Source organism: Actinomycetota bacterium (assembly GCA_030019255.1).
GTDB lineage: Bacteria > Actinomycetota > Geothermincolia > Geothermincolales > RBG-13-55-18 > Solincola_A.
Map to the genome: position 1 here is coordinate 1 of JASEFK010000008.1, position 43,090 is coordinate 43,090.

Here is a 43,090-nt window from a genome sequence, read left to right on the forward strand (position 1 = left end):
TGCCCAAAAATGCCCATCTACCTGGTATTTTGGAAATGCAACTGTAGAAGATGAGCTACAGGAAGGAGCCCGTCTACATAGCCCTGGGGATCGACCCCGATGGGGAAAGGGAAATATTGGGCTTCTGGGTGTTCGGAGGGGAAGGGGAATCCTCCTCCGCCTGGCGGGAGATCTTCGGAGAGCTTAAGGAAAGAGGGGTGGAGCGCATATAGATCGTGGTCACAGACGACCTCCCGGGGATAGAGGAGGCCATATCCTCCGTCTTTCCCGCGGCCGACCACCAGCTATGCATCGTGCACGCCATGAGAGGCTCCCAGAGGAAGGTGAGGAGAAGGGACTGGAGGAGAGGTATCCGCCAGGCTCAAGTCCATCTATGGGGCCTCCCGCTTCGAGGAAGACGAGGCTCGGCTCGAGGAATTTTCGGAGGCCTGGAAGAAGCGCTATCCCTCCCTGGTGCGCTACTGGCGGGAGAACTTTCACCATCTCACCGTTTTCTTGAAATACCCCGAGGCGGTGCGCCCCTACATCTACACTACCAACCAGCTGGAGAGGATCAACAAAGAGGTGAAGAGGAGATGCCGGGTCATCGAGGTCTTCTCCTCCGAGGCCAGCCTGAGGTCCATCCTCCACATCATCCTGAGATCCGAGAATGAGAAGCTTGCTTAGCGGATGCCTAGGGGGTTTCGGAATCTGGAATGGGAGGAAGGCTGATGTGCGGACACAGAAAACTTGACGCTGCCGCTTCTGTACTAGCGCTGAACTTGCTGCAGTATTGGATAATCCGGATTTGCGGCTTGCCTCTCCTTGTATTTTGCCCATGCCGGATGGGGGGTACCATCATACCTGAAAAGACCAAAATAGGTCTTATCCCATGACCTTCCCGGGGGTTCGTCCATGTCCTTGTAAACCCATATCTTTTTGCAGCCCGCCGCCCACAGGCCATCAAGCCCTTTGCTGCTCAGTGCTTCAGCCTGCCCGGTTTCGCTATAGGCTTGAGGAGCATTTTCCGCATAATGGGGCCAGCCTATCTCGGTCACTACCAATTCTTTCTTCAACCCCATTCCTTGTAAAAAAGCGTTCAATTTTCCATAAAATGCGCCCCACAGTTCCGGCAGGCCGTAAGGATGAACGGCGATCATGTCGCAATAGGTCGCCAAACCCAACCAGGTCTTTAAGTTAAAAGCCTTTTCGCATGACGGGGCCAGAAGTTCCGAGGCGTTCCTGAAGCAGATATCCTGCGCGAAAAAGTCCAGGTTCACCTGCGTCTGGACCTGACCCTCGTTTTTCAGGACAAGGTACTCTCGAACGGAATAATCCTCCGCCGAAACCGGTAATCTCCATTCCGTCGCCGGAAATTCCATGCCCTCAAACCTGGCTTGGCCATACCACCGGCCGGGAAAGGAAAAAACCAGATTCCTTTGAGCCAGGATGGGCATGTCCGCAATTGCTTCTATGGATAGTTCGCTCTCCGAAAGTGCGCTCTCATACAATCGACGGATGTCCCGCTCCAACGCCAATACATGATAGTTGAAGGCTTCCAACGAAAGCGTGGAAGTTACCTCTTCTTTTGTCTCGTTACGGTATCTTATCCTTACGTCGGCCGTTTCCCGGTTCGGGTTATACAGTAAAAGCTCTTCCCGTAGCTCATAGTCACTACCGCTTCCTTCCAGACTAATGACCTCTGCACTTTCATCATCCATCATTTCCGCATGACCCCTTGTGCCATCCTCAAGATATACATGCAGGCAGGCGGATACCGGGTTTTCACTGAAGACCTTAATGATTTCGCCGCAAGGTTCACCAATCTTTTCTCCGTCCCCATCAGGCAGGCAAACAGTGGACAGTGAAGCACGAGCCACGGGTAACTCCAAGAAAATCCCATTGTCCGAGCCCTCCCCCAGGCTCACGGATACCCATGTGTCTTCCTCGGATTGGTTCGTCAGGACAAGAAAGGTCTTTTTTCGGCTCGAAACGCCGGGCGCGAGGAAGTACCAACTGTCACTTCCTTCGTCCCCTTCGTGGGTGTCCTGATAACATGCTTGCCCGTAGGTGAACCCCACCACCCTTTCCGCCGTGATTGGGCTTTCGGATGAAAGCCGAACGCTCACGCCCCTGCCAGGCAATTCATAATCCCCGAAGAGATAGCCGTACAGCTCCCCCCCTTCGTCGGGGTTCTCGATGTAGCTGTTGATCAGGGCACCGCAGATGACCTTGGCCGTGGGATCCGCTTTCTTTATCGCTGCGTATGCAAGACGGATCAGCTGTAGGTAATCTTTCTCCACCTGGCCGCCAAAATGGAAAACGTTGAAGCGGCGGAACGCCTCGGAATCCCTATCCCAACCCGGTTCGTTCCATATCTCGTAGAAATCGACCACCTCGCCGTACCTCTCCGCCAAGCTCATGCAGAAATCGTACCAGTCCCGCAGATTTTTCGGAGGAGCTTTCCCGGCGAACTCGCCGTATTTCGGATCCCTGGCCCAGACCGGGACCGGTCCGCCAACCAGGAAGAGGATGCTCCGCGCCCCGTCGTTTAGAGCGGCGTTCACCTGCCGATCATAATACGACCAGTCGAATTTTCCCCGCGCCGGCTGTACCTTTTCCCAGCGCACCTCCATCTTGTAATGCCTTATCCAGCTCCTCTCCGACCGCGGAACCTTGCGGCACAACCCATTGGCGTAATTCGGCACATCCAGCCCCAGGATGATCCAATCGGACACATCCCTTTCCGCCGCAACCCTTCCGGTACAAAGGACTACCCACAAGATACAAATGAAGGAGGTGAAGACCATGAGAGTGGACCAAATGAATTTATGCGTCCTCATGATCCTATATCACCTCTGAGATCCTGTAGATCTCGAAAGCCTCCAAGTGATACACCCGTTTCCGGGGGCGGGAGACGAAACTCTGCTCCAACATCTCCTCCCGCCAGAAAAGCCTGCTCACCAAGTCATATCGAAGACCTTCTTGCACGGGGATGGAGATGATCTTGGTCTCCGGCCGCCATAATATATAGGCGGGCCTCCGAGGGAAGTCCAGGTCCCGGAGCAGGGAGACGAACTCCTCTTTGCCCAGGGTGAAGTTGTCCACCAGCCAGAGGTTCTCCACGTCGAAAAAGCACTTGAGGGGGACGCCGCATATGTCCCCGGCATGATGGTCCATGATGATCACGCCGCCTTCCGGAATGCTTTCCGCCATCTCCTTGAAGAGCTCGTACTGGTTGCCCCCCTCCTGCAGGCCGAAAGCGGGTTGGGAAACGGAGATGAAGAAGGTGGCCAGGTAGAGAACTGCCCCCGCCCCCGCGATCCTTCCCGCCCAGCGAAATAACTTGCTATACTTCAGCTGCACCAGGAATCCGGAAACTGTCTTTATCGCGTAAACGGTCATGATCAACCCCAGGGGTAGGACTACGGGTATCAGGCGTCTCATGGTGAGGATGTGCATGGGAGTGCAGCGTAAACTCAGAGAATAGACTATGGTAAAGGTCAACCCCACGACCGCGAACATGCGCGAAGAGAAGTCCTTGCGCAGACAGATAAAGAGGGCATAACCAAGAAAGACGGCCACAACCCCCACCCACGAGAAGTACCAGGCCCATCTGATCAGGGTTTCATTGTTGTAGGTAGGGCCTACGATGGCATTTATCTCCCCATAGCTCCCATAGGTCTGAGGTTCATTGGGGCGGATAAAATATAAATAAGCAAAATAGGCACCCAATCCCGCATAAAATAGTGATACCGAAATATGTCTCACACGCAGAAAAACCTTCGCCAGAGCGGGTTTCAGTTTAAGACCATACCTCCTTCCAAAAGCGAACAATATGAAATATATGGATACGAGGACAAAGCCTGGGAAATCGAACAACATGCGAACCGGTTTATCGTAAGACTGGAAGAGGCGCATGAAATAAGGTTTGGATATGAGGTAATCAATCAAAGCGCATGATATACCTCCTCCGAGGAATACGAGAAAAAATATAAGATCCGCCGTATCGAATTTTGAAAAAATCCTTTTATAAAGATAAAAAGCTAGAATAGGAGGAACTATCATGAAAAAATCAATGCGGCAGAGAAAACCAGCGCATAAAAGCGCAGCCGAAGCCGTTGCCAATCCCAGGGCTTCCTTCTTCCGGCCGGACCGCTGTGCTTCCAGGTATGCCACATGACAAAGAACCGCGGAAATCAGGAGCGCCGCATTCATCATCTCGCTGCTGGTATATCTGGAGAAGTAAAGAAAAAGGGGCGATATTAATGCGAGAAAGACCGTGATACATGCCCAGCCCTTTCCCAGCCAGCGATGCCCCACCAGGTATAAGCCCCCCAGGGTCAGCAGGCTCACCCAGGTTATAGCCCAAAACATATTCTCCAAGCCAAGAAAAAGCGCGAAGACGGCCATGAGGGAGGGCCAAAGATAGAGGAACTGAGGCTTTATTTCCCCCTTCTCGAAATCTGTTATAAACAAAGCCTTATTTTGGTAAGCCTCGATAGGTACTTCGGGGTTTTCGTTAGGTCGGAAGACCAATTCCCTACTCTCAGGAGACACCTGCATAACCAGGGAGTCCTTTATGGATATGCTCCCTTTTCTGGCCATATAGGCAGCTATGTTTGGGTAAATACCCACATCTGACCATCCATATATTATCCTGGACGGAGGAGAGATAACCACAATGATGAAAGCTACGACCAATAAGACCATGAGAGCATGAATCAAATTCGGCTTCAATCTACCATTTCTGTTCCTCCCGGTGATAAAACTCAATCCAAGGGCCGGTAAAAGCACGAGGAACAAAAGGTTTAAGAGCTTTAGGGAGCCAATGGAGGCAAGGAAGAGGGCTCCCAGCGAGCTAATCACAGTTCCTAACACGAAAATCAGGTAGATCCTTTCCCATTGGCGGAGAGAGTCACGGCCGAGGACTCTGGTGAATATCCAACCAGGAAAGACAATAAAACCACCCAGGGCGATGATCCTAAGTATCAGCATAACCCCTCTTGTCATCCCCGAACTTCATTCCCAATGTGCATCAGCTTCCCGGATGTGTTATCTTCTGCTGTTTCCACATCTTTTCGCCATCGAAGACCATCCTTGCACGAAAGATCGATGTCAGGCTCCCTGCAGAGATTGGATTATAGGCTGTTTTTACCACGGTTTATCTTTGAATGGGACCTGATCTTCCGTAGCAACCAGGTCAGGGCGAAACGGGCGCCCAGTCCGGCCAGGACCAGGGGGGCGAGAAGCGCGCCCCGCCACCCGGCGTAGCGACGGCGGAAGAACACGTACATGCTGCGGTGGTGCTCGTAAAGCATGCGCGTGGACTGTTGGGAGCTGGCTTTCCCTATGTGGTGGACCAGGGAGAAACCCGGGTGGTACACCACCCCGTACCCGGCGGCGCGCAGGCGCCAGCAAAGGTCCACGTCCTCCACGTACATGAAGTAGGCCTCGTCGAACCCTCCCACCCGCTCCGCGGCCTCCCGGCGCAGGAGCATGGCCGCCCCGGAGACCCAGTCCACTTCCCGGGGCTCCCCACCCTCCAGGTCCTTCATCTGGTAGGACCTGGTAAGGGGGTTGTCCGGCCATATCTCCCCCAGGAAGCCGTGCACTACGTTCTCCAGCATGGAGGGGAAGCGGCGGCAGGACATCTGCCGCGTGCCGTCAGGGTTTAGGACCCGGGGCCCCAGGGCCCCCACGCGGGGATGCTCGTCCAGGTAGTCCAGGAGGACCTCCAGGCCCCCCTCCATGAACTCCACATCGCTGTTGAGGATGAGGACGTAGGGACGGTCCACGGCCCTGAGGCCCGCGTTGCAGGCCGAGGCGTAGCCCGGGTTGCCAGGGTTCTCCACCAGGCGCACCCAGGGGAACTCCTCCCGGACCATGCGCTGACTCCCGTCCGAGGACCCGTTGTCCACCACCACCGCGGGAAGCCTTCCCAGCCTCTCCTCCAGCGTGCGGAGGCACCGGCGCAGGTCCTCCCGCGTGTTGTAATTGATGATCACCGGGGCCACCTTGCTCCCCGGGTCTGGCCCCGGCGCTCCCTTCTCCTCAGCCACCAGCTTCCCCCTTCTGTCGCATCCACCTTCTCCACCGGCCGTTCAGGTACCCGGCCATCTTGGCCACGTCCACCCCCGCCAGGAGGAAGGGAACCGCCGCCGCGGCCGCGGCCTTCTCCGTGAGGGTCCTCCCCCAGAGGAAGACGGGGATGCGCCTCCACCGCCGGCCCGCGTAGAGGCACGCCGGGAGAGCGGCCAGGGGGAGGAGACGCCTCGTGCGCCGCACGCAGGCCGCTCCGAGTAACGCCCCGTAAACGGCGAAGCGGATAAGGTGCCGGTGGGGATACATCCCGGATTCCCCGTCTCCCCGGGCATAGAGAAAGTACTGACGCAGGAGGGAGGGGAGGTCGGGACGCATGCGCCAGTAGACCACCGCCTCCGGCCGGAAGACGTGCCTTATCCCCAGTTCCCTCCAGCGGTGGTTGAAGTACATGTCCTCCCCGATGTCCAGCCATTCCGGGTAGCCCCCCGCCCTCTCCCAGACCTCCCGGCGGAAGGCCAGGGAGCGCGAGGAGGGCATGAAGCGCTCCCCTCTCACCTGGTGGGGGAGTGGAAGGGTCACGCAGGCCGAGAGGGCTTGGAACCAGCTCCCCTCAAGGGGCTGGTAGAAGCCCGCAACCAGCTCCACATCGGGGTCCTCCCGGAAGGGGGCCACCAGATTCTCCAGCCAGGCCGGGTCCAGCACGCAGCCCGCGTCGGTCACGGCGACGATATCGTGCCTCGCCAGGGAGACGGCCAGGTTCCTCCCCCGGGCTATGTTGCTCCCCGGAAGGACCTCCACCCGCGTCGGAAAGGGGGCCTCCCCGGCCAGGCGGCGCAGGGCCTCCGCGGTCCCGTCCCGGGAACCTCCATCCACCACCACCACCTCGTCGGGAGGTTGGGTCTGGGAGAGGATGCTCCTCCACCACTGCGACAGGGTGTCCGCCTCGTCGAGGACTGTGGCCACCAGGGAAACCGGCGGTCCCGCCTCCGGCATACCTTCTCCCCCGCCGGCATGGGAAGCGGTAGGGATATCACCCCCGATCCATTTCCGCCTCCCCGAAGGCCCCTCTCTCATCACGTCGAAGCTCCCAGTTCCCAAGCCCTCGTCTCCCTGCCTATCCATCATCGCCCAGGACCCGGTCGTATACCTCCCGGACCTGGCGGGCGGCGCGCTCCCAGGTGAACATCCTCGCCCGCTCCCGACCCTTTTTCACCAGCACATCCCGGAGGGCCGGGTCCCGGAGGAGGGTCTCCACCCGCTCGGCGATCTCCTCCGGGTCCAGGGGGTCCTCCACCAGCAGGGCGGCGTCGCCCACCACCTCCGGCAGGGAAGCGCGGTTGGAGGTGACCACTGGCACCCCGCAGGCCATGGCCTCCAGGGGCGGTAGGCCGAAACCCTCATATATGGAAGGAAATACCAGGGCATCCGCCTGCATCAGCAGGGATTTCAGGCGTTCGTCGGGCACGTACCCGGTGAAGACGATGTCCTCCTGCATCCCCAGGTCCGTCACCCGGCGCATGAGCTTCCGGTACTCGGTGTTGTTTAACCTCCCCAGCCCTCCGCCGCCGATCACCGCCAGCCGGTGCCAGAACCCCTTGCGGCGCAGGAGGACGAAGGCCTCCACCAGGGTGGCCAGGTTCTTTCGCGGGTGCAGGTTCCCTATGTAGGCCAGGTAGGGAGGCTCCAGGCAGTAGGCGCGCAGGGCCAGCTCCCTCTCCTCCGGGCCCGGTTCCCGGTAGAAGGCCGGGTTGAGCCCGGGGTAGACCACCACCAGTTTCTCCTCGGGCAGGCGGTAAACGTCCATGAGCTCCTCGGAGGTGAAACGGGAATCCGTAAGGATCATGCTCGATCTCTCCAGCAAACGGGGCAGGGACTGGATGAAACGCCGGATCCCCTTGCTCTGCATCTCGGGGAAACGGACGAAGTTGATGTCGTGCACCGTGGCCACCAGCTTCGCCCTCCGCAGGGCGGGAGCCTGGTAGTTGGTGGCGTGGAAGATGTCGAAATCCCCCACCAGCCTCTCGGCCGGAAGGACAACGGTCCGCTTCCAGAGATGGTAGTAGAGGAGGTTGGCCGGGAGGTTGAAGCCCCGTATCTCCACCCCCGGTAGCTCGGGAGCCAGTGCCCGCAGGCGGTGTCCGGCGCGCATTGACAAGGCCAGGAGCCCCGCCTTCAAGGCGGGGTCGACCTTTAGGAGGTGGGTGAGAAGGTTCTCGGTGTAATGCCCTATTCCCGTCTTCTCCAGAAGGAAGGGGGTCCCGTCGAAGATGACCCTCATCCGCCACCCGCCTTTCCCGGTATCCGCCTCAGGGGCTGGCCTTGCTCCACTGTCCCCAGTTGATGAGGATGATCCCCAACACGATGGCCGCCACCCCCAGCCAGTTGAGGCCGATTATCTCCCGGCCCTCAAAGAACTTGTCGTAGAACATGACCACGATGTAGGTGAGGCTCACGAAGGGATAGGCCACACCGAGAGGCACGTCGGTGAGCACGATCAACCAGAAGAGGGCCGAGGCCACGAAGAGGACCAGTCCCAGGATGACCATCCAGGTGGTGGCAATCTCCTTGATGAAGGTGGCCGGCTTGCGCAGGAGCTCCCCGGCGTTCATCCCCGTGCGATCCTTTACCTCGGTCATGCCCCGCCGCAGGCATATCTGGCCGCCGATGGCCAGGGCCACGCTGATCAGGATGACAAGGTAAGACATGGGTTTAACGGCCGCTTCCATCGTTCCTCCTCGTTCCATTGCGCCGGGAAATTCCCGGCGATGATACGCCGGAATCCTTTTTCTGGCGCGTCTTTCCCGTCCCAAGCGATGCCGAAGGTATTATAACAGCCGGGGGCGACGGCTATTCCGTGCCTCGTTGCACCGTCCGAGTCAGCCACTTCCCAGCGGGCTCACTTCGCCTCCACGCAGACCGCCGGCTTCTCGATGGGAAAGGGAGGCTGCTCCCCATAGCCCTGGAAGACCACCAATAAGGTGTAGGTCATCCCCATCCCCTGTTCGTTGTACTGCGTGCCCAGGCGCACCCGGACGGGAAGCAGGCTTTCCTCCCCGATCCACACCTCCACCCGCAGAATCTCATCCAGCCATTCCGGGCCCAGGTCCTGGTAACCCTCCAGGAGGGATGTATCCTCCTGCGAGCGTAACTCGAGAAGGTCCCGCCCACTGAGGTCGAAGGCCAGGTGGGCGCACCGCACGCCCTCCGCCTCCTCCAAACCCAGCCACTCCACCTCCCGGTCGGCGGTGGTCACGCGGTCCACCAGCTTCAGGTAGTCGAAGAAACGGTTCCGGTCCTCCGGGGGGGTATAGTGCACCCAGCCTTCCACTCCCAGCTGTTCCAAAAGCTTCTCCCCCTTGACGTAAGCGGTTTTTCCTCCATCCAGGGTGAGATAGGAGAAGGAGTTGGACCCGCCTTTCTCCTCCCCGATATCGCTTCGCACTTCTTCCCGGTACTCGTACCTCTCCCGGTCCGGAAGGATCATCTCCCCTTCCGCCCGCAAGGAACGGGTGAGAGTGCCCCGCTCGGTACGGAGCACGTTCTCCGCTTCCTGCCGGAAACGGAGGTAACCCCCGTTGAGGGTGTATTCATGCGCCGCGCGGTTGCATTCCCGGAGCCATTCCACGGGCGTCCTGCCTCCGCCGCATCCCGTAAGCCAGAGGGCCAGGGGAATGATCACCGCCGCCAGCACCGCTTGCAGCAAGCGGCCGTAGGGGCTGCCCCCCTTCCCGGCCGATGCGCCGCCCGCTGCCCCATGGTGGAGCCCGGATCCAGTCATTACCTCCATACTGTCTCCATACTCCGCCTCCCGATAACCCTCCTCCCGGTTCTGCCGGGAGGAGAGATAACGCTGCCGCATGTCCGCCTTGAGGATATTTTCTATCATTTCGGCGGCCCCGGAAAACCCAGACCTCCCTCTGCCTTCCGCCCTGAAGGAGAGCGGGGACCGGCAGCGGTCACAGGGTTGGGGGTTACGACTTCTTTTTTGTGACACGGGCACGACCCGCGTGTTAAAGTTTTCTCCATGTCGTAGAATATCTTACCAAAGCCCAACCTCGATGGACTGCGTACCCTGGAGGCCGCAGCCCACATCAGGAGGTCGAGAGGCCATGAAGATCGCGGTCATCGGCATGGGTTACGTGGGGCTGGTCACCAGCGCCTGCCTTGCGGACATGGGCCATACGGTGACCGGCGTGGAAAAGGATGCCGGGAAGGTGGAGCTCCTAAGCCGGGGGGAGCCCACCATCTACGAGGTGGGGCTTCCCGAGCTCTTGGAGCGCACTCTAGACCGTACCCTCTCCTTCACCACTGACCTCCCGGAGGCGGTCCGGGAGGCGGAGATCATCTTCATCACCGTGGGCACCCCCCAGAGCGAGGATGGGAGCGCAGACATGACCTACGTCACCCAGGCGGCCATGGAGATCGCTCCCGCGGTCACGGGGTACAAGGTCATCGTCAACAAGAGCACCATGCCCGTGGGCTCCACCCGCCTGGTGGAGAGGATCATCCGGGAGCGAGCGGGGGGCGAGGAGTTCGACGTTGTCTCCAACCCGGAATTCCTCCGCGAGGGAACCGCGGTGCGCGACTTCATGCATCCCGACCGCATCGTCATCGGCACCGACAGCCAGAGGGCGGCGGGGATCATGACCGAGCTCTACCGGCCCTTGAACGCCCCCCTCCTCATCACCGACCCGGCCAGCGCGGAGATGATCAAGTACGCCTCCAACGCCTTCCTGGCCACCAAGGTCTCCTTCATCAACGCCATCGCCAACATCTGCGAGGCGGTGAACGCCGACGTGAAGGAGGTCGCCCTGGGCATGGGTTACGACCGCCGCATAGGCTTCGAGTTCCTGCGTTCCGGGCCGGGATTCGGGGGTTCCTGCTTTCCCAAGGACTGTCGGGCCCTCATCCAGATCGCCAGGAACTCCGGTTACAACTTCTACCTCCTGGAAGGGGTCATGCAGGTCAACCGGGAGCAGATGGAACTCATGGTGCGCAAGGCGGAGCGCATGCTGGGCGGCCTGGAGGGCAAACACATTGCCGCCTGGGGGCTGGCCTTCAAGGCGGGGACCGACGACGTGCGGGAGTCCCCCGCCCTGGAGATCGTGCGCATGCTCATGGAGCGGGGCGCCCGGGTGGTGAGCTACGACCCCCAGGCCATGGACAATGCCCGGAAGTCCTTGCCCCAACTGGAACTGGCGCAAAGCCCCCTGGAGGCGGCGAGGGGCGCCGAGCTCCTGGTCATCCTCACCGACTGGGACGAGTTCAAGCTCATGGACTTCCAGGCCGTGGGAGAGGTCATGCGGGAGAGGAGGATCCTGGATACCAGGAACTGCCTGGAACCCATCTCCGTCCGCCGGCTGGGCTTCGTCTACGAGGGCGTGGGCCGCTGAGCCCGGCTCCCCGCCGTTCACGGAAAACGCTCCCGGGCTCCGGGTACCACCTTCGGAGATTCCTCGCCGGCAAGGTGCCTTACCGTCGCCTTCCTTCATCCTCCATGGGTATCGCCAGCCGGCTTTTCGGGTTCCAGAAAACCTCGGGGCAAGCCCCCCAGCCGGGGTGCCCAAAATTACGGGCAACTCGGGGGCAAGGGTTTCCCGGGTTGCCAGGCTCAATCTCCTCCGGGAGCGCGATCCTTCCCGTGCTCCAGTACCTGGCGGGAGGTTATCCAGGACACCGGAACCCTGCTCGAAGGGCGCGGAAACCCAGCCTCAGTCCTCCAGGACCTCCCGGTAGGCTTCCAGGGTGAGTCCCACCGTTCGATTCCAGGAATATTCCGAGGCGCGCCTCCTCCCCAGTTCAGCCAGCTGGTCGCGTAGTTCTCCATCTCCTATCAAACGGCGGAGGGCCTTGCGGATGTCCATGACGTCCTCCGGGTCCACCAGGAAGGCCGCTCCCTCCGCCACCTCCCGCAGGGAGGAGGTGCGGGAGGTGATCACCGGGACGCCGCGGGCCATGGCCTCCAGAACCGGGAGCCCGAAACCTTCATACAGGGAAGGGTAAACGAAGAGGAACGCGCCCCGGAAGACGGCCTCCAGTTCCTGGCGGGGGAGGAAGCCCAGCCAGCGCACACCGTCCTGGGAGAGCACGCGGGAGAGCTCCCACCTGCCCAGCCATCCCCGCGCCCCCACCAGGACCAGCCCCTCCGTCCGGTCACGGTAGGGGGGATCGAGAGAGGCATAAGCCTGCACCAAGCGGGACAGGTTCTTGCGTGGCTCGATGGTGCCCACGAAGAGCAGATACCCGGGCCGAAGCCCGTGTTTGGCCAGGACCTTTTCCACCTCCTCCCTGCCCGGGCGGGTCGGCTCCTCCACTCCCAGCGGAACCACCCTCACCCGGGGATCTCTCCTACCCGTCAGTGTGCGGAGGTCGTCCGCCGTGGCCTTCGAATCCACCAGGAGGGAGCGGGCCCTGCCCAGGATGAGATCCAGTCCCCGGCGGTGGAAGAGGCGCCACTGGGCGGGGAAGGCACCGGGGAAACGCACCACGCACAGGTCGTGGACGGTGGCCACCAGGGGAGCCCGGGAGGGTGGGTAAACCAGGGAGGGCGTGTGCACCAGGTCCAGGTGGCCTAGATACCTCTCCAGGAAGGGCCTACCCACGGTATGCCAGAGGATCCCGGTCGCGTCCCTCCGTCCCGGCAGGCGCCTCATGACCACTCCCTCAACGCTCGGAAAGGGGTCGGCATCCGGCGGCCCATGGTAGGGGAGGAGCAGCTCGACCCCGGACAGGCCTTTCGCCAGGCCGGGCACCAGGTTACGGATATAGGTCCCGATCCCACCCGGCTGGCGGTAAAAGAGCTGATCGGCGAAGAGGGCTACTCTCACGGTTTCACCTCGTGATCCGCGCCAGCACGTCATCATCCCCAAGACGGCTTCCTTCCTTATCCGCCGTTATCCGACCAGCGCCACCACGTACATCCTGCAACCCGTCAATCCGAAGTGATGTTCACCCGGGCAGCGGCGGTTCTGCCGCGCCGTCTCTCCGTTCCACTAATTTCCCAGTGCGGAACTACGGTTCCCCCGCATCAGGGGAGGGAAGCGGGCAGGTTGGGATAGTCGGGGAAATAGGTCTGCTGCCATTGCTTGTACATATTCCACGCCAGGCAGGGAGTGCCGTCGTACCTGAAGAGCCCGCAGTAAATGTGGTCCCAGGAGGTACCGGGGTCCTCATCCATCATCTGGTATATCCATATCTTGCGGCATCCGTTCTGGAGGAGAGAGTTGACGCCCACCGGCCCGACGGCCTCCGCCTGCTGCTGCTCATTGAAGGAGCCGGGCTCGGTATCGCTGTAATGCGGCCATCCGGCCTCGCTGACCACCACCTCCTTGGTGACCCCCCTTGAGCGCAATGCATTAACTACGTTGGCGTAATACCTCCCCCAGTCGGGAGGGAGCTTGTAGGGGTGGGCGGTGACCATGTCGCAGCTCCCCCGGAATCCGATGACATGGTTCAGGTACAAGGTGGCCCTCGAGTGGGGGGACAGGGTAAGGGTGCGCTTCAACGTCTCCCCCTTGCTCATCATGAAGTTTACGGTCACCTGTACTGCATCTCCCTGGGGATTCTGGAGGCACAGGTATTCTTCTATGGAAAATCCCGTGCACCCTTCCGCGAAATACCATTGGGGCTGAGGGGAAAGAGTGCCCATGGTAACGTGACCTCCCCTTCTGCTCCCCGCGTAGTTGAAGTACATGGGGCGCTCGGCCACGATGGGCACCTCGGAGTGGACCTTGATGGACACGTCGCCGTGGGGGTTGTTGTGGACCCCGATGCCCTCGGCGTCCCCGTGCACGGCCACCGTCCGGCGGGAACGCGGACCTACCTCCACGGTCTTCTGCACCGTCTGGCCGTCGCCGCAGTAGTATTCGATGATCACCTGGGCTTTCCGGGTGGGGTCCGGGTTCTGGAGGCAGAGGTAGGTGTTGAACCCGGGACGGGTGCAGCCCTCCGCGAAGTACCAGACGCTGGCGGGGGCGGTGGCGCCCAGGGAGTCGTGGCCTCCCGCCCACATCCCCGCGTAGTTGAAGTACATGGGGCGCTCGGCCACGATGGGCACCTCGGAGTGGACCTTGATGGACACGTCGCCGTGGGGGTTGTTGTGGACCCCGATGCCCTCGGCGTCCCCGTGCACGGCCACCGTCCGGCGGGAACGCGGACCTACCTCCACGGTCTTCTGCACCGTCTGGCCGTCGCCGCAGTAGTATTCGATGATCACCTGGGCTTTCCGGGTGGGGTCCGGGTTCTGGAGGCAGAGGTAGGTGTTGAACCCGGGACGGGTGCAGCCCTCCGCGAAGTACCAGACGCTGGCGGGGGCGGTGGCGCCCAGGGAGTCGTGGCCGTCATCCCAGGAGTAGTTGTAATTGAAGTACATGGGGCGCTCGGCCACGATGGGCTGCTCTGCATCCACCACCACCGAGACATCCTGTCCGGGACGGTTGACGTCGTCGAAGAGAAGGGCGTAGAGGTCGGTCCCCTTGTTCGGATCGGGATCGTTGACGCACTGCAGGTCCCCGCAGACCACGATGCCCGAAGGATCCTTTTCCTTTATGGCCTGGTAACCCAGCTGGAGGAGGGGCAGGTAGTCGGTCTCCACCTGGCCCCCGAAATGATAGACGCCATAGTTTCGCCAGGCGCTGGAATCCCTGTCCCACCCGGGCTCGTTCCATATCTCGTAGAAATCCACCACCGAGCCGTAACGCTCGGCCACCCGGGAGCAGAAATCGTACCAGTCGCGGAGGTCGCGGGGCGGGGCCTTGTCCGCGAAGCTCCCATAGGATGGATCCCGCGCCCATTCCGGCGTGGCGGCGGTGAGCAGGAGCATGAGGGAGTCCGTGCCGTCAGCCAGGCGGGCATTTATTTCCTGGTCGAAGTAGGCCCAGTTGAACTCGTCCTGCCTGGGCTCCGCCTTGGCCCAGGTCATGAGCACCTTGTGGTGGCGCACCCATTGCCTCTCGGAATGGGGGATGCGGGGGCTGATGCGGCCCACGTAATCCCTGGCGTCCAGGCCCAGGATGACCCAGTCGGCCACGTTGCGCTCGCTGGCGGCCACCGCCGCGCCGCCGTCGCTTATGGTTACCAGAAGGAGATTGGACGCGGACGCCAACAGGAAAACGGTGCACAGAACAATGGATGCCAGGAGGGCGGAAGACCTGTTTCCCATCCCCCTTATCATCCTCACGCTCTTTTTTCTTGTTCCCGTTTCCGGGGACATTTTCCGATTCTCCCTTCCCTTCACCTCGAGCATCACCCATTCTCCGGTTTCACTTCCCGCCACCACCACGGGAGGGGGGTCCCTGGATCACTTCCCGCCCTGCTTGTCTCCTCCCTTTAACAATCTATCCTCCGACCCGACATCCATCCCCTTCCACGCCTTCTCTCGACCATTAGTTCCTCCGGCGCGGCACCCCGACCCGCGCGCCGGGACCTCGATACTGCGATCTATTATAAACCCATGACAGGACATTACAGGGCAATCCTTGTTAAGTTAGACGCACGAAGCCCATTCTTGGAATCGTGATTCCAGGCAAAAGCCTCGGATTGGAAGAAGAACTCATGAAAAATCCGACTAACGAAACTCTTTCTCCGGGCCAGGAGCAGGTCATCCCGCGAGGGGAGGCGGCAGCTCGGGAGTCTCAACGGGACTCAGCCGTTTCTGGCCCGGGAATCCCCTCCGGCGTAGGATTCCAGGAGGCGTTCGTAGGTTTCCACCAGGGTATTCCAGTTTCTCTCGCGGCGCACCTTCTCCCGCCCTCTCTCCCCCATTTCGGAGGCTTTCACCCCGTTGTTGAGCAGCTCCCAGGCATAGCGCACATAATCCTCGGCATCGGCACAGAGGTAACCGTCGACCCCATGTTCTATCTGTCCCCGCGCCGCGGCGCAATAGACGTTGCCCAGCACGGGCTTGCCCAGCAGCCGGGCCTCGTTGAGCACCAAGCAGTAACTCTCGTTCAGGGAGGGAAAGATGAAAAGGTCGCAGGCAGCGTAGGCGTCGAGCAGTTTCTCCCGGGGGAGGGGTCCCGTGTAGACCACCCCCTCGGATGGCAGCGGCTCCCCGTCATCGTCCGGTCCCACCATCAGGAGAAGAGCATCCAGACCCCTTTCCCTGAGGCGATGAACGGCGGCGACGGCAGTGGGGTAACCCTTGGAGGCGTTCTTTCTTCCCACCCAGAGGAGCACCTTCCTCCCTTCCAGCCCGTACTCCAGGCGGAAATGGTTCCCGTCGACTTGCTTTGAGGAATATTCTTCCAGGTCAAACCCAGGTCCCACGCAAAAGGCCGGAAAGCCCCAATCTTCCATTATCTCCTGGATGACGGGGGAGTTGGCCTCCACCCCCGTCGCCTCCCGCATGGCCCGGTAAAAGTCCGCCCAGTAGTGGTTGTAGTCGCGGGGATGGAAGAGGGGAACGGCCACGAAGGGCTTTCCCGCCTTGCGGGCGGCCTTCCATGCCATTACCATGGTGGTGACGGGCACCATGGCCCCCATCACCAGGTCGCAACGGCGTGCGGCGCGACGTGCTTCCCTTTCCAAGCGCGGTGAGCGGGGCCCGATGAGGTAGTCACGCCACTTCGCCAGGCGCCGCGGCCGGTTTTCCACCACCGCCCAGAGAAGCCTCCCCAGGAGTTCCTCGGGAGCGGTGCGCATGAAATCCTCCCAATCCCTGCCCAGCGCCAGCTCCCTCCGCCTGCCGCCATCCAGGAGGTAGATGCGGCGCAGGGCCACCCCCAGCTCCCTGCCATCCCCCGGAGGTTGAATAGTCCTCTCGCACTCCAGCATCACCTCCAGGAGGTTCCGGCGGGAAAAGCTCAGCCGGAACTCCTCACGCCTTCCCGGCGCCAGGGTGAACTGCCTGCGTTCCCCCTTATCCAGGACGATTCCGAGTTTTCCACCCCAGGGGGAATGGAGCTCCACGCCAAATCCTTCCATCCCCTTTCCTCCGGCGATGAGCTTGGCCCTTTTCCGCGTCCAGCGCGCCGGACCGTCCTCCCATTCCTCCAGCCGGTGCCACCCGGAAAGGAAACAATGTTCCTCCGTCCCGGCCAGGTTCTCGCCCAGGAGGTGGACAAAGCGTTCTTCTTGCCTTTCCTTCTCCAGGTACTCGAGCAGTCGGGCGGACCTGCGCGCCCCGCGTCCGGGCCGGGGGTTTTTCACCGGGAAGCGACGCACCTCCACGCCCCGGTCCCGTTCCGGCCCCGGGGGAAGCAGGTTGTCCCACAAGAAGTAACCCAGGGGAGAGGAGATCATGCACAGGGAACGGGTGGTAAGCACCACCACCTCGTGACCCCTGGACGCCAGGCGGGTCACGAGCTCCCGCAGGAACCTCTCGCCACCCCCGTGGACTCCCTCGCCGTACCGATGGGTCACCAGGAGAATGCGCATGGCCTCACCTTCCTTGCCGGGAGGCGGGAAATGGGCCCCGCCGACCACAATCCCCCCGGGGATCGGATATCCGCCTCCAACATCAACCTCGCAACTCCAGGGAAATCACGGCGACGCCCAGCTTGCGCAGGTCCTCCAACCCCAGTACCTCGCGGGGGTGGAAGGGGTTGAGGGCCTCTATCTCCACTTCCCTCGCCCTGCTCTCCTCTACCCGGGGCAGGGGAAGGCGGTGAAGGCTCACGTGGTTGGGCACTTCGATGACCCCCACCTCGCTGCCATCCACCCTGATGACGGCCCGCGACTCCCCGCCAGGATGGCCCATGCGGGTGCGGAGCAGCAATTCCCTCCCCCCTCCCCTGGACTTCAGGAAGGCGCGGGCTTTTTCACCCGTCCAGCGATATACCAGTCCGGTGCCGTCTTTCTCCCTCTCGTACCACCCTTCGACCAGGCTCTCTTCGCCTTTTTTGCCCATCACCGCTTTGCGAGGATAGGAATCCCGGGACATTGACGAGAGGCGGCCCTCCTTTGCCTTGCGAAGACCATGGTTGGGAGGGTTGCCCACCCGGGGGTGCAGCAATCCCATTCGGATCAGCTCCCCGTCCGTACGCTTTCTTCCGCAGGCCACCTTCGCCCTGTGACGCAGGGTATCTGGAAGGTAAAGGAGATTCCAAGCCAGGGCCTGGATCATGCGGCCCCGTATCTGCCACTTCTCGCTTCGGGAAAGGGCCCTCTCTCCTTCGCTCCGCACCTGGCGGAAGAACCAGTGGAGGTACTCACGGAACAGCCAGCCCAAGGTATCTCTCTCCAGGTTCTTGATCCACGACCGCAGCCTTCCCCGCTCGTAATGGTACTTGTTGAAGGTCATGCCCCCGCCCAAGGTGGTGTTCCGGCGATGCCACGCCGAGGCGTGGGGCTCGTAGAGCACCCTATACCCGTGGAGGTTCAGGCGCCAGCCCAGGTCCGCATCCTCGTAGGCGTAGCGGAGCCGCTCGTCGAAGCCTCCCACCTCGCGCAGGATCTCCCCACGCACCATCATGGCTGCGGTACAGGCATAGATGACCGGGAGCGGATATTGAAACAGGCAATCACCCTCCCCCGAAAACCCCCGGTCCCAGGCGTGACCCAGGAGATTGATCATCCCTCCCGCGCCGTTTATCCTGCCCGGCGGTTCAGTGGAGAGAAGGCGCGAGGCACAGGCGGCCAGGTCACCGCCCTCCAGCGCGAAGCGGTTCAGCATGGCCTCCTCCCAGTCGGGGAAGAGCTCCACGTCGTTATCCAGGAAGGCGATGAACCGTCCCTGGGCCTGGGCGGCCCCGAGGTTCTTGGCCGCCGCGGGACCCAGGTTACGCCGGTTGACGATGAGCTTGACTTCCGGGAACTGCTCCCGGACCAGCTCCGCGCTCCCATCATCTGAGCCATCATCGACCACGATTATCTCCCGCGCCGCCGGGGAAGACTGGGAAAGCACCGATTGCAGGCAGGAAGGAAGAAGGTCCTTTCCCCGGTAACTGGGTATGACGTAACTTACCTGCACTTCCACCTTTTCCGTTCCTCCAGCCCGTCCCTTCGCCGTGCCCTACCTTTCCATTGCCATCGCCCATTCCCCGTGCGCTCTCAACCCAGTGGTGGACCTCCCGACCATCGCGTCCAAGGCCTTCAGCACCGTTTCCATATTCCTGAACATGCTCTAGACCCTTTCTTGGTTCACCCGCCTCGGGTTCGGAAACACGTCCCTGAGGACTTTCCGGGAGACCAGACGGGAACCCCGCACCACTATTGCGTACCCCGGACCGGCGCCCGCAGAAAGCGCTTAGAGGCGCTCATAAAAACTTACCCCACCGGGGCGAAATATTTCAAATCCACCCGGTTCAGCCGGGATGATATGGTGGTCTCTCTACTTTTTTCAGCCAGGTGCACTAGTGGCGGATAAGGAAGGCCGGTGTTTGAGCAGGGATGATATGGTGGTCTCTTTATCTTTTTCGAACCTAGAAGTGCCCACTGAAATGATAGAGCATCTTACCTTCCCTCCCGTGCCCGCTCCGTCCCCCAAATTCCCTCGCTTCCCTGCCCTCCGTCCGGGCAGGTCTTTCAAGGCTGGTCTCCTCCGCCGCCCCTAACCCTGCATCCTAACCCCCCTTCCATTTGTCGCCTGAGAAGATGGTCGACCACGTGGAAATACTTCACGGGTTCACCCTCGGGCCCATCCAACGGCATCCCTTTCCTCCCTCCACCCTCCCCGCTGATTCCACCTGGAATGCGCCTTCCTTAACCCGCACGGACGCCCGTCCGCCGCGGTGCGCCCTGGCAATGAGCGCCGCACAGGCCAACGCTTGCTCGTAAACCCGGCGGACTCCACGCTCCCTTTCGTCTCAAGCGACCAAAATGAGGTGTCGAAGATGAAGTTGAGGACGGGAAGCCCTTCCCGTGCCTGGGAAGACGAGAACCAGGTCCCGTCACGGGGAAACATGTCTTTCCCCACCCTCCGCCCTCCGGGCAACGGTGGAGAGCGGGTTAGCCTCGAGGTACTCGGGGTTTCCCGTCCCCGGGGGCGGAGCGGCAGTGACCGAGCTGCTGACCCAGCCGAGGTAGGCCAGAAAGGGGAAGCAAGAACATCGGGAGGCGAGAGCGAATGAGGTGGCCGAAAGCGGATTCAGACCTTATCCGAAGGGCAACGGCGATTCTTATCCTGGTCTTCCTGCTACTTACCTGGCCCGCTGTCTCCTTCTCCCCCGTGCTCGAGAGCGGGGGTTGGGCGGTCGCCAATCCGCCGGGTTGGACCCAGGTCTGGGCCCTGGACACAGGGAGCATGTTCAAGCACGCCTCCCCCACCCTGGCAGATATCGACGGCGATGGGACCCAGGAGATCCTGGTGGGGAACACCAATGGCGTTTTCTACTGCCTGGACCACAACGGTAACATCCGCTGGGCCTACAACACCGGGGCCACCATCCAGTCCACCCCGCTGGCCGTGGACTGCGACGGCAACGGGACCCTGGAGATATTCTTCGGGAGCTACAACGGCTACGTCTACGGTCTGAACTACCTGGGTCAACCGCTTTCCCACTGGGGATGGCCCAAGTTCGCCGGCACCGCCTACGGTTACCGAGAGGTGTTTCCATCCCCTTCCAGCGGTGACCTGGACGGGGACGGTGACCTGGAAATCGTGGTGGGCAACTGGGGGACCTTCGTCACCGCCTGGCATTACCAGGGACAGCTAATGTGGCAGTACCAGAACCATGATTCCATATGGTCCTCCCCGGCCTGTGGGGACATCGACCTAGACGGCAGGGACGAGGTGGTCATCGGCGCCGACTGCTGGAGCGGGCCCTACTGGCCGTGGCCCCGGGGCGGGCTGCTCTACGTCTTCGAGGAAAATGGGTCCATAAAGGCCGGGTTCCCCAAGACCCTCCCCCAGGTCATATGGTCCTCCCCGGCCCTCGCCGACCTGGACCGCGATGGGTTCCCGGATATCGTGGTGGGCACCGGCCTTTTCTGGCAGAACACCAACCCGGGGCTTTCTACCTACCTCTCCTACGCGGACGGGAAACACGTATACGCCTTTAATTACCGTGGCGAGAACCTGCCCGGCTGGCCGGTGAACACGGGGGACAACGTCTTCTCCTCCCCGGCGGTGGCCGACCTGGACGGGGATGGTTATTTCGAGGTGGCCTGCGCATCCATGGATTCATGGGTCTACTGTTGGGAACATGACGGCAGGGAGAAGTGGAAGCAGCGCCTCTTCGCCGTACAGAAGATGGGCTCCCCGGCCATAGCCGACATCGACGGCGACGGGGACATGGAGGTCCTCATGGGGGAGGGACAGCACCTGGCGGCCTATGATCCCTCGGGACAGAGGATACTGGAGGTGCACACCGGGCAGAACGTCTTCAACTGCCCGGCGGTGGGGGACCTGGACGCCGACGGCCTGACCGACGTGGTGGTGGCCAACGGCATGGATGGCGAGACGGGCAGGGTCATCCGCTACGAGGCCGGAAAGTGGAACCCTCAATTGGCGGCCTGGCCCATGTTCCGCCGCTTCCCGGATCACCGCGCCTGCTACCCCCACCAGGAGGTGCCCGACCTCTGGTCGGCCTCGGAGGTGCGCAGCCGTTCCTACCTGGCCGAAGGGTACACAGGAAACGGGTTCCAGGAGTTCGTACTTCTTATGAACCCCAACCCCGAGCCGGCTGTGGCCCAGCTGCGTTACCTCCTGGGGAGCGGCCTTTCCGTGGTCAAGGTGGTGAACGTCCCCGGGAGCTCCCGCTGCACGGTGTTGGTGAACCATTCCGTGGAGGGTCAGGACGTGAGCACGGTGATGCTCTCCGACCGGGCGGGCATCATCGCCGAACGCTCCCTTTACTTCCGTTATTCCGGAAGCCACGGGACCTGGGTCGGGGGCCACGATGTCATGGGCACGGATACCCCGCGGCAGGAATGGTACTTCGCCGAGGGATGCACGCGGCCCGGCTTCCATACCTACCTCTGCCTGCAGAACCCGGATCGTTCCGTGGCCGCCCCCGTGACCATCGAGTACTACTGCGGGGACGGGGCGGTCATCGTCCGGGAGGTGACCCTCCGCCCCGGTTCCCGGTTCACGGTGGCCGTGCACCAGGACGGGCTGGGCATCGGGACCCACGACGGGCCCCGGGGCGACGTTTCCATCAAGGTGACCTCCCAATTCCCCATCGTGGCCGAGCGGCCCATGTACTTCAACTATGCCGGGGTCTGGGACGGGGGCCACGACGCCATGGGGGCGGCCCAGCCCTCCCAGGAGTGGTATTTCGCCGAGGGATGTACCAGGCCCGGTTTTCACACCTACCTCTGCCTGCAGAACCCGAGGGAGGCCCCGGCGGAGGTGACCCTCGAGTACCTCTGCGGGGACGGGGCCAACATCACCCGCCGGGTCACGGTGAAGGCCCGCTCCCGCTACACGGTGGCCGTGCACGGGGACCGGGAGGGCATCGGGGTGCAGGACAGCGCCCGGGGGGACGTGTCCATCCGGGTGACCTCCGACCGTCCCATCGTGGCCGAGCGGCCCATGTACTTCAGCTACGCGGGGGCCTGGGACGGGGGGCATGACGTGACCGGCTGTACCTCGCCCTCCCCGGCCTGGGTCTTCGCCGAGGGTTGCACCCGGCCCGGCTTCAACACCTACCTCTGCCTGCAGAACCCGGGGGAGGCCCCGGCGGAGGTGACCCTCGAGTACCTCTGCGGGGACGGGGCCAACATCACCCGCCGGGTCACGGTGAAGGCCCGCTCCCGCTACACGGTGGCCGTGCACGGGGACCGGGAGGGCATCGGGGTGCAGGACAACGCCCGCGGTGACGTCTCCATCCGGGTGACTTCCGAGGTGCCCATCGTGGCCGAGCGGCCCATGTACTTCAGCTTCAATGGGAATGTGGGAGGCCACAACACCATGGGCTTCCCCGGGGAGCAGGGATACTAGGCGGGAAAGCGACCGGTTAACGTCACCCCGCTTCGTGGTTCCCGCGGGCGGCGCGGGAATACTGCAGATAGGCCCGCATGACCAAGACGCAGGAGCGCAGGTCGGTGTACACGGGGATACCGAATTCCCGCAATCTTTCTTCGTAGTGGCCGAAGAAGCGCAGGTCCCCGAAGACCCAGGAGACCGCCGCCTTCCCGCTCTCCCGGACCAGCCTTCCTACCTCCTCGAAGGGAAAATATTCCAGCAGGCGGGAGGCGAAGGGGAGAAGGATCACCCCGTCTACCCGTGAATCGGCCAGCACGTGGCGCAGCACCTCGGAGAAGGCCGTAAGCCCCCTCTTCTCGATAGTGGGCCAGATGTCCACCGGGTTGGAGGGCGGCATCCACTCCGGGAAGATCCCCGCCAGGGATTCAAGGGTAGATCTCTCCAGCGCGGGCACGGAAAGCCCGGACTCCCGCAGCATGTCCGTGGACACCACGCCGCCTCCCCCGGTGACCGTCACCACCGCCACCCCGTCTCCCCGCGGGGAAGTGAGGCGGAAGGGATCGGGGTGCAGGGAGAAGGCCTTCCCCAGGTTCATGAGGTCGTGGAAGTCGTGCACCCGCACCACCCCGGCCTGGCGCAGGGCTCCCTCCACCACCTCGTCGGAGCCGGCCATGCTGGCGGTGTGGGAAAGGGCGGCCCGGGCCGCCTCCTCATAGCGCCCCCCCTTGAGCACCGCCAGGGGCTTGCGTCCCCGCATGCTCCCGGCCACCTCCAGGAAGTCACGGCCCCGTTCGATGGACTCCAGGTAGGCCACCACCGCCCTGGTCTTGGGGTCACGGGAGAGGTACTCCAGCACCTCCACCTCGTCCACGTCTATCTTGTTACCGATGGCGCAGGCCTTGCTCACCTGGAAAAACCCGGAAAGGACGTATTGGAACATGAACCCCGCCGCCAGCATCCCGCTCTGGGCGATAATGCCCAGGTTGCCCGGCTTCAGGCGCTCGTGGGCCCTGGGGGCGCGCATGAAGGGGGTGAAGATGAAGGGATCGGTGTTCACCAGGCCGGTGCAGTTGGGGCCCCACAGCCGCATGCCTGTGCGTGAGGCTATCTCCAGGCAGCGCCGGGTGAGCTCCCTGCCCTCCTCCCCCACCTCGGCGAAACCCCCCGACTCGATGACCGCGGCCTTCACCCCCGCCGCCGCGCAGTCCTCGAGCACCCCGGGGACGGCGGCGGCGGGGACGAAGACGATGGCCAGGTCCACCTTCCCGGCCAGTTCCCGCACGGTGGGGTAGCATTTCACTCCCAGGATCTCCTCCCTCCCGGGGTTCACCGGGTATACGGGGCCGGCGAAGGACTCCAGCATGTTGGCTAGGAGGTTGTAGCCTCCCTTGGCTTGGTCAGCGGAGGCGCCCACCACGGCCACGCTGCGGGGGGCGAAGAAGTAGTCCAGTCCGTTGCCACGATTCATGACCCTCCCTCTCCTTTCCTCGACGAAAGTACGATAAGCGGAGCGACGAAAAAAATATATTGCATCAGCCGAGGAAAGCGCCAACGGGAACCCATTGCCGCATCCGCGGCCTCCCGGGGGCAGGACCCTACGCCTTCCCAGCCGCCTCCCAAAAACGACTTGGAGGGCAACATCCTTCCCGAAGCGGCTTGAGTCCCCGGCTAAAAGGGATCGTGCGTCAGCCGCGCCACTTAATCGGAGCCATCTCCTACCTCCACCTCCAGGACCAGCACCTCGCCGAACCAGTGGAAACCCTCGTCGGTGAGGCCCACGAAAAGCTTGTATCGGCCAGGGATGTCAGGGGGCCTTACCAAGGTGGGGAGGAGGACGGACTGACCCGGGGAGAGGTCGCAGGGCAGGGTGCCCCTCTGTTCCTCCCACACCGGGCCCTCCCTCTCGAAGCGCATGGCCAGGTGCACCAGGCCCTCCGGTCGGGTAATCTCCTCCTCCCGGTCCTCGCCTGCCGCCAAAAGGTAGGTGTCCCCTTGGTTGGTCACCCGGAAAAGGAGAGGGAAGAGGCCGTCGGGAGCGGGAATGCGTATAACCCCGTCTTCGCCGAGGTATTCCAACCGGCCGTCCAGAAGAGAGGGGTCCTTGGAATCGGGCATCTCCCGTACCTCCACCGAGAAGGTGAACTCCCGGGTTCCCAACACCCCGCCCTCCAGGAACAACCGCATGGTGTAGAGGCCGTTCCGGGAAGGCGTCCTCCGGCAACGCAGAGGCAGAGCCTGGCTCTCCCCCGCCTGCAGGAAGAAGGGAGCGCCGAAGGTACCCCTTTCCTCCAGGACTACCTTCCCCTCCGCGTCGGTGAAGACCAGGTGGAAAGGCTGTGGTTCCTCCTCCACCATGATCACCGGATGAGACGAGGGGTTGCTCACCGTAAGCCCCAGGTTGAAGGCCCGACCGGGCGGAACCGCTTCCGGGGCCTGTGCCTCCACCCGGAAATCTTGCGGCGAGGACCTCTCCCCCGTTTCCACCTTAAGCACCCACCGGTCCCCGAAATCAGCGGCCAGGGAAAGGCCGGGCAGGGAGAGCAGGCGGGTCCGGTATTCCTCCTCCCGCCCGGAAGGGACTAGATCCCAGTCCCAGACCACGTGGGTTATCCCCAAACCGCGCAACAGATCCAGGCACCTCTCCGAGGGAAATCCCTGCATCTCGTAAAAAATCCTGTTGTAATAATATGGAAAATAGCCGCTGTACCCGTTGGCCGTCCGCCTCCAGTGATAAGTACTGAAATAGACACGCAGGCCCTCCTGCAGGCTGAAGGCCCGGGGATCCCGGGGGAGGAAATCGAGCAGGCGGTCGTAGCGATGCTCCTCTCCCAGGGGGAGGGTGGGCAACTCGATGATCCTGGCCTCTTCTCGTTGCGCCAACCAACCGTAGACCGACGGGACTCCCCTTCCCGCAGGGACGTCCGCCAGGCTTACGGGCAGGTTGATGTTCTCCGCCATGAGCAGGACCAGGAGAATCATCCCCCACAGCCTGAAATTCCATATTTTACCGCCAACTTTCCCCACCCGGTCAATCACTCGGGCCGTGCCGTAGCCGCTCAAAACGGCCAAGGCCAGGGCGATGAGAACGTAAAAGCGGGCCGGAACCCGGATGAACCTCAGCATGCCCAGCCGGTAGGGGATCATGTACAGGGCGTTCCAGGCGCCTCCTACCTCGGGTCCCATGGCCAGAAGGAAGCTGACCGCGGCCAACAGGAGGAAATAGAGCGGCATGGAACGGGAAAAGCCATCGCCCGGCGGCCCGTTCGTTTTCCCCTTTCTCCGCGCCCGCAGCAATCCCAACAGAGCCAGCACGACGACGATCACCCCGGGGAAGAGTACCCTCTCGCCGCCCCCCTCACGGAAAAAAGGAAGGAGACGGCCATAGAGCAGGTTATTTCCCAGGGTGGTGAGGTAGTCTCCCGCCCGGGCGGAATATACCCTGATCTCCGTCAGGTTGCGCTCGAATCCTGGCAGCCGCCCGTGGGCACGCAGGTAAGGTAAGGCGAAAGGGGTCACCAAAAGCAGGACCGCCGCCAAAGTTGCAACCACTCCGCCCAGTCGAACCCATTCCACACGGGTACGGGAGAAGGCGGCCTTCCACAACCACATAATCCCGACGGCCAGGAAGCAGAAGACCAAATAATGCCAGGAAGAAAGGGACTGGGCCAAGAGAAAGAGGCCGAAGAGGAAGAGGTTACAGCGGCCGCCGTCCCTCAGGTACCGGTAAAGGTATAGAACCGCGAAAGGCAGGAAAGGGGAGAACATTATCTGAAGGTGGGTCAGCTGGCTGAACTTGTAGGTGCAAAAGGCAAAGAAGAAACCACCGACCAGGCTCGCCCACCTGCTCCCAGTCAACTCCCTCGCTAGCAGGTAGCACCCCAAGCCGGAGAGCGCCAAGCCAAGGAGGAAGAGGAAATTGTAGGCCAGGAGTGGGTTGTGGAAGACCACGTACACAGGGGCGGCCAGGAGGGCCAAGGTGAAAAGATGCTCGGAATAGGCCAGCACATCGCGGGAGGGGTACATGATGTTGGCCTGGAAGAGGTGGGTGGGGCGGGTGAAGATGGTTCTCGCTCCCCAGGATAATATCCAGGAATTTAGGCAAGGGTCCCCCGTGTCCCCGGGAATCGAACGATGCGCGCGGATGACCAGCGGCCAGGTGAAGATCACCGCAAGCAGGAGGAAGAAAAGGAATACCCCGAGGTATTCCCGGTACCTGCGGGAGAGAAAACCCTCGACCCAATCCTTTACCACGTCCATCCTCCCGTAAGTTTATAACATCGCATCGGTGGGAAAAGACCGACCGTCAAGGGGTCCGGTTCGGGGATCCGCTCGCCTCCAAGGCCTTCTCCCTCTCGGCGCAACCTTCCGCCGGGCGTCGCGGCCTCTCCATAATCTTTCCATAATAACTGCATAATAAATGACGGGGCTGGCGCGTGGGAGGTCCGATTCCGACCGTCGGGGGGAACATCCCTCAGGTTTTCCGTGTCCCATTTTCAGCACCATCTTGGAGATATGCGGGCGGGAAGAGGCAATGAAGTGGAAAGACCGGACGACGGACGGACGCCCGGCAGCAGCAAAAGGCGCCGGGCGACAAGGCCTTCCCATAATCCACGCCGAACTGGCGCGTGGGAGGTCCGGTTCCTACCGTCGGCGAGAAGGAGAGGGGAAGCACCCTCCAACCCGGGAGAACGGCGCCAGCTTCCGCGCGATTCCCGCCGTTCTTCGAGGAAAAAGAGCTTCAGGTGCGAATTAATTTAGAGAAGTTCTTTCACCGGCAAGGTTCTTCCGGCGACGGGAGGGCGAAGGGAAAGCGATCCCGGAGCCTGGATTTACATGACCGGAATGCGGCGGCTCTGCCCGCGGGGAACCTTCCCGGCGCTGGTGGAACTTTCCCGGTGTGGTGATTGTTCGGCCATTTTAAGCGGAAATCAGGGAATCGCTCGAGCCCTAGCGGTGAACCGTCCGGAGATTCCGACCGGGTGAAAACGGGGACGAGGAGGAGAGAGAACATGAAAACGCTCCGCGAGCATCTGTTGGTCATCCTCCTGTTCCTGGTCCTGGTCTTTCTCTTCACCCTTCCCTTTTCCATCCACATCGGCGACCACGTCCTGGCCATCCCCGTGGACAACCTGCTCAACGCCTATATTATGGCCTGGGACGCTCACGCCCTGGTCACCAACCCGGCGGCCCTTTTTCAGGCCAATTTCAACTATCCCTCCAGGGACGCCCTGGCTTTTTCTGAACATCTTTTCACCCTGGGACTCCTCAGCCTACCCATCCGCCTAGTGAGCAGGAACCCCATACTTGCTCACAACCTCTTGCTCCTGATCTGCTTCGCCCTCTGCGGTTATACCATGTACCTTTTGGCCAAGTACCTGACCCGCAACCGCCTGGCGGCCTTGGCGGCAGGTTTCTTCTTCGCCTTCGTGCCCTACCACTTCTCCACCATCGTCCACGTCCACGTCACCCTGTATTTCCTCCAGCCCCTGGTGCTCCTTTTCCTCATCCGTTACTTCGAGGAAGGAGGGAAACGCTTCCTTTTCGGCTTCGGGCTGGCCTTTCTCTCCCAGGCCCTCCTCAGCTGGTACCAGCTCGCCTTCTCCACCATCCCCGTGGCCTTTTACCTGGTGTGGCGTCTCTTCCTCATCCGCCGCCGGCAGCACTTGGCGGCTCTGGTCAAAGTGGTACTGACGCTCATCTTATGCCTGCTGCTGGTGATACCCTTCGCCCTCCCTTACCTTAGGCTGCGAAAAAACGTGCCGGAAAGCGAGAGTTCTCCCGCCGAAAACCCCATCCTGGAGGCCAAGCCAGCCGATTACCTCCGGGTGATAGACGAAAACCTTCTCTATGCCAACCTCGGCATCCTCAAGAAAGGACATATCGGAGAGGGCAATGCCCTTTTCCCGGGATTTGCGGTCATCCCCTTGGTCCTCCTGGCATTAATTTCCATATCTCGCAGGAGGCGCGGCTGTAACATCCTGCTCCCGGAGCGAGACCTAACCCCCGCCGCTCGGGATATTCCTTCCCCGCGAAAGCCGTCCGGCGTCGATGTCTCCTTCCCGGGAAGCGCGTTCCTGGGAGACGAAAGCTTTCTTCCCCGGGGAGGAGGATTTCCCGACTCCTTGAAACCCTCGGAAATCCCCGGCCCCTCCTCCGCCAGGTGCGTATCTCCCTTAGCGGAAGACGGGGAAGCGAACCCCGCCGGGCACACTCCTTCCGCCCTCGCTGAGGGAACGGAATCCACCGAGGGCAACCATCGGCCCGGGTGCCGTTCGAACTACGGCGGTGCGGCGAAAAAATACCCGGGCGGCGGTGCGGGAAACCCCGGGTGGATGATGAAACCCAGGTCCTATATCGTCTTCTTTCTCCTTTTGGCCGCTTTCTGTTTCGTCCTCTCCGCGGGCAGGAAATTTATGGGGTTTGAAAATTTTCTCTTCCGGGCCCTGCACAGGCTTCCCATATACAGCCTGGTGCGCTTTCCCATTCGCTACCATATCGTGGTAGTACTTTCCCTGGCCGTGCTTTCCGCTTACGGCATCGCTTACCTCCACCGGCTGCTGGAATCCCGGGGAAGACGCCTGGCGGCTTTCGCCGCCGTCTCCACGGTAATGGCCCTTATGCTCGTCGAGTTTTCCGTCCTTTTCATGCCCTTCGAGCCCGTCCCGATGGGTCCCGCCGTGCCTGAGGTTTACCGCGACCTGGCGGGAATGGAGAGAGGCGTGGTGCTGGAAGCCCCCACCCCCACCCTTGTGAACTTCAGCGACTACGAGGATCCCCTGGTCATTAGCTACGGCAGCTTCGATAACATGCTGGTGGCGGCATCCCGTGAGCAAGCGGCCACCTACTACTCCACCTATCACTGGCAGAAAATAGTAAACGGGATGAGCGGATATTACCCCCTCTTCTACCGGCGGGTCTTGGCGGAGATGCTTTCCTTTCCCAGCAGTCGCTCTCTCTCCTTCATGCGCGCGCTGGGAGTCCGGTACCTGATAGTTCATTGGGATTATTTTCCAGGGAAGTCCGGGGAGACGGTGCGCGCTCACCTGGAGACCATTCCGGGCCTGGTGATACTCCGGGACTATCCACCGGACATCACCCTTTGCGCCCTGGAGGGCACGGAGACCCTCCTCGCCTCCGGACTGGAGAGGAGGGTCTTCCTCCCCCTGGAGGTGAATCCTGGAGAGTCCTTCAACGCTTCCCTGGGAATTTTCAACCCCTCCGAGCGGCCCTTCCTCAACACCGACGAGTACCGCATGCACCTCAACCTGAGCTGGAAGGACGCCTCGGGACAGGAGGTGCTGTCCGAGGAGGTATATTACTATTTCCCCTTCTACATCCATCCCTGGGAGGAGAAGGTCACCGGCTTCCAGGGTCGAGCTCCCACCCAGGAGGGGCGCTACGAGCTCACGGTCACCGCCCTGGATGGACCCCTGCAGGGGGAGGTGTGGAGAGCACCCGTCACCGTAACCCCGGTGCCCCCGGGAGGCGACGGGGAGGGCCTCGCCGGCATCCTCACCCTGGACCTTGCCACCCTCGGGAAAAAGGACATCGCCTCCCGCGATACGGACGGCACGGGGTCGGAGGTGATCCGGCTGCGCCTCGAGCCAGGGGAGCTCTTCTCTCTCCCCGTCCAGGCCGCCAACCTGGGCACCTCCGGCTGGGTCCGGTATCTCCCCGGGGAAACCGGTCGGGTGGAGGTTACCGCCTTCTGGAACCCGGAGGAGGCGCCGGAGCTGCGCGCCGTACAGCACGGGCTGCTCCCCTGCGACATGTCCCCCGGACAGCAAGCGGCCTTCTCCGTGGCCCTGCAGGCACCTCTAAGCCCGGGTGATTACAACCTTACCCTGGCCCTCAACTGCCTCTACGTCGCCCAAATATCAAAGCCGGTCACCGTGCGGGTGGAGGTACGTTAAGGCCGGAAGGCCGAAGCAGTATGCCGTGAAGTATCCGGACACAAGCGTTGTGACCATCCGGGTGTAGACTCGTCGGGGCCAGTAAGACCCTGCTGAAGGATCAGCCCCTCCAATCCCCAGGCAGTAACGCGAATGGACAACGTCGGCCCACCGTAACTTTCTGCGAAGATCAGCCGGCCAAGGCCTCCAGGTAATCCTTCAGTTTCTCCTCGGTGCGGGCCGCGTCGAATTCTCGAAGCCTCCTATCCATGCGTCCCGCCAGCGCTTCCCTCAACGGCCGGTTGGTGACCATCTCCTCCATCACCTCCGCCAGGAGGGGGACGTCCAGCCGGCCGAAAGTCACCCCCGCGTCCCCAAGGGTGTAGGGGACGGCGGCAGCACGGCGGGCCAGGATGGGGACCTTGAAGAACATGCTCTCCAGGAGGGGGACGCAGAACCCCTCGTGCAGGCTGCAGGTGACGAAGAGGTGGGCGGACCGGTAGTAGGCTCGGAGGTCCTCTTCGCTCACCCCCTCCGACCCCCCGGGGATGGAGACCCTGCCCTGCAGCCCGTAAGCCCTCACCCTCCTCGCCAGCTCCTCGGTATAGTCCACGGACCACGAGGTTCCCACCAGGAAGAGGCGGGAACCGACGTTTATGTAATGGTGATAGAAGGCGAAGAGGTCGATGAGGTCCTCCACCTTCTTGTTGGGGACCAGCCTTCCCACGAAGAGCACGTTCACCCTCCCATCCCCAAGTTCCTCGTGAAGGTGAGTATTGTATTCCCCTCCCAGCTTCTCCAGGTCCATGAAGATGGGAAGCACTCCCGTCCTTCCCTCCTCGAAGCCCGCCTCCACCAGCTCCCGCCGGTTGTACTCCGAGTCCCCCAGGGCGAGGTCGCATCCCCGAAGGCGGGGCAATAGCTCCCTTCCCCTTCGGCATACCTCGGCCAAGTGAGCATCGTAGGGCTCCAGGAGCTCCGGGGGGGTGATGTTGTGATAGATGAAAACGCGGCGGTTGCGGGTCTCCAGGTAGAGTCGGTGATTGTCGTCGTAGACCGAGTAGTGGAAGAGCAGGATGTCCTCCTTCGACCTCATGAAACGACGGTAGGTCTTAAGGCCCTCGTTGAGCGGGGCCATGACCGCGTCGTTGCTCGAGGCGTAGACGTGGCTCTCCCAGCCCCAGGAGCGCAGGATTTCGTGGATGCGCACGACCTGGTTGGTCACCGCGTCCCCGAACTGCAGGCGGGCGCAGACCTGGTGGACCCGCATCACCGGACCTCCTCCTCGGCCGCCGGCCGGGGACCCGCGGACCTGCCATCCTCCCCGCCCTCGGGCTTCAGCCCTTCCAGGAAATCCCTGCTCCCGAGCCGGAGTTCCCGGACCTCAAAATGGTGCCTTTTCAGCATGGCGGCAAGCACGGCGGCGGTATGCGGACGCGTCCATCCTTCCCGTTCCACCACGCCGACTCCGGGGGGAAGGTTACGGGCTACCAGCACCCTGCCACCCTCCGGCAGGCGGCCCGCCAACCAGCCCAGCACCTTCTCCAGCTCCCGGGCGGGAAGGAGCTCCGGGCGGGTCAAAAGGCACACCTCCGCCCCGCGGTCCGCCAGCTCGAGCAGGTCGGCAAAACGGGTTCCGCACCAGGCGGGGAGCATAAGGCCCTGGGCCCTGGCCACCGTCTCCTCCGAGGTATCCAGGGCCAGGACCAGGCTGGCCCTTTCCCGCAGGACCTCCAGGAGTTCCACGGACGGGATGCCTAGCACCAGGCAATAGGAACCGTTGCAGGCTTCGGCCACTTCCTCGAGGGTGTTCCGGTCCCACGGCTCGAAGGACAGGGCGTAGTGGCCCAGCTGCTCCTCCCCCTTTAAGGGCACCTCCTCCTCCCGGCCGTAAACCTGCAGGAAACATAGTATGAGACCCTTGCTGAGGTAGGAATTGAAGAGCTGTTGCTGCTGCACGTACCCTTCACACACGGCGCGTATGAAGCGGGTCTGGAGGCGCCTGAGGAAGGACTCCAGCCGCCCCTTCCTCTCCCCTTCCCGGGCCAGGTCGGGGGGAGGCTCCAGGTTAGCCCCGCTCTCGTAGAGGGCGCGGTTCAGCTCCTGCACCTCCTCCACCATGGCGCAGCGGCTGTCCGCGAGCTCGTCCCTGGCGCTCCTCCCGAGGAGGCGGAGGAGGCCCTCCGGGTAGAGCCCCGCCCTCCTACGGGCCTCCGATTTTCCCACCAGTCCGTGCTTATCTAGCTCCCGCCCGTTGACGTAGATGGTCACGTGGACTCCTTCCCGCTCCCTCGCGCCACCATTCCCTCCCCTCCTTCCGGAGAGGCGAAACGGTCTATCACCTCCCGCAATCGGGCAGCGAAGACCTGGGGATGGAAATCCTCCAGCCTCCGGTACTGGGCGGACACGATGCGCTCCCGCATGAGGCGGTCCCGGTCCAGCCTCCCCAGAAACTCCGCCAGGAGAGGATAGTCCTTCTCCTCGAAGAGCACCCCCGCGCCCCCCATGGTCTCAGGGACCGCACCGGCGGCGTAGGCCAGGACGGGAACCCCGAAGTGGAAGGCTTCCAGGAGGGGGACACAGAAACCCTCGTGCTCGCTCATGGAAAGGTAGTAATGCGCGCCCAGGTAACAGGCCTTGAGGGTGGAATCGCTGACCTTGCCCAGGAAATGGACCTTGCCCAGAAGTCCCAGCCTCTCGGTCAGGGAGAGGAGCGCCGTCTGGTAGGTGGCCAGGTGCATGCCGGCTATAAGCAGCCTCGAGCGGGCGTTGACCCCATAGTGGTAGCAGGCGAAAAGCTTGATGACGTCCTCCACCCGCTTGTTGGGGACCACCCGCCCCACGAAGAGGAGGTTGGTCTTGCCGTCTCCCAGGCGGCGTAAAAGTGCCCGGTCCTCCTCCACCTTGTCCAGCTTGTTCAGGGGCGGGTTTATGGGCAGCACGCCCGTCCTCTCCTCCGGGAATCCCGCCTCCACCAGCTCCCGCCGGTTGTAATCGGAATCCCCGAGGGCCAGGTCGCAGTTCTTGAGGCGGGGCATGAGCTCCCGGCCCATGCGGCACAGGCGGACTGCCTCCGGGTAGAAGGGATCATAGAACTCCGGGGGGGTAATATTGTGATAGATGAGCACCTTGCGGTTCTCGGACTCCAGGAAATAGCGGTGGTTGTCGCAGTAGATGCCGAAATGGTAGATGAGCAGGTCCTCCTTCTGGTGCATGAACCTGCGGTACTCGGTGTCGAACTCCGCGAACCTCTTGCCGTAATCGTCCATGTCGAAGGCGTAGAGACGGGAGTCGAAACCCCAGGAGCGGAAGAGCTCGTGCATGGAGAGCGCCTGGTTGCTGATGGCGTCCCCGGGGTCCAGCCGAGCCAATAACTGGTGGATCCTCATCTCCTCTTCCTCTCCCCCTCCTCCAGCACCTCCTGGAAGCGTTCCACTATGTGGTCCCAGGTATAGTTTTCCAGGAGGTACTTCTTCCCCCTCCTCCCCATGGCCAGCCTGGTCTCCGGATGGTCCAGGAGGAACTCCAGGGCCTCGTGGAAGGTGGGGTAGTCCTCGAACCACAGCCCGCCGCCGCTCCGCTCTACGTGGTAGCGGGTCACGGCGCACTCCCCGTGGACCAAGCAGGGGACCTCCGCCAGCCAGGCCTCCATGAGGACCAGGGAGAGGCTCTCCCGCACCGAGGGCTGGCAGACCACGGCGGCGGCGGCGTAGGCGTCCCGCTTGTCCCGCTCGTTGAGGTAGCCGAGGTCCACGATCTGGTTGCGGAAGCTCATGGGGATGTCCACGGACCCGGAACCGGCCAGGACCAGCTTCACTTCCCGACCGCTGTTCTCCAGGTAGTTGCAGAAATACCTCACCAGCAAGGGGGTGTTCTTGGGCTTCTCCCGGCGCCCGGTGTAGAGGAGGAAGTCCCCCTTCAGGGAATAGATGTGCCGGAAACGCTCCCCGTCGGCATGGTAAGGATAGAGCGCCGCTCCCCCCACCACCTTCCCCGGGATGTCCGGGCCATAGAGGCGCCGGGCCAGCTCCATCTCCGGGGGGGTGTTGAACATGATGCCCCGCACCGAATACATCATGCGGCGGAATATCTCCAGCCGGGCATAGGGCTCGTCGTGCAGGCAGGGGATCACGTAGGACTTCTCCGGGACGGTCTTTATCCCCCAGTAGGTGGTCCCGAAGAGGTAGGGGATGAAGACGAAGGCCCGGTAGTCATCGGCGTGTTTCTCCAGGTAGGAGAGAAGTCCCTCGCTGCACACCAGGCTACGGCACCAGAATTCCTGCCTGGCGAAGGGGATCCTCTTCCCCTCCACTATCCTGCGCTCCAGGCGGTGGAAACGGCGGGTCAGCCGGGTGCGGTCCCAGGGGAAGCGGCGCACGGTCACGCCGTTGATGACCTCCAGCGGATCGGAGAAGCGCTCCTTGCCCTCCCGCCGGTTGAGGTCCACGGCGTCGGTGGTCAGGATCTCCACCGGCCATCCCCGCGAGTGCAGTTCCTCCACCAGCATGCGGGTCAGCACCTCGGCTCCCCCCACCACCGTCCGACCGTAGCGGGGAGGGACGAAAGCCACCTTCTCGCCCTTCAAGTCCTCCCCTCCTCGTATCCCGTGAGCGTCAACGTGATCCGCACTCCATCCGCCTTCAGCGACGGGCCTCTACGAGGTAGCGGCGCGGAGCGAAGAGCGCCTCCTCCAGGTCCTGGAGCTCCAGTCCGTCGCTCCCCAGCCTCTCCATCCAGGCCCGTCTCTCCTCCCCTCCGAAATGGTCCAGGAAGGTCACCTCCACCTCGCGGAACCCGGCATGGTGAAGAAAGGCCTGCATGGTCTCCGGGTGGACGAGTCGCTCCAGGCTGGGGTCGGCGAAGGCTTCCTCCGTACCCAGGACCGAGCGCGGGTAGTGGTTGAGGATGACCAAGGAGCCAGTCTTCTCCACCCGGGAGGCCAGGGCGCTCAACACCCACAGCAGGTCCCCAAGGCTGCCCCTCTCCCCCAGGTCCCGCAGGAAGACCGCCGGGAGGGAATCCACGGGCACCGCCTCCAGGTAATCCAGGGAGGAGGCCTGCTGCACCCGGAGCTTCTTCTCCTGGCAGATGCGCACCAGGCGGGAGTCCTCCTCCACCCCCAGGGCCTTCCTGCCCTCCTCCCTCGCCGCCTCCAGGAATTCGCCCCTGCCGCACCACAGGTGGATGATCTCGACATCCGGCGGGAACCTCCTGGCCGCCTCGGCCAGGTGCTCGCGAGCTTCCTCCCCCAGGCCCAGCTCCACCCAGGCGTAATACCTGTCCACCCCACTGCGATAGCCCCTTTCCCTTTCCCGCTCGATGATCTCCTTGAAGATCTCCAGGGCCTTGAGCACCTGGAGGTTAAACCGCCTCTGTTTCTCGAAGACCGCGTCCATGTAGGGGGTCATGAAACGGCGGATGACCTTCTTGGCCAGGAGGATGAAGGGACCCAGGGGCGTGCGCCTCGCCCCGATGGGATAATAGCTGCTCACCACGGCGAAATGGCGGGCCAGCTCCACGTTGAAAATGATCTCGTGCAGGGGATCCTGGATGGTCACCTCACCCCGCTCCCCCAGGCGCATCTTCTCCAACTCGGCGAGGGGGAGCTCGCGGTAAAGCCCTGCCGCCCGCTTTTCCTCCACCCGTCTCCTGATGTCCTCCATGATGCGGTGGACGTCTACCCCCTCGAGGTCCGGGGGGATGCTCACCGCCTCCTCCATCTCGACCCCTCTATCTTCTCTCTCCTCCATGGCTGGTGTTCACCGCCTTTCCGTCCCCTTTTCGGCTCGCGCCCCAAAGCGCCCCTGCGCCGCTCACCCCTCCGTAGCGATCCTTATCCGGCACTCCATGGTGAGATAGCCAGAATCCCTTCCCGGGGAGGTGACATCGAAGAAATATTTCTTGTCCAGCCAATGGTAATTCACCTGGCCGTCCCGGGTATGAGCGGCCACGGAAACGTAATATCTGCCGTCCAGCATGGAGAGACTGGGGATGGTGAACTCCACCACCCCGCTTCCCTCCACCCTGGGGATGTCCACCTCCCGCAGCCGGGTGTTGGTCCCGAAGACCATGAGCCCCAGGCGGTCGTAGAACCCGAAGCCGAAGACCGGGTCCTCCACCGGCTTGCGTGCCGTGTAATGCAGCCTGAGCACCAGGGGCTCCCCGGTGCGAAAGACCTGCGAGGGCCGGCCCTCCCCGTCCAGGAGCTGCACGCGCTCGATGACGATGTCCCGGTTGCCGAACTCGCTCCCCTCCGGCTGGGTGCTCATGGCCTCGTGGTAGGCTTCCACCACCTCCTGGGGCTCGCCCAGCATCTTCACCCGGCCACGCTCCAGCCACAGCACCCGGTCGGAGATGGCGGCGGCGAGGTCCGCGTTATGGGTGACCAGGACGATGGTTTTCCCGCCCTCCTGCAGCCTGGAGATGCGGTCCAGGCACTTGGCCTGGAAGGATTCGTCCCCCACCGCCAGCACCTCGTCCACCAGCAGGATGTCCGGGTTGATGTTGATGGCGATGGAGAAGCCCAGCCGCACGTACATGCCGGCGGAATAGTTCTTCACCTGGTTGTCGATGAAAGGCCCCAGGTCGGAGAAGTCGATGATCTCCTGGAAGATGGGCTCCAGGTCCCTTTTCCTGATGCCCAGGATGGAGGCGTTGAGGTAGATGTTCTCCCGGCCCGTCAGGTCGGGGTGGAACCCGGCCCCCAGGTCCAGCAGGGCGGCAATGGTCCCGTGGGCGGCGATGCTCCCCCGGTTGGGCTTCATTATCCCGGTCATCAAGCGCAGCATGGTGGATTTCCCCGACCCGTTGGGACCGATGACGGAAAGCGTCTCCCCCCGGTAAACGGTGAGGTCCACGTCCTGCAGGGCCCAGAAGAGCTCGTAACCGCGCTTGCGCCAGTTGACCACCTTCTCCTTCAGGGAGCGGTTGACGTCCCGGTAGAGGCGGAAGCACTTCCCCACCCCCCGCAACTCCAAGGCGGGGACGTCCGAGACGGTGCGCGCTCCGATCTCCCTGGTTATCGTCATATGAACTCCGCGAACCTCCCCTCCAGGCGGCAGAACAGGTAATAGCCGGACACCAGCAGGAAGAGCGAGAGGACCACGGTATACAGGAAGCCCTCCACCGAGAAATAGGCGGCCTGCGGCCCGTTCAGGGGTGAATTATAGGTGATGCGTTGCCAGAGGAGGACGATGTGGGCCATGGGGTTTAGCATGTAAATCCTCTCCGCCCAGGCCGGGAAGCTCTCCTGGATGAAGGAAATGGGATAGACCACCGGGGTAATCCAGAACCAGGCCAGGAGGGCTATCTCCGTGAAGTGCTGGATATCCCGGAAGAAAACGTTCAGTGCCGAGAGGTAGAGGGAAAGCCCGGCCGTGAAGACCAGCTGCAACAGCAGGAGCAAGGGCAGGGCGAATATCCAGGGTGAGAGGTGCACGCGGAAAAGGAGTAAAAAGATCACCAGCACCAGCTCCTGGAGGAGGAAGTGGAAGGAGGCCGCCCCGATGTAGGAAAAGGGCAGCACCTCCCGGGGAAAGTAGACCTTCTTCACCAGGTCGGCGTTGTTCACCACCGCGCTCACCGACTGCATGAGGCTAAGGGAGAAGAAGTTCCAGGGCAGGATACCCGCCAGCAGGTAGAACTCGTAACGGTTCATCCCGAGGGCCCGCAGCTTGAAGATGATGCCGAAGGCCACGTAGTATACGGCCAGCATCATCACCGGGTTGACCATGGACCACAGGAACCCGATGAATGAGTTCTTGTACTTGACCTTAACCTCCTTGATGGTGAGGTTATAGAGCAGCTCCCGGTAGAAGAACAGCTTCCTAAGATATTCCCTCATGATTACATGACGTTAATGCACCACTGGACCGCTGCACAAGTCACCACCGGCCCCGCACAGGTCCTTTTTCTTTCCCTCGCTCCGCTGAGACAAAGGCCGTTCCCATCCCTTCCTCCCTCCGCCGGCACGAAGACTATTCCGGCCCGGTTCCTTCCCATAGGAAAGCTCGCGACCCTTTCATCATGACCGCATGTCGGACCTCACTACCGTCCCCGGAGGACGACCGAAGCCACCCGGCTCGACCCGTCCCTGCCGCGGCCATGGATTATAATATCACCCGGCCCTCACATCTCTTCCAAAAGGCGCCGGGGGGAGGCGCGGACGGGGATATCGCGGGCCGCCTATGGAAGAGGAGGTTACCCAAATGCGAGCTGTACGGCGGGAAGGCGCGGGAGGACCGGGGCGCCTGGTCGGCCGCGCTGGGCGGTGGTTCAGGCGCCGGCTGCGCAAGGCCCTCTTCCGGATCCTGCCTCGGGAGGCGGTTTATCATAGGGTGCGCACACCGGAATTCTATTCCCGGGATTACTTCGACCGTAAGAAGGATCCCCTGCGGGAAAGCGGTTACGGAGAAGCCCTCACCTACCGGGAGGAGTTCCGCGAAGTGGCGGAATTGGTCCGTGACCTCTTTCGGCCCAGGCGGGTCCTGGACGTGGGATGCGCCAAGGGATTCCAGGTCCTGGCCCTGCGCCGGGAGGGGATGGAGGCCTGGGGAATAGACATCAGCGATTACGCCGTCAGCGATGCGCCGGCGGAGGTGGAGCCCTACCTCAAGGTGGAGGAATACCGCAAGGTCCATTTCCCAGACGGGTACTTCGACCTGGTGCTGGCCATGGAGGTCCTGGAGCACATCCCGCCCACGGAGATCCGGCAGGTGGTGGAGGAACTGCGGCGTCTCACCTCCCGCTGGGTATGGGCCACCATCCCTTGTTACGGCTCCAACCCCTATGGACCGGACGGATGCCTGGAGGGCAAGATCCAGCCCGATCGCATCAACTATTACCGGAAGCACGTCGTGGACCTGGCCTCCTTCCGCCACCTGGTGCGGGACATCGAAGGCTACCCCATCCACGGACACCTCATAGCCGCCAGCTTCGACTGGTGGACGGCCCTCTTCACCTCCCTGGGCTTCTTGCGCCGGGGAGACCTGGAGATGGAGATAAACCGCCGCCTGGGCCCCGCCGCGGAGGGCGCCTGGAACTGCCTGGTATTCGAGAAGATCTCGCTTGATTCCCGGGCCGAGACAGAACCCGTGAGCCTGGTGTTGAAGGACTTCCGATCCGAAGGCAACGGGAGGTGGAAGGCCCACCTGCCCTCCTTGCCGCCCGGGATGCACACCCTGGAAATGGAACTGCAGGTGCAATGGATGAACTGGCGCAAGCCGGACGAGGACCGCCTTCTGTCCATGCGCTGTCTCTCCACGCAGGGAGACCAGGTCTACGGGGTGCGCCTGGTGACCTACGGGGAGGCCCGCAAGAGGAAGAAAGGCCGCATACTGCCCGTGGAAATGACCCTCGCTTTCCCGGAGGCGACCCGGGCCGTGCTCGAGTTGTCCATGGCCGATGAAAGTCGGCTCCAGCCCCTCCGCTCCGAGTTGACCGGTTCCAAGCCGGAAACCTGATGCTTCCCCCAAAGGTGTAACCCGGTCATATCCGCGGTAGCCGGGGAGTTGCTCATGGACCGGTATAGCCTTCGGCGAAATACCAGTGCATGGAGGTGCCGGCAAGTCCCTGGGAGGCGTGGCCGCCCCTCTTCCCCCCGTAGTCGAAGTACATGGCCCGCTCCACCACCACTCCCTTTCCGTTGATCTCCTCCACCTGAACGGAGACGTCATCGGAGGGGATAAGATCGTCCACGTGCAGGGTATAGCGGGAGCGGGGGGCCAGGTCGGCGTAGACCTCCTTCTGCAGACCTCCCTGGGTAAAGAGGGAGATCCTCACCCGCGCCGCCTCTCCGAGAGGGTTGCCCACCAGTACGTACTCGTCGAACTCGCCTCCCGTGTAACCTTCCGCCAGGAACCAGCGGCTCGCCGTTTCTCGGGAACCCATGGCGCAGCTCCCGTCCTCCTTGCCGGAATAGTTGAAGTACATGGCCCGCTCCGCCACCACCGGGCGGTCGCTCTCCAGGGTTACCGCCAACTCCGAGCGGGGGAGATAGTCGTCCACGTGGAGGGTTAGGCGTGAACCGGGGGCAACGGTCTTATTCACGGTAAGCACCTCTCCCCCGCCCTGGGGAAGCAGGTGAAAACTCAGCGTGGCCGGCTGGTCTCCAGGGTTGCCCACCAGTATCCAGGTGTCGAAATCTCCCCCAGTGTAACCCTCCGCGAAGTACCAGCGCGTGGAAAGTTCGGGAGAACCCTCCGCGGTGTGTCCCCCCTTCCTGCCCTGGCTGTCGAAGTACATGGCCCGCTCCACGGCCAGGGGGCGGTCCGAGGTCACGGAGGTGGAAAAGGCGCAGGCGGAGAAACCCTCCTGGGCGTCCACGCTCAGGGTGACCCGGGAGGAAGCCGGAATTTCCAGGCCCAGGTTCCGGGTGTAACCGTCTTCACGCATGAGACGGACGTCCGCATGGGCGGCTTGCGATCCCGGATTGTATAGGAGGATCCAGGTATCGAAGGCCAGGGCGGTGTACCCCTCGGCTAAATACCAATTATTGGAAAGCGAGGGGACTCCCGGGCTGCAGGAGCCGCCGTCCAGGCTCCCACGGTAGTTGAAATACATGGCCCTCTCGGCGACGATATCCCGGTCGGCCTCCACCTGCACCGCCACCTCCTCGCCATCCAGGTGGTCGTTGACCCGTATCGTCCTGCGGGTGAAGGGGGGGAGTTCCACCGCCGCCTCCGCCGTTTTTCCGCCGCCGGTCATCCTCACCACCGCGTTGGCCGTGCTCCCGGAGGGGTTGGCCAAAAGGACGTACTCATCGAAGTTCTCCGACCGCAGGCGAACCATGGCGCTTCTCAGGCCGAGGAGGGAACGCAGTTGTTCGCCAGAGACGGTGACCCTTCCGGCGCTGCCGTTGAAGACCGCCCATCTCACCCTCCCGCTGGGGGTACGGCTGGAGAGATCAATGGAATAGAGAGTCCCCACGTAGGTACCGGAACTGGCGTTCAGCCGGGATTCTATCTCCTGACGGGACATGGTCACCGTCCAGTGGGCGTAGGGATTGGCGGAATCCATGCAGTAGGGGTCAGGCATCCCCCTGAGGTAGGGCACGGGGCTTCCGCCCCACACGTCCTCGTTGTTGTCCGTGTGTCCCCCGCAGGAGGAGGAATAGAAACACTGGGCCACCTGTCCCTGGTAGGTGAGCACTTTCCCCGCCGTGGCGTCCACGGCCTGCACCCACCCGCTGTCCTTCTCCTTGTCATAGCCCTGATAGTACTGGCAGTGCACCTCGTCACAGAGGTTGAAGTTGGAGGAGGCATGCTTGTTCATGAAGCGCACCGCGTAGGATCGGGCCGCTACCGCCTGGGCTCTCACCGCCTCCTTGGGCCAGCTCCCCGGCACCTCGGCCACCCCCTTCAGGTAGGTCTCGAACCAGGAGATGAGGATGGCCCGCAAGGCGTAGGGGGAACCGTACACGTTGAGTTCCAGGGGCGTGATGGCGGTCAGGTGGCTCAGGCGGCGGTTCCCGTTCTGGGGCAGGCGGAGTATGTTGCCCTCCGCCTCTCCCCTCACGTAGACGGGGTTCACGGGCCCCCCGTAGGAGGTCCCGTTGAGGAGGGAGCCGTCGGGCCGGTAGATGAGAAAACGGCCATCCGCGCTCGGCCTTATCTTCCAGGTGCTTCCCTGGCTAATCTTGCCTTCCGGTATATCCCCTCCCGGGTTGGTGAAGAGGACGAAGGAGCCACTATCCGCGGTCAGCTGTACCTCGCTCATGCCCTCAAGGAGACCCACCCGGATGGAGGAAGGGCAGGCCCAGCTGGTAACCTGCGTCCCTTGGAAATAATAGGTGAGAATCTGCTGATAGTTGAACCCCGCCGCCGCCATTCCCCGGGCCCCGTACTGGCACATGCCCACGCCGTGTCCCCAGCCTGACCCGTCGAATACGTAGGTCTCGCGCAGCGCTGACGCCCTTTCGTTGCCCATAGGAAAGATAAAAAGAGCGGCCGCGAGAACCACCGTGGCCGACGCGCCCGCAAAACGCCGGAGACGACCTGGTCGCGAACTCGTTGTTCTCATCTCCTGATCCCGCCTTCCTGCTCGAAATAACGCCTGATTTTTGGAGAGCTTTTCTCCTCCTTTGGTTCCCCTCTTCCTAAACCGGAGAAATCGTGAGGGAAGCCGGCTTTTTCATCCCCTTATTTTCCTACTCTATCCCTTTTTCCTTCCCAGGGTGGCCATGATCCCACCTCCAGCCTATGGATGCCATTGCCGATCTCGCGGCTCTATCTTTATCTTTCCATGGGACTTACCACTCATATCTTCGGCGCTTTGAGCCGGCATACCTTATTGTCATCTCGAGGCCTCTTTCAATGTCATCGCGAGGAGCGGAGCGAGAAAGCGATCTCCTCCGGTCCAACAACGTCAT

25 protein-coding genes and 2 pseudogenes are annotated in these 43,090 nt (G+C 62.3%); 6 read left to right on the forward strand and 21 right to left on the reverse strand.

Translation table 11 applies throughout. The annotated features are described in order from the left end of the window. The first annotated feature begins 50 nt into the window (after positions 1 to 50). Together QME84_08320 and QME84_08325 are read left to right on the forward strand one after the other, a co-directional pair. A pseudogene (locus QME84_08320) lies at positions 51 to 332 on the forward strand (transposase). 25 nt (positions 333 to 357) lie between these two features. Then, positions 358 to 666 (forward strand): annotated as a pseudogene (locus QME84_08325) (transposase). An 83-nt stretch (positions 667 to 749) separates the two neighbouring features. Here the strand turns inward: QME84_08325 and QME84_08330 are convergent. The 7 genes from QME84_08330 to QME84_08360 all read right to left on the reverse strand — a co-directional run bounded on the left by QME84_08330 (position 750) and on the right by QME84_08360 (position 9,910). Then, positions 750 to 2,717: a hypothetical protein gene (locus tag QME84_08330; protein MDI6874270.1), complete on the reverse strand. Its 1,968-nt coding sequence runs from the start codon at positions 2,715 to 2,717 to the stop codon at positions 750 to 752. Between the two features lie 109 nt (positions 2,718 to 2,826). Next, positions 2,827 to 4,977, reverse strand: coding sequence for a hypothetical protein (locus QME84_08335; GenBank protein ID MDI6874271.1), 2,151 nt, complete (start codon positions 4,975 to 4,977; stop codon positions 2,827 to 2,829). A gap of 143 nt (positions 4,978 to 5,120) precedes the next feature. Next, entirely contained in the window at positions 5,121 to 6,041 is a 921-nt protein-coding gene (locus QME84_08340) for a glycosyltransferase family 2 protein (protein ID MDI6874272.1), read from the reverse strand. Beyond that, positions 6,034 to 7,017, reverse strand: coding sequence for a glycosyltransferase (locus QME84_08345; GenBank protein MDI6874273.1), 984 nt, complete (start codon positions 7,015 to 7,017; stop codon positions 6,034 to 6,036). The genes QME84_08340 and QME84_08345 overlap by 8 nt, the downstream gene beginning before the upstream one ends. A gap of 121 nt (positions 7,018 to 7,138) precedes the next feature. Beyond that, positions 7,139 to 8,302: a glycosyltransferase family 1 protein gene (locus tag QME84_08350; protein ID MDI6874274.1), complete on the reverse strand. Its 1,164-nt coding sequence runs from the start codon at positions 8,300 to 8,302 to the stop codon at positions 7,139 to 7,141. A gap of 28 nt (positions 8,303 to 8,330) precedes the next feature. Next, positions 8,331 to 8,750 carry a hypothetical protein gene (locus tag QME84_08355; GenBank protein ID MDI6874275.1) on the reverse strand — a complete coding sequence of 140 codons (420 nt, stop codon included), beginning with the start codon at positions 8,748 to 8,750 and terminating at the stop codon, positions 8,331 to 8,333. Positions 8,751 to 8,920: 170 nt separating this feature from the next. Continuing rightward, positions 8,921 to 9,910: a hypothetical protein gene (locus QME84_08360; GenBank protein MDI6874276.1), complete on the reverse strand. Its 990-nt coding sequence runs from the start codon at positions 9,908 to 9,910 to the stop codon at positions 8,921 to 8,923. 223 nt (positions 9,911 to 10,133) lie between these two features. On the opposite strand from QME84_08360, the gene QME84_08365 reads away from it, so the two are divergent. Continuing rightward, entirely contained in the window at positions 10,134 to 11,417 is a 1,284-nt protein-coding gene (locus tag QME84_08365) for a UDP-glucose/GDP-mannose dehydrogenase family protein (GenBank protein MDI6874277.1), read from the forward strand. A 318-nt stretch (positions 11,418 to 11,735) separates the two neighbouring features. Here the strand turns inward: QME84_08365 and QME84_08370 are convergent, their stop codons facing one another. The 4 genes from QME84_08370 to QME84_08385 form a co-directional block, all read right to left on the reverse strand. After that, positions 11,736 to 12,851 (reverse strand): glycosyltransferase family 1 protein, encoded by a 1,116-nt coding sequence (locus QME84_08370; protein ID MDI6874278.1) that lies wholly within the window; start codon positions 12,849 to 12,851, stop codon positions 11,736 to 11,738. A 200-nt stretch (positions 12,852 to 13,051) separates the two neighbouring features. Continuing rightward, positions 13,052 to 15,268 (reverse strand): hypothetical protein, encoded by a 2,217-nt coding sequence (locus tag QME84_08375; protein MDI6874279.1) that lies wholly within the window; start codon positions 15,266 to 15,268, stop codon positions 13,052 to 13,054. A 398-nt stretch (positions 15,269 to 15,666) separates the two neighbouring features. Then, complete coding sequence (locus tag QME84_08380) at positions 15,667 to 17,400, reverse strand: glycosyltransferase (GenBank protein MDI6874280.1); 1,734 nt, start codon at positions 17,398 to 17,400, stop codon at positions 15,667 to 15,669. A gap of 82 nt (positions 17,401 to 17,482) precedes the next feature. Continuing rightward, on the reverse strand, positions 17,483 to 18,940 hold the full coding sequence (locus QME84_08385; GenBank protein ID MDI6874281.1) for a glycosyltransferase family 2 protein: 1,458 nt from the start codon (positions 18,938 to 18,940) through the stop codon (positions 17,483 to 17,485). A 1,089-nt stretch (positions 18,941 to 20,029) separates the two neighbouring features. Between QME84_08385 and QME84_08390 the strand changes: the two genes are divergently transcribed. Continuing rightward, positions 20,030 to 22,846 (forward strand): DUF5719 family protein, encoded by a 2,817-nt coding sequence (locus QME84_08390; GenBank protein MDI6874282.1) that lies wholly within the window; start codon positions 20,030 to 20,032, stop codon positions 22,844 to 22,846. A 22-nt stretch (positions 22,847 to 22,868) separates the two neighbouring features. Here QME84_08390 and QME84_08395 read toward each other — a convergent pair whose 3' ends face one another. Together QME84_08395 and QME84_08400 are read right to left on the reverse strand one after the other, a co-directional pair. Beyond that, positions 22,869 to 24,299, reverse strand: coding sequence for a CoA-binding protein (locus QME84_08395; GenBank protein ID MDI6874283.1), 1,431 nt, complete (start codon positions 24,297 to 24,299; stop codon positions 22,869 to 22,871). 230 nt (positions 24,300 to 24,529) lie between these two features. Continuing rightward, positions 24,530 to 27,082: a hypothetical protein gene (locus QME84_08400; protein ID MDI6874284.1), complete on the reverse strand. Its 2,553-nt coding sequence runs from the start codon at positions 27,080 to 27,082 to the stop codon at positions 24,530 to 24,532. A gap of 758 nt (positions 27,083 to 27,840) precedes the next feature. Here QME84_08400 and QME84_08405 point away from each other — a divergent pair. Next, positions 27,841 to 30,744, forward strand: a complete 2,904-nt coding sequence (locus QME84_08405) for a hypothetical protein (GenBank protein ID MDI6874285.1) — start codon at positions 27,841 to 27,843, stop codon at positions 30,742 to 30,744. Between the two features lie 169 nt (positions 30,745 to 30,913). On the opposite strand, the gene QME84_08410 is transcribed toward QME84_08405, so the two are convergent. The 7 genes from QME84_08410 to QME84_08440 form a co-directional block, all read right to left on the reverse strand. After that, the gene (locus QME84_08410) at positions 30,914 to 31,993 is read right to left on the reverse strand and encodes a glycosyltransferase (protein MDI6874286.1); all 1,080 of its coding nucleotides are present in this window, start codon (positions 31,991 to 31,993) and stop codon (positions 30,914 to 30,916) included. Continuing rightward, positions 31,993 to 32,994 carry a hypothetical protein gene (locus QME84_08415; protein MDI6874287.1) on the reverse strand — a complete coding sequence of 334 codons (1,002 nt, stop codon included), beginning with the start codon at positions 32,992 to 32,994 and terminating at the stop codon, positions 31,993 to 31,995. The genes QME84_08410 and QME84_08415 overlap by 1 nt, the downstream gene beginning before the upstream one ends. Then, positions 32,991 to 34,112 (reverse strand): glycosyltransferase, encoded by a 1,122-nt coding sequence (locus QME84_08420; GenBank protein ID MDI6874288.1) that lies wholly within the window; start codon positions 34,110 to 34,112, stop codon positions 32,991 to 32,993. Before QME84_08420 ends, QME84_08415 begins: the two co-directional genes overlap by 4 nt. After that, the gene (locus QME84_08425; GenBank protein MDI6874289.1) at positions 34,109 to 35,308 is read right to left on the reverse strand and encodes a glycosyltransferase family 4 protein; all 1,200 of its coding nucleotides are present in this window, start codon (positions 35,306 to 35,308) and stop codon (positions 34,109 to 34,111) included. Before QME84_08425 ends, QME84_08420 begins: the two co-directional genes overlap by 4 nt. 55 nt (positions 35,309 to 35,363) lie before the next feature. After that, a complete protein-coding gene (locus tag QME84_08430) occupies positions 35,364 to 36,473 on the reverse strand; it encodes a hypothetical protein (protein MDI6874290.1) in 1,110 nt (369 codons plus the stop codon). 63 nt (positions 36,474 to 36,536) lie between these two features. After that, positions 36,537 to 37,751 (reverse strand): ABC transporter ATP-binding protein, encoded by a 1,215-nt coding sequence (locus QME84_08435; protein MDI6874291.1) that lies wholly within the window; start codon positions 37,749 to 37,751, stop codon positions 36,537 to 36,539. Next, a complete protein-coding gene (locus QME84_08440) occupies positions 37,748 to 38,566 on the reverse strand; it encodes an ABC transporter permease (GenBank protein MDI6874292.1) in 819 nt (272 codons plus the stop codon). The genes QME84_08435 and QME84_08440 overlap by 4 nt, the downstream gene beginning before the upstream one ends. Positions 38,567 to 38,930: 364 nt before the next feature. Between QME84_08440 and QME84_08445 the strand changes: the two genes are divergently transcribed. Beyond that, entirely contained in the window at positions 38,931 to 40,184 is a 1,254-nt protein-coding gene (locus QME84_08445; protein ID MDI6874293.1) for a methyltransferase domain-containing protein, read from the forward strand. Between the two features lie 52 nt (positions 40,185 to 40,236). On the opposite strand, the gene QME84_08450 is transcribed toward QME84_08445, so the two are convergent. Continuing rightward, entirely contained in the window at positions 40,237 to 42,648 is a 2,412-nt protein-coding gene (locus QME84_08450; GenBank protein MDI6874294.1) for a SpoIID/LytB domain-containing protein, read from the reverse strand. Positions 42,649 to 43,090 lie beyond the last annotated feature (442 nt).

Excerpts from the sequence above, each read along its gene's own strand:
- QME84_08335 (MDI6874271.1), bottom strand. The coding sequence starts at position 4,977 with ATGCTGATACTTAGGATCATCGCCCTGGGTGGTTTTATTGTCTTTCCT.
- QME84_08345 (MDI6874273.1), bottom strand. The coding sequence starts at position 7,017 with ATGCCGGAGGCGGGACCGCCGGTTTCCCTGGTGGCCACAGTCCTCGAC.
- QME84_08350 (MDI6874274.1), bottom strand. The coding sequence starts at position 8,302 with ATGAGGGTCATCTTCGACGGGACCCCCTTCCTTCTGGAGAAGACGGGA.
- QME84_08355 (MDI6874275.1), bottom strand. The coding sequence starts at position 8,750 with ATGGAAGCGGCCGTTAAACCCATGTCTTACCTTGTCATCCTGATCAGC.
- QME84_08360 (MDI6874276.1), bottom strand. The coding sequence starts at position 9,910 with ATGATAGAAAATATCCTCAAGGCGGACATGCGGCAGCGTTATCTCTCC.
- QME84_08365 (MDI6874277.1), top strand. The coding sequence starts at position 10,134 with ATGAAGATCGCGGTCATCGGCATGGGTTACGTGGGGCTGGTCACCAGC.
- QME84_08375 (MDI6874279.1), bottom strand. The coding sequence starts at position 15,268 with ATGCTCGAGGTGAAGGGAAGGGAGAATCGGAAAATGTCCCCGGAAACG.
- QME84_08380 (MDI6874280.1), bottom strand. The coding sequence starts at position 17,400 with ATGCGCATTCTCCTGGTGACCCATCGGTACGGCGAGGGAGTCCACGGG.
- QME84_08390 (MDI6874282.1), top strand. The coding sequence starts at position 20,030 with ATGAGGTGGCCGAAAGCGGATTCAGACCTTATCCGAAGGGCAACGGCG.
- QME84_08395 (MDI6874283.1), bottom strand. The coding sequence starts at position 24,299 with ATGAATCGTGGCAACGGACTGGACTACTTCTTCGCCCCCCGCAGCGTG.
- QME84_08405 (MDI6874285.1), top strand. The coding sequence starts at position 27,841 with ATGAAAACGCTCCGCGAGCATCTGTTGGTCATCCTCCTGTTCCTGGTC.
- QME84_08410 (MDI6874286.1), bottom strand. The coding sequence starts at position 31,993 with ATGCGGGTCCACCAGGTCTGCGCCCGCCTGCAGTTCGGGGACGCGGTG.
- QME84_08420 (MDI6874288.1), bottom strand. The coding sequence starts at position 34,112 with ATGAGGATCCACCAGTTATTGGCTCGGCTGGACCCCGGGGACGCCATC.
- QME84_08430 (MDI6874290.1), bottom strand. The coding sequence starts at position 36,473 with ATGGAGGAGAGAGAAGATAGAGGGGTCGAGATGGAGGAGGCGGTGAGC.
- QME84_08435 (MDI6874291.1), bottom strand. The coding sequence starts at position 37,751 with ATGACGATAACCAGGGAGATCGGAGCGCGCACCGTCTCGGACGTCCCC.
- QME84_08440 (MDI6874292.1), bottom strand. The coding sequence starts at position 38,566 with ATGAGGGAATATCTTAGGAAGCTGTTCTTCTACCGGGAGCTGCTCTAT.
- QME84_08445 (MDI6874293.1), top strand. The coding sequence starts at position 38,931 with ATGCGAGCTGTACGGCGGGAAGGCGCGGGAGGACCGGGGCGCCTGGTC.
- QME84_08450 (MDI6874294.1), bottom strand. The coding sequence starts at position 42,648 with ATGGGCAACGAAAGGGCGTCAGCGCTGCGCGAGACCTACGTATTCGAC.